The 57,671-nt window shown below is 65.2% G+C and carries 45 protein-coding genes and 2 tRNA genes (1 of these 47 cut by a window edge); 23 read left to right on the plus strand and 24 right to left on the minus strand.

What is annotated here, in order from left to right:
* Together NHH88_00380 and NHH88_00385 are read right to left on the minus strand one after the other, a co-directional pair.
* Nucleotides 1–540, minus strand: partial view of a molybdopterin-dependent oxidoreductase gene (locus NHH88_00380; GenBank protein ID USX14290.1) — the beginning only. The gene continues 1,644 nt to the left of window position 1, outside the view; the window shows 540 of its 2,184 coding nt (coding positions 1–540); it begins with the start codon at nt 538–540; the stop codon falls past the left edge of the window.
* A gap of 1 nt (nt 541) precedes the next feature.
* Entirely contained in the window at nt 542–1,012 is a 471-nt protein-coding gene (locus NHH88_00385; protein ID USX14291.1) for a (2Fe-2S)-binding protein, read from the minus strand.
* A 305-nt stretch (nt 1,013–1,317) separates the two neighbouring features.
* Between NHH88_00385 and NHH88_00390 the strand changes: the two genes are divergently transcribed.
* The 4 genes from NHH88_00390 (at nt 1,318) to NHH88_00405 (ending at nt 5,851) form a co-directional block, all read left to right on the plus strand.
* Nucleotides 1,318–3,255, plus strand: a complete 1,938-nt coding sequence (locus NHH88_00390; protein ID USX14292.1) for a phosphatase PAP2 family protein — start codon at nt 1,318–1,320, stop codon at nt 3,253–3,255.
* Nucleotides 3,256–3,328: 73 nt separating this feature from the next.
* Nucleotides 3,329–3,883: a hypothetical protein gene (locus NHH88_00395; protein USX14293.1), complete on the plus strand. Its 555-nt coding sequence runs from the start codon at nt 3,329–3,331 to the stop codon at nt 3,881–3,883.
* A gap of 57 nt (nt 3,884–3,940) precedes the next feature.
* Nucleotides 3,941–4,246, plus strand: a complete 306-nt coding sequence (locus NHH88_00400) for a hypothetical protein (GenBank protein USX14294.1) — start codon at nt 3,941–3,943, stop codon at nt 4,244–4,246.
* A 66-nt stretch (nt 4,247–4,312) separates the two neighbouring features.
* Nucleotides 4,313–5,851, plus strand: coding sequence for a carboxylesterase family protein (locus NHH88_00405; GenBank protein USX14295.1), 1,539 nt, complete (start codon nt 4,313–4,315; stop codon nt 5,849–5,851).
* Between the two features lie 105 nt (nt 5,852–5,956).
* On the opposite strand, the gene NHH88_00410 is transcribed toward NHH88_00405, so the two are convergent.
* Nucleotides 5,957–7,081, minus strand: a complete 1,125-nt coding sequence (locus tag NHH88_00410) for a mechanosensitive ion channel family protein (GenBank protein ID USX14296.1) — start codon at nt 7,079–7,081, stop codon at nt 5,957–5,959.
* Nucleotides 7,082–7,268: 187 nt separating this feature from the next.
* Here NHH88_00410 and NHH88_00415 point away from each other — a divergent pair, with 187 nt between their 5' ends.
* From NHH88_00415 to NHH88_00425, 3 genes are read left to right on the plus strand one after another with little or no spacing between them, the layout of a single operon-like run.
* Nucleotides 7,269–9,554 (plus strand): trehalose-6-phosphate synthase, encoded by a 2,286-nt coding sequence (locus NHH88_00415; GenBank protein USX14297.1) that lies wholly within the window; start codon nt 7,269–7,271, stop codon nt 9,552–9,554.
* 7 nt (nt 9,555–9,561) lie between these two features.
* Nucleotides 9,562–10,356: a trehalose-phosphatase gene (otsB, locus tag NHH88_00420; protein ID USX14298.1), complete on the plus strand. Its 795-nt coding sequence runs from the start codon at nt 9,562–9,564 to the stop codon at nt 10,354–10,356.
* Complete coding sequence (locus tag NHH88_00425) at nt 10,353–12,212, plus strand: glycoside hydrolase family 15 protein (protein ID USX14299.1); 1,860 nt, start codon at nt 10,353–10,355, stop codon at nt 12,210–12,212. The genes otsB and NHH88_00425 overlap by 4 nt, the downstream gene beginning before the upstream one ends.
* A 169-nt stretch (nt 12,213–12,381) precedes the next feature.
* Here NHH88_00425 and NHH88_00430 read toward each other — a convergent pair whose 3' ends face one another.
* From NHH88_00430 to NHH88_00455, 6 genes are all read right to left on the minus strand, one after another.
* Nucleotides 12,382–14,340 carry an ATP-binding protein gene (locus NHH88_00430; GenBank protein ID USX14300.1) on the minus strand — a complete coding sequence of 653 codons (1,959 nt, stop codon included), beginning with the start codon at nt 14,338–14,340 and terminating at the stop codon, nt 12,382–12,384.
* Between the two features lie 122 nt (nt 14,341–14,462).
* The gene (locus NHH88_00435) at nt 14,463–16,568 is read right to left on the minus strand and encodes an AsmA family protein (protein USX14301.1); all 2,106 of its coding nucleotides are present in this window, start codon (nt 16,566–16,568) and stop codon (nt 14,463–14,465) included.
* 21 nt (nt 16,569–16,589) lie between these two features.
* Nucleotides 16,590–17,339, minus strand: coding sequence for a glycosyltransferase (locus NHH88_00440; GenBank protein USX14302.1), 750 nt, complete (start codon nt 17,337–17,339; stop codon nt 16,590–16,592).
* On the minus strand, nt 17,339–17,977 hold the full coding sequence (locus NHH88_00445) for a nodulation S family protein (GenBank protein USX14303.1): 639 nt from the start codon (nt 17,975–17,977) through the stop codon (nt 17,339–17,341). Before NHH88_00445 ends, NHH88_00440 begins: the two co-directional genes overlap by 1 nt.
* Nucleotides 17,974–18,768, minus strand: coding sequence for a PIG-L family deacetylase (locus NHH88_00450; GenBank protein USX14304.1), 795 nt, complete (start codon nt 18,766–18,768; stop codon nt 17,974–17,976). Before NHH88_00450 ends, NHH88_00445 begins: the two co-directional genes overlap by 4 nt.
* Nucleotides 18,756–19,769 carry an acyl-CoA dehydrogenase gene (locus NHH88_00455; GenBank protein USX17496.1) on the minus strand — a complete coding sequence of 338 codons (1,014 nt, stop codon included), beginning with the start codon at nt 19,767–19,769 and terminating at the stop codon, nt 18,756–18,758. The genes NHH88_00450 and NHH88_00455 overlap by 13 nt, the downstream gene beginning before the upstream one ends.
* Before the next feature lie 250 nt (nt 19,770–20,019).
* Here NHH88_00455 and NHH88_00460 point away from each other — a divergent pair, with 250 nt between their 5' ends.
* A complete protein-coding gene (locus NHH88_00460) occupies nt 20,020–24,486 on the plus strand; it encodes a DEAD/DEAH box helicase (GenBank protein USX14305.1) in 4,467 nt (1,488 codons plus the stop codon).
* A gap of 10 nt (nt 24,487–24,496) precedes the next feature.
* Here the strand turns inward: NHH88_00460 and NHH88_00465 are convergent, their stop codons facing one another.
* A complete protein-coding gene (locus NHH88_00465) occupies nt 24,497–25,261 on the minus strand; it encodes an SDR family oxidoreductase (protein USX14306.1) in 765 nt (254 codons plus the stop codon).
* 239 nt (nt 25,262–25,500) lie between these two features.
* On the opposite strand from NHH88_00465, the gene NHH88_00470 reads away from it, so the two are divergent.
* On the plus strand, nt 25,501–25,707 hold the full coding sequence (locus tag NHH88_00470; protein ID USX14307.1) for a hypothetical protein: 207 nt from the start codon (nt 25,501–25,503) through the stop codon (nt 25,705–25,707).
* 5 nt (nt 25,708–25,712) lie between these two features.
* Here the strand turns inward: NHH88_00470 and NHH88_00475 are convergent, their stop codons facing one another.
* The 3 genes from NHH88_00475 to NHH88_00485 all read right to left on the minus strand — a co-directional run bounded on the left by NHH88_00475 (nt 25,713) and on the right by NHH88_00485 (nt 30,328).
* Nucleotides 25,713–27,824, minus strand: a complete 2,112-nt coding sequence (locus NHH88_00475) for a phospholipase C, phosphocholine-specific (GenBank protein USX14308.1) — start codon at nt 27,822–27,824, stop codon at nt 25,713–25,715.
* 229 nt (nt 27,825–28,053) lie between these two features.
* On the minus strand, nt 28,054–29,490 hold the full coding sequence (locus NHH88_00480) for an alginate export family protein (protein ID USX14309.1): 1,437 nt from the start codon (nt 29,488–29,490) through the stop codon (nt 28,054–28,056).
* Nucleotides 29,477–30,328: a glyoxalase gene (locus tag NHH88_00485; protein ID USX17497.1), complete on the minus strand. Its 852-nt coding sequence runs from the start codon at nt 30,326–30,328 to the stop codon at nt 29,477–29,479. Before NHH88_00485 ends, NHH88_00480 begins: the two co-directional genes overlap by 14 nt.
* 280 nt (nt 30,329–30,608) lie before the next feature.
* On the opposite strand from NHH88_00485, the gene NHH88_00490 reads away from it, so the two are divergent.
* The 5 genes from NHH88_00490 (at nt 30,609) to NHH88_00510 (ending at nt 35,733) form a co-directional block, all read left to right on the plus strand.
* The gene (locus tag NHH88_00490; GenBank protein ID USX14310.1) at nt 30,609–31,190 is read left to right on the plus strand and encodes a TetR/AcrR family transcriptional regulator; all 582 of its coding nucleotides are present in this window, start codon (nt 30,609–30,611) and stop codon (nt 31,188–31,190) included.
* Entirely contained in the window at nt 31,174–32,589 is a 1,416-nt protein-coding gene (locus NHH88_00495; protein USX14311.1) for a hypothetical protein, read from the plus strand. Before NHH88_00490 ends, NHH88_00495 begins: the two co-directional genes overlap by 17 nt.
* Before the next feature lie 124 nt (nt 32,590–32,713).
* Nucleotides 32,714–34,510 carry a YbhB/YbcL family Raf kinase inhibitor-like protein gene (locus NHH88_00500; GenBank protein USX14312.1) on the plus strand — a complete coding sequence of 599 codons (1,797 nt, stop codon included), beginning with the start codon at nt 32,714–32,716 and terminating at the stop codon, nt 34,508–34,510.
* A gap of 23 nt (nt 34,511–34,533) precedes the next feature.
* Nucleotides 34,534–35,043 carry a DUF4142 domain-containing protein gene (locus NHH88_00505; protein ID USX14313.1) on the plus strand — a complete coding sequence of 170 codons (510 nt, stop codon included), beginning with the start codon at nt 34,534–34,536 and terminating at the stop codon, nt 35,041–35,043.
* 150 nt (nt 35,044–35,193) lie between these two features.
* A complete protein-coding gene (locus NHH88_00510) occupies nt 35,194–35,733 on the plus strand; it encodes a hypothetical protein (protein ID USX14314.1) in 540 nt (179 codons plus the stop codon).
* Between the two features lie 161 nt (nt 35,734–35,894).
* Here the strand turns inward: NHH88_00510 and ssb are convergent, their stop codons facing one another.
* Nucleotides 35,895–36,395: a single-stranded DNA-binding protein gene (ssb, locus tag NHH88_00515; GenBank protein ID USX14315.1), complete on the minus strand. Its 501-nt coding sequence runs from the start codon at nt 36,393–36,395 to the stop codon at nt 35,895–35,897.
* A gap of 391 nt (nt 36,396–36,786) precedes the next feature.
* On the opposite strand from ssb, the gene uvrA reads away from it, so the two are divergent.
* Nucleotides 36,787–39,633, plus strand: coding sequence for an excinuclease ABC subunit UvrA (gene uvrA / locus NHH88_00520; protein ID USX14316.1), 2,847 nt, complete (start codon nt 36,787–36,789; stop codon nt 39,631–39,633).
* A gap of 13 nt (nt 39,634–39,646) precedes the next feature.
* Nucleotides 39,647–40,546: an AraC family transcriptional regulator gene (locus tag NHH88_00525; protein USX14317.1), complete on the plus strand. Its 900-nt coding sequence runs from the start codon at nt 39,647–39,649 to the stop codon at nt 40,544–40,546.
* On the opposite strand, the gene NHH88_00530 is transcribed toward NHH88_00525, so the two are convergent.
* Nucleotides 40,543–42,342, minus strand: a complete 1,800-nt coding sequence (locus NHH88_00530) for a DUF885 family protein (GenBank protein ID USX14318.1) — start codon at nt 42,340–42,342, stop codon at nt 40,543–40,545. The two genes, NHH88_00525 and NHH88_00530, sit on opposite strands and share 4 nt — an antisense overlap.
* A 220-nt stretch (nt 42,343–42,562) precedes the next feature.
* Here NHH88_00530 and NHH88_00535 point away from each other — a divergent pair, with 220 nt between their 5' ends.
* Complete coding sequence (locus NHH88_00535; protein USX14319.1) at nt 42,563–43,999, plus strand: aldehyde dehydrogenase family protein; 1,437 nt, start codon at nt 42,563–42,565, stop codon at nt 43,997–43,999.
* On the opposite strand, the gene NHH88_00540 is transcribed toward NHH88_00535, so the two are convergent.
* Nucleotides 43,965–44,615 carry an HAD hydrolase-like protein gene (locus NHH88_00540; GenBank protein ID USX14320.1) on the minus strand — a complete coding sequence of 217 codons (651 nt, stop codon included), beginning with the start codon at nt 44,613–44,615 and terminating at the stop codon, nt 43,965–43,967. The two genes, NHH88_00535 and NHH88_00540, sit on opposite strands and share 35 nt — an antisense overlap.
* 113 nt (nt 44,616–44,728) lie before the next feature.
* On the minus strand, nt 44,729–46,591 hold the full coding sequence (locus tag NHH88_00545) for a phosphoenolpyruvate carboxykinase (GTP) (protein USX14321.1): 1,863 nt from the start codon (nt 46,589–46,591) through the stop codon (nt 44,729–44,731).
* A 314-nt stretch (nt 46,592–46,905) separates the two neighbouring features.
* Between NHH88_00545 and NHH88_00550 the strand changes: the two genes are divergently transcribed.
* A complete protein-coding gene (locus NHH88_00550; GenBank protein USX14322.1) occupies nt 46,906–47,916 on the plus strand; it encodes a D-2-hydroxyacid dehydrogenase family protein in 1,011 nt (336 codons plus the stop codon).
* On the opposite strand, the gene NHH88_00555 is transcribed toward NHH88_00550, so the two are convergent.
* Together NHH88_00555 and NHH88_00560 are read right to left on the minus strand one after the other, a co-directional pair.
* The gene (locus NHH88_00555) at nt 47,913–48,707 is read right to left on the minus strand and encodes an SDR family oxidoreductase (protein ID USX14323.1); all 795 of its coding nucleotides are present in this window, start codon (nt 48,705–48,707) and stop codon (nt 47,913–47,915) included. The genes NHH88_00550 and NHH88_00555 overlap by 4 nt on opposite strands.
* Before the next feature lie 139 nt (nt 48,708–48,846).
* Nucleotides 48,847–49,614: an L-asparaginase gene (locus NHH88_00560; GenBank protein USX14324.1), complete on the minus strand. Its 768-nt coding sequence runs from the start codon at nt 49,612–49,614 to the stop codon at nt 48,847–48,849.
* A gap of 142 nt (nt 49,615–49,756) precedes the next feature.
* On the opposite strand from NHH88_00560, the gene NHH88_00565 reads away from it, so the two are divergent.
* Nucleotides 49,757–50,242 (plus strand): asparaginase, encoded by a 486-nt coding sequence (locus tag NHH88_00565; protein USX14325.1) that lies wholly within the window; start codon nt 49,757–49,759, stop codon nt 50,240–50,242.
* A gap of 148 nt (nt 50,243–50,390) precedes the next feature.
* Here NHH88_00565 and NHH88_00570 read toward each other — a convergent pair whose 3' ends face one another.
* The 5 genes from NHH88_00570 to NHH88_00590 all read right to left on the minus strand — a co-directional run bounded on the left by NHH88_00570 (nt 50,391) and on the right by NHH88_00590 (nt 55,447).
* The gene (locus tag NHH88_00570) at nt 50,391–51,287 is read right to left on the minus strand and encodes a recombination-associated protein RdgC (protein ID USX14326.1); all 897 of its coding nucleotides are present in this window, start codon (nt 51,285–51,287) and stop codon (nt 50,391–50,393) included.
* An 85-nt stretch (nt 51,288–51,372) separates the two neighbouring features.
* Complete coding sequence (gene dinB, locus NHH88_00575; GenBank protein ID USX14327.1) at nt 51,373–52,530, minus strand: DNA polymerase IV; 1,158 nt, start codon at nt 52,528–52,530, stop codon at nt 51,373–51,375.
* Nucleotides 52,531–52,802: 272 nt separating this feature from the next.
* Complete coding sequence (locus tag NHH88_00580) at nt 52,803–53,663, minus strand: helix-turn-helix domain-containing protein (protein ID USX14328.1); 861 nt, start codon at nt 53,661–53,663, stop codon at nt 52,803–52,805.
* Nucleotides 53,664–53,699: 36 nt separating this feature from the next.
* The gene (locus NHH88_00585; protein ID USX14329.1) at nt 53,700–54,071 is read right to left on the minus strand and encodes a nuclear transport factor 2 family protein; all 372 of its coding nucleotides are present in this window, start codon (nt 54,069–54,071) and stop codon (nt 53,700–53,702) included.
* Nucleotides 54,072–54,166: 95 nt separating this feature from the next.
* Nucleotides 54,167–55,447 carry an MFS transporter gene (locus tag NHH88_00590; protein USX14330.1) on the minus strand — a complete coding sequence of 427 codons (1,281 nt, stop codon included), beginning with the start codon at nt 55,445–55,447 and terminating at the stop codon, nt 54,167–54,169.
* Nucleotides 55,448–55,625: 178 nt separating this feature from the next.
* On the opposite strand from NHH88_00590, the gene NHH88_00595 reads away from it, so the two are divergent.
* The 4 genes from NHH88_00595 (at nt 55,626) to NHH88_00610 (ending at nt 57,588) form a co-directional block, all read left to right on the plus strand.
* Nucleotides 55,626–55,701: transfer RNA gene (locus tag NHH88_00595), tRNA-Val, on the plus strand.
* Nucleotides 55,702–55,723: 22 nt separating this feature from the next.
* A tRNA-Asp gene (locus NHH88_00600) sits at nt 55,724–55,800 on the plus strand.
* Between the two features lie 76 nt (nt 55,801–55,876).
* Nucleotides 55,877–56,980, plus strand: coding sequence for a hypothetical protein (locus NHH88_00605; protein USX14331.1), 1,104 nt, complete (start codon nt 55,877–55,879; stop codon nt 56,978–56,980).
* Nucleotides 56,971–57,588: an ATP-binding cassette domain-containing protein gene (locus NHH88_00610; GenBank protein ID USX14332.1), complete on the plus strand. Its 618-nt coding sequence runs from the start codon at nt 56,971–56,973 to the stop codon at nt 57,586–57,588. The genes NHH88_00605 and NHH88_00610 overlap by 10 nt, the downstream gene beginning before the upstream one ends.
* Nucleotides 57,589–57,671: the final 83 nt, after the last annotated feature.

Genomic DNA, 57,671 nt, shown 5'->3' on the forward strand with positions numbered 1-57,671 from the left:
CAGTTGACCGTACTTGATGCGGCGGCCACTGGCCGCGTGCACCACTTCCCCGTGTTCGGCGCGGCAGCTGTCCGGGGCCACCTTCCACTGGTCGGCGGCGGCCTGGATCAGCACCATGCGGGCGGCGGCGCCGGTCTGGCGCATCGGCTCCCACATCAGGCGAATGGAGGTCGAGCCGCCGGTGAACTGGTCGCCAAAGGGCGCGCCGTAAACTTTCGCGTTGGGCGGCGCGTGGCGCAGCGCGATCTTGTCCATGTCGACTTCCAGCTCCTCGGCGATCAGCATCGGGATCGAGGTATAGGTACCCTGCCCCATCTCCACCTTGGGCATGGTGAGGGTGATGGTGTCGTCGGCGCCGATGGCGATGAAAGCGTTCAGATCGGCCGACGCGGCGACAGGGCTGGCCGCGGCGGTGGCGGCGAACGCCTCGCCCGGCAGCGACCAGAAGCCGACCATCAGGCCACCGCCGGCGGCGGCCGCGATTTTAAGGAAGCCACGGCGCGATTGTTCGATGGACGGCGGATTAAAGGGAGCGTTCATCTCAAGCCCCCTTCAACAGTGGCGACTTGGCGGCATCCTTGATCGCCGCGCGGATGCGGGTATAGGTGCCGCAGCGGCAGATATTACCGGCCATGGCATCGTCGATATCGGCATCGGTCGGCTGCTTGTTCCTGGCCAGCAGCGCGGCGGCGGACATGATCTGGCCCGACTGACAGTAGCCGCACTGCACCACCTCGGCGGCGATCCAGGCCTGCTGCGCGGCCTTGCCGGCCGGCGTAGCGGACACGCCCTCGATGGTGGTGATTTTCTTGCCCGCGACCGCCGACACTGGCAGCACGCAAGACCGGGTGGCCTCGCCGTCGACGTGCACGGTGCAGGCGCCGCACAGCGCCATGCCGCAGCCGAATTTGGTGCCCATCATATGCGCCTCGTCGCGCAGCACCCACAACAGCGGCATATCGCCCGCCACATCGAACTCCCGGCTCTTGCCATTGATTTCCAACTTGACCATGTGCGGCTCCCGAACGGATAAAGCCACACTATAGGCAGATATGTCCTCCCAACAATACTCCCCAAAGGTGATACATCCAAGTTGCAAACCAGATCCGGGGTCAGGTCCTCCATTGCTACACGAACTGAACACTAACCGGGCGAAACGGCGGTTAGAGCCCCTACGGACCAGCCCGTGTAGCAATGGCGGACCTGACCCCGGAGTATATTTTCGAGTGGGAGCGGTTCCATTGCGGTTGCGTAACAACTATGTCATATGCCGTCATTACTCTATGGCCTTTTTACTTCTGACCATTGGATCCCCACATGCATCTCGTTCCGTCGCGCCCCCTTATCCTCGCCATCAGCATCGCCGTCGCCCTGAGCGCCTGCGGCGGTTCCAGCAATGACGATCAGGTCACGGCCGTTCCGGCGGCACCGGCCGACCAGGGCGCGGCAGACGTGGCCCCGGTGCCGACCGTCACCGCCTTCGTCGATACCGCCTTCAGCAACCAGCGCGGCGACGCCCGCTACGCGACCCTCGACACCAACGCCGGCGTGCGCGTGCTCGCCGGGATGCTGCAGATCTGGAAACCGTTGACGGAGATCGTCGACGCGGGCGTGACCGCACCGGGCGTCGGCAACTTCCCGGCCGTGGCCGCCTCCGCCTGGACCGGCGTGCCGAACGACGGCACCAACGGCGGCACCATCCTCAACCAGGCCGTCCACAACGCCAACATCGACTACGTCGTCAAAGCCACCGCCAACCGCACGCCGGAACAGGCGCTGGCCGCGTATCTGGACGACCGCCGCAACAAGGGCTACAGCGTCAGCGACGGCATGGGCCCGCTGACCAACGCCTGGCGCGCCGCCGCCCAGCAGACCACCACCATCAACGCGATCGCGCCCGACGCCACTACCGTGCTGTACAACGACGGCGGCAACAACAACGGCGTCGGCGGCAGCGCCAACCCCACCTTCGGCGCCGTCGTCGATCTGGTCAACATGGTCGGGGCCAACGGTTCGACCGAGCCGGCCAAGCGCTTTTATAAATATGCCCGCCCTTACCGCTGGAGCAGCGCGGTGCAGGTGTTGCCGGCGCTGAACCCGGCCAAGAGCCCGACCCCGACCACCGATGGCGGCTTCACCAGCGGCCACTCGGCCGAGTCGGTGCGCAACGCGCTGGCCATGGCCTACGCGGTGCCGGAGCGCTATCAGGAAATCATCAGCCGCGGCCTGGAATTGGGCGAGTCGCGCATCCTGGCCGGCATGCATTCGCCGCTGGACGTGCTGAGCGGCCGCATCCACGCGCAAGCGGTGGTCGCCGCCGCCATGGTCGACCCGGCCAACGCCGCCAAGAAGACGGCCGGCTACGCCCAGGCGCACAGCGCCCTGATGGCCGCGACCGCGACCACGCCGACCACCTTCACCGCGTTCGCCCAATCGGGCAGCGACCGCTTCTCGGACTACGCCACCAACAAGGCCAACTACCTGCGCCGCATGACCTACGGTTTCGCGCCGATCGCGCCGACCAACGCGCCGGCCTCGGTGCCGAAGGGCGCCGAAGTGTTGCTGGAAACGCGCCTGCCTTACCTGAGCGACGCCCAGCGCCGCGTGGTGCTGAAAACCACGGCCGTCGCTTCCGGCTATCCGGTCATGGACGATCCTGAAGGCTGGGGCCGCCTTAACCTGTTCTCGGCGGCCGACGGCTACGGCGCCTTCACCGGCAACGTGGTGCTGGTCATGGACGCGTCCAAAGGCGGCTTCAACGCTGCCGACCGCTGGCGCAACGACATCGGCGGCAGCGGCAAGCTGGTCAAGCAAGGTAGCGGCGCGCTGAAACTGGCCGGTAACAACACCTGGACCGGCGGCACCGAACTGACCGCCGGCGCGCTCGAAGGCGCGTCGCCGACGGCATTCGGCGCAGGCGACGTCTACGTCAGCGGCGGCACCCTGGTCGCCAACGCGCCGGCCGGCTTGAAACTGGCTCGCGCTTACACGCAGCTGGCCGGCGCCACCACCCTGGAGCTGAACGCGCTGGGCGGCGCCAAGGGCACCATGACGGTGGCCGGCACCGCCACCATCGTCGGCGGCGCCTTGCGCGTCAAGTTCCCCGGCAGCTACAAGCCGAAGGCGGGCGAAAGCATCATCGTGCTGAGCGCGGGCAGTCTCAAAGGCCGCTTCACCAGCATCGTCGTCGACGGCTTCGCCAAGGTCGATCCGGTGTACAGCGCGACAACGCTGACGTTGACGGTCGGTAGCTAACTCTTCCGCTCTACCGGTATCATGGGGCATGATGCGATCATGCCCTTTTTTTATTGGATAACGCGGAAACCCGATGAACGACAACGACCCGACATCGCACCCCCAAGGCGATTTTTTCAACGCCGACCGCTTTCACAACGACCTGCAGAATTTCTCCAAGCAGATCGCCGGCTGCGACAAACTGGTGCGCATGGCGAATATCAGCCTGAACCAGATCGACGCGCGCATCGCCGAGGCGGCCAAGATCGAGGCCAAGGCGGCCGCGATTGTCGACGCCACCGCCAAAGAGGCAGGACGGGTGGCGGCCGAATCGGCCAGCATCGCGGTGGCCGACATGATGGGCAAGATGGCGGCCGTGACCAAGGAGGCCGAACAGGTCGTCCAGGCGATCAACCGCAGCCGTGGCCAGACGGGCTTGTGGATCGCGTTTTATGTCGCCTGCACCTTGGTGATGTGCCTGCTGACGGCGTGGATTACGCAACGCATCGCCAAGTCATCGGCGATCACCCCTGAAATCACCGAGTCGATCGCGCTGGGCGAAAAGCACGAGACCTTGCTGCGCAAGGCAACCGACAAGGAACGCAAGCTGATCAACGAGATCATCGCCCGCAAACCGAAATCCAAGTAGCGTTAGATACAGGTAGGATATTTGACCACTGCGGCCGCCCTGATTATGATTGGAGGTATGGAAGCGCGCCTGATCAAGCTCGAAGAATTCGCCGTCGAAACGCGGGAGCGTCTCGCGAAAATTGAGTTGCGTCTCGAACAAACCGCCACGAAAACGGACATCGCCGATATCCGCGCTGACATGCATAAGGCTAGCGCGGACATTGCCCGTTGGATGATCGCAACGGTGATTAGTCTCTTCTTGGGTTTTGGGGGACTATTTTTCTTGGTGACCAATTTTACGAGAACTCCGGCGCCAACCATTAACCCGGCACCTATCGTCATTTACGCACAACCGCCAACCCTGCCCCCCGCAGCCAATTAATATCGTTCCCCCGCCTGGTGATTATCAGAATTGCATCGCCCGAGCGTTCACGGCAGACTCGCTGTCATGAAAACACTCTTTAGCGCCGTGCTGATCACGGCAATCGGTTGCGCGTCCGCTCACGCGCAGCAAGTGGAAGTGGCCGGCGGCAAAGTCGCCGGCCAGCCCATGGCTGACGGCAGCACCCTTTTTTACGGCATCCCTTACGCCGCCGCGCCAACCGGCGAGCTGCGCTGGAAACCGCCCGCGCCGCGCGCCGCATGGTCCGGCGTGCTGGACGCCACCAAGATCGCCCCCGCCTGCGTCCAGGGCGACACCGGCTGGAACAAAAGCTTCATGACCACCATGCGCGAGGATTGCCTGACGGTGTCGATCCGCACGCCGGCGATGCCCACGAAAACTACGGAAAGCAAGGCCCGGCTGCCGGTGCTGGTCTACCTGCACGGCGGTTCCAACGCCTACGCCGGCGCCGGTGACATGGCGGAAGACGCCCTGCACCGCGAAGGCATCGTCCTGGTCAAGGTGCAATACCGGCTCGGCGCCTGGGGCTTCCTTGGCCTCGACGCCCTGCGTGAAGAAAGCCCGCAGCGCGCGTCCGGCAACTACGCGCTGCTCGACCAGCTCGCCGCGCTGAAATGGATACAGGCGAACATCGCCACGTTCGGCGGCGACGCCGGCAACGTCACCATCACCGGCAACTCGGCCGGCGCGTTCGATGCGCTGCTGCTGACCATGTCGCCGCTGTCGCAAGGGTTGTTCAAGAAAGCGATCCTGCAGGCGCCCGCCCCCGGCGCGCCCCGCACCGCGCAGCAGAACGAGGCAATCGGCAACGTGCTGCTGGATCGCCTGAAGCTGCCACATGGCGCCGAAGGTCTGGCCAGGCTGCGGAAGCTGCCGGCGGCGACCGTCGACGCGGCCGCCGCCAACCTGCCGACGCCGGACGGCGTCGATCCGAGCTTCATCTGGGAACAGCAAATCATCGACGGCCACGTGGTGCGGCTGCCCTACGCCGAAGCGTATGCCAAGGGCGCTGGCAAGGATATTCGCGTCATCATCGGCAGCAACAGCCAGGAGCTGGGCTCGGACCGCAAGCCGGAAACCGTGCCGGCGGTGCTGGCGGCGGCGTTCGGCAAGCATGCGCAGGCGGCCAACGCGCTGTACCGCGATGATGCCGTGCTGGGCAGCGTGTCGACGCAGTTGATCACGGACATGTGGTTCCGTTGTCCGGCCAGTTGGGTGTCGCAGCATATGGCCGATCCGGGGCACGTATGGCGCTATGAGTTCGGGCTGGGGGCGCCGGGTTCGGGCAAGCCGCCGGAGCACACGTCGGAAATGGATTATGTTTATCGCGCACCGCCGGCCAAGGCGCTGCCGGCCGAATGGCCGCCGGTGCTGCGCTACTGGGCCAATTTCATCCGCAACGGCGATCCGAACGGCGCCGGCTTGCCGCGCTGGCCGGCGGTGGGGCAAAAGTCCTGGGAGGCGGCGGCGTATCTGGATATCGCGCCCACCGGTGTCGAGGCACGCAAGGGTTTGCGCGCCGCGCAGTGCAAGTTGATGTATCAGGAGCGGGATTATCCGCAGTCGGCGACCGTGCCGAATTAGTCGCCAGCGGTACCGCATGAGCCGCTGGCGGTGCTTACATGGCGGATTACGCTTCACTAATCCGCCCTACGTGGTTTAGAAGAACACTACAGGACCGTATCCTGGTTAGGGCGCAGGGCTGTCCGCTACGTGCACGGCGCGTTTGCCCAGGCTTTCCTCTTGCGGCCCAGGCGCGTCCAGCACGGGACGCAGGCGCGGCAGCGAATCCGGATAGTTGGCCGCCACGAAGGCGATGATCGCTTCGCGGATCTCGCAGCGCAGATCGAATGCGGTGCCGGAATCCTGCGCGCTGATCAGCAGCCGCAATTGCATGCCCCGGTCGTCGGCGTCCGTCACGTGCAGCACGCACACCCGCTGGTCCCAGCGCGACGACGCATGCGTGATGCGCTCGAACTCGGCCCGTATCGCCGGCACCGGCACGCTGAAGTCCAGCCACAAAAACACCGTGCCGAGGATCGACGAAGAAGTGTGCGTCCAGTTCTCGAACGGATTCTCAATAAACCATTGCAGCGGCACGATCAAGCGCCGCTCGTCCCAGATCCGCACCACGACATAGGTGCCGGTGATGCGTTCAACGCGTCCCCATTCGCCTTTGACGATCAGCACGTCGTCCAGGCGGATCGGCTGCGAGAAGGCGATTTGCAGTCCCGCGATAAAATTGCCCAGCACCGGCCGCGCCGCGATACCGGCCACCAGACCCGCCACGCCGGCCGAGGCCAGCAGACTGGCGCCGACCTGCCGCGCCCCCGGCAACGTCAACAACACAAAACCCAGTCCCACCAGGCCAATGATGAAGTTGGCGCTGCGGGTCAGCACGGCCGTCTGTGTCAGCAACCGGCGCGCGCGCAGGTTGTCGGCGGCATCGACCGGATTGACGTCGGTGATCGTGCGCTTGATGGAATTGACGCAGGCGATGGCCAGCCAGGTCAGGCAAATGATCAGCAGCACATTGTTGATGCGCGATATGGGCACCAGCAACGGCATGTTTTCCGGCGCGCCGGTCAGCACCACCCGCAGCGCGAACAGCACCATGCACAGCTGGCTCGGCCGATAGCCGTACTTGAGCGCATTGGTGGTGTAAGGGCGGTTTCGCGCGATGCGGCGCAGCAGCATAATGCCCGCCCGATGCAACAGTAGAGCCACAGCAACAAAAACCAAGGCGCTGACGCCCACCACTGCTGCGGCGCGCCATGGCCCCTCGTGCATATCTGAGAAATAGTCTAGTTCCATGGGCCTGATTCTAGGGGACTCTGCAATGTTGCGGCGCGCCATTTGCCCGCATGCGTGCGCTAGCGAACAAAGGTTTTTCCGCTATGAATGAAACAATAGAGGAGCTGAGGTCGATTGCCACGCATCCCAAAAAAATTGATGCAGCGGTTGTTTTTCTATCCTGCAATCACACCTGAGGACTCCTCCAATGCTTTCACGCTCTGTAAAACTATCATTACGTTTCATGCTCCCCCTGGCGATCCTGCTGGGACTGTTCGCCTACATCGTCGTCCCGCTGATGGACAACCTGACCCTGCGCTGGTCGGTGCGCGATCTGGATAACCGCTCGCAACTTCTTGCCGCCACCTTGCAGGTGCCGCTGCGCGAGGATGTGCTGCTCAACGACAAGGCGCACATCAAGAAGCTGTTCGACGGCGCCATCGAAGACGAGCGCCTGTTCGCGCTGGGCTTCTGCGATCCTTCGGGCAAACTGCTGTACAAAACCTCCACCTACCCGCAATCGCTGGGCTGCTGGGAAAAGCCGACCGACGGCAGCAAGCAAAAGTCGCTGGTGCAATTGCCACGCGGCCCGGTCCACGTGGCCGACACGGCGATCGAAGACAACGGCACCGGCCTGGGCCGTCTGATCCTGGTGCACGACATGAGCTTCATCGAACGCCGCAGCGCCGAGACCACCAAGTACGTGCTGATTTTCTTCGCGCTGCTGGGCGTGGCGATCGCCTTCCTGACCCTGCTGGTGTCGCACCTGAGCTGGCGCGGCTGGCTGGCCAGCCTCAACGACGTGCTGCGCGGCCAACTGCTGCCGCGCGACGACAAATCGACCGTGCCCGGCGCGACGCCGCCACCGCCGCCACCGCCGGAGATGGAACCGCTGATCGGCGAGTTGCGCAGCCTGCTCGAGGAATACCACGAGGAACGCCAGAGTAGCAGCAGCAACAACAGTGCCGAGTGGGCGCCGGAAAAACTCAAGGCCCTGCTGCAACAGGATCTGGCCGGCGACCAGGTGCTGGTGGTGTCCAACCGCGAGCCCTACATCCACGAGAAAAACAAGGACGGCACGATCCGCGTGCGCCGTCCGGCCAGCGGCCTGGTGACGGCCGTTGAGGCGGTGATGCGCGCCTGCTCCGGTACCTGGATCGCCCATGGCGCCGGCAGCGCCGACCGCGAGACGGTCGACCGCAACGACCACGTGCCGGTGCCGCCGAAAAATCCGAGCTACACGCTGCGCCGCGTGTGGCTGACGGAAGAAGAGGAAAAAGGCTACTACTACGGCTTCGCCAACGAAGGCCTGTGGCCGCTGTGCCATATCGCCCACGTGCGTCCGGTGTTCCGCTCGTCCGACTGGGACGAGTACGTCAAGGTCAACCGCCGCTTCGCCGACGCCGTCATCAAGGAAGCGCGCACCGACAACCCGGTGGTGCTGGTGCAGGATTACCACTTCGCCCTGCTGCCGCGCATGGTGCGCGAGGCGCTGCCGAAAGCGACCATTATTACGTTCTGGCACATCCCATGGCCTAACTCGGAGTCGTTCGGTATTTGCCCGTGGCGCGAAGAAATTCTGGAAGGTATGTTGGGCAGCACCATCCTGGGTTTCCACACGCCGTTCCACCGCAAGAACTTCCTCGACACGGTCGACCGTTACCTGGAAACCCGTATCGAGCCGGAAGCGTCGACCATTTCGTACGGCAACGAGCTGACCCAGGTCGAGGACTATCCGATCTCGATCGCCTGGCCCGACTATCCGGACACGCAGCCTGTGGAACAGTGCCGCACCGAGATCCGCCAGATCCTGGGCGTGCCGGAAGACCACCTGCTGGCCTTCGGCGTCGACCGCCTCGACTACACCAAGGGCATCCTGGAGCGCTTCCAGGCGGTCGAGAGCATGCTGGAGCGCCATCCGTCGATGATCGGCAAGTTCAGCTTCGTGCAGATCGCCGCGCCGAGCCGCTCGGACCTGGAGGAGTACATGAACTTCGAGCAGCGCGTGCGCAAGCTGGCCGCGCGGGTCAACGACCGTTTCGGCAGCGACGGCTACCTGCCGATCATCCTGAAGATCGAGCACCACGAGCAAGCCGAGCTGCAACGCTACTTCCGCGCCAGCGAGGTCTGCATGGTGACCAGCTTGCACGACGGTATGAATCTGGTGGCCAAGGAATTCATCGCCGCCCGCGACGACGAACGCGGCGCGCTGGTGCTGAGTCAGTTCACCGGCGCCGCCCGCGAGCTGCACGAGGCCTTGATCATCAATCCGTACCACATCGAGCAGGGCGCCGAGGCGCTGTACCGCGGCCTGACGATGCCGCCTGTGGAGCAGCGCGAGCGGATGCGCAGCATGCGCGACCGCGTGCGCCGCTTCAACGTCTACCGTTGGGCCGGCCACATGCTGCTCGACGCCGCCCGTCTGCGCAAACGCGAAAAAGTGATGCAGAAGATCCGTTCCCACAGCCGCGGCAACCTGCGCCGAGTAGGTTAAAGTAAACATGATGAAACTCGAACCGACCCCGGCGGACGAAACCACGTCCGCCGACAACCAAACTTTCCTGCTGACCGACTGGCCCGATTGCAGCCTGTTCCTGGACTTCGACGGCACCCTGGTCGACCTGGCCGAAACGCCCGACACGGTCGTGGTCGTGCCCGGCCTGGTCGAGGCGCTGGCCACCCTGCGCGACAAGCTGGGCGGGCGCCTGGCCATTGTCAGCGGCCGCCCGATCGAGCAGATCGACGCCATGCTGGCGCCGCTCAAGCTGCCGGCGGCCGGCGTGCACGGCGCCGAACGGCGCGCCGCCGACGGCGAGCTGCACTACATCACGGTACTGCCGCTCGACAACGCCAAGTCGCGCCTGCAACCGCTGGTGGCGCAATATCCCGACCTGCTGCTGGAGGAAAAACGCGGCGCGCTGGCCCTGCACTACCGTCTGGCGCCGGAACTGAAGGCGCTGTGCGAGCAGGCCATGCAGGAAGCGCTCGACGCCAGCCCCGGCATGGTACTGTTACATGGCAAAATGGTGCTGGAGCTCAAGCCCGGATCGAGCACCAAGGGCAGCGCCCTGGCCGCGTTCATGCAGGAAGCGCCCTTCAAGGGTCACAAGCCGGTGTTTGCCGGCGACGACACCACCGACGAAGCCGGCATCGCCTACGCCCAGCAAACGGGCGGCATGGGCGTGAAGATCGGCCCCGGTCCGAGCGCCGCGCTGCGCCGCCTCGCCTCGCCGCAAGAATTGCGCGCGCAGCTGGTGCAAGCGGCCACCACCCTGCCTCATGGAGACAAACAATGACCAGCACTGCAACCGATACCAATTCCGCCGCACACACCAACCCCAACGAGGCCGCGCCCGGCAAACCGGTGACGCCCGAGGCGTCGCTGAACTGCGGCGTCATCGGCAACTGCTCGTACAACGCGCTGGTCGACCGCAGCGGCAACATCGTCTGGTGCTGCCTGCCGCGCTTCGACGGCGACCCGGTGTTCAACGCCCTGCTGGACAACTCCGAGAACGGCAGCGTCTGGAGCATCGAGCTGGAAAATTGCGTCAAGACCGAGCAGTTCTACGATCCCAACACCGCCGTGCTGCGCACCCGCCTGATGGACGCCGACAACCACGGCATCGAAATCACCGACTTCGCGCCGCGCTTCACCAGCCGCGACCGCATGTTCCGGCCGCTGATGCTGATCCGCCGCATCCGCATCCTCAACAGCGCCGTGCGCATCCGCGTGCGGCTGCGTCCGCGCTTCGACTGGGGCCGCGAGGCGCCCGAGATCACGCGCGGCAGCCACCACATCCGCTACGTCGGCTCGGACCAGACCTTGCGCCTGAACACCGACGCCTCGCTCAGCCACCTGCTGTCGGAGACCTGGTTCCTGGCCAACAGCTCGCTGAACTTCATGCTGGGACCGGATGAGACGCTCAACGACGGCATCGAGGACGTCTGCCGCCGCTTCGAGAAGGAAACCATCAACTACTGGCGTAACTGGAGCCGCCGCCTGGCGCTGCCGTACGAGTGGCAGGACGTGGTGATCCGCGCGGCCATCACCTTGAAAATGTCGCTGTACGAGGACACCGGCGCCATCATCGCCGCCATGACCACCAGTATTCCGGAGGCGCCCGGCAGCGCGCGCAACTGGGACTACCGCTTCTGCTGGCTGCGCGACGCCTTCTTCGTGGTGCGCGCGCTTAACAGCATTTCCGAGGTCGGCACGATGGAGGAGTACCTGCGCTGGCTGAGCAATATTGTCGCCAGCTCCAAGGGCGGCCATATCCAGCCGCTGTACGGCATCGGGCTGGAGGAATTCCTGCCCGAGTCGACGGTGGATCATTTGCCTGGCTATCGCGGGCACCAGCCGGTGCGGGTCGGCAACCAGGCGCAGGAACACTTCCAGCATGACGTCTACGGTAACGTGGTGCTGGGGGCGGCGCAGGCCTTCCTCGACCACCGTTTGCTGAACCGCGCCGGCGTGGCCGAGTTCGCGCATCTGGAGGCGGTCGGCGAGCAAGCCTTCCGCGTCCACGACCAGCCGGACGCCGGCATGTGGGAATTGCGCACCCGGGCCCGGGTGCACACTTCGTCGATGCTGATGAGCTGGGCGGCATGCGACCGTCTGGCCAAGATCGCCAACGTGCTGGAATTGCCGGAGCGTGCCGCGCACTGGCAGGCGCGCGCCGACAAGATCCGCGAACCGCTGCTGCGCGATTCGTGGAGCGAGAAGCGCCAGGCGTTCTGCGAAAGCCTGGGCGGCGAGGATCTGGACGCCAGCGTGCTGCTGATGGCCGAGGTGAACTTCATCGATCCGAAGGACCCGCGCTTCGTCAAGACGGTGGAGGCGCTGGAGAAGTCGCTGTGCGACGGCCCGTACATGCGCCGCTACGAGGCGCCGGACGATTTCGGCAAGCCGGAGACGGCGTTCAACATCTGCACGTTCTGGCGCATCGACGCGCTGGCGCGGATCGGCCGCAAGGACGAGGCGCGCGAGATCTTCGAGACCATGCTGAAGGCGAGGAATCATCTGGGGCTGCTGTCCGAAGACACGCACCCGGTCACAGGCGAAATGTGGGGCAATTTCCCGCAGACGTATTCGATGGTGGGCCTGATCAACTGCGCGATGCGCCTGTCGGCACCGTGGGACAGCGTGGTGTAAGCGGAAGCGTGCGGCGCACCGCCGCACATGCGTAACCTCGGAAACACGTAGGGCGGATTAGCGCAGCGTAATCGGCCATGGTTGCGCCGCCGACGGCTCGTCGATGGCCGATTACGGCGTTCCGCCTAATCCGCCCTACGTGTCTCCGGAATGGCGCATCCGACCTCGATCACGGTGTTTTGCGCAAGCTGCCCAGCACCACCTCGATCGCATCGAAATCCACCGGCTTGGTCAAATGTTCGACAAAGCCGGCTTCCCTGGACATCGTGCGGTCGTTCTCGGCGCCCCACCCGGTCAGCGCAATCAGCGCCATGCTATCGAGCGCGGGATTCTTGCGCAGCGCCTGCGCCAGCTCGTAGCCGTTCAAATTCGGCATGCCGATGTCGATCAACCCGACCTCCGGTATCCAATCCTCCACCACCTCCAGCGCCTCGATGCCGTCGTTGGCGACGCGAATGCTGTGCCCCTTGAACTCCAGCAAACTCGCCAGGGTTTGCGCCGCGTCGGCGTTGTCGTCCACCACCAGTATCCTCAACATATCGGTGCGCAGCGGCGCCGCCAGGTGATCGGCCGCCGCATGCTCCGTCTCCACCGCCACGCTCAACGGCAAACGAATCGTGAACGTGGTGCCACCGCTATGCGTCCCGCCGCTGGCGACGCTGATACTACCGTCATGCATCTCCAGCAGCCGCTTGACCAGCGACAGGCCTATCCCCAGGCCGCCGTGCGACAGATCCATATTCCTGCCAACCTGGTTGAACATATCGAAAATGAACGGCTGCGACGCCTCCGGGATACCGACGCCGTTGTCCTCGACCGAGATGACGATCTGCCCGCCCTCCCGCGCCGCGCTCAAATCGATGCGGCCGCCGGGCGGCGTGTACTTGGCCGCGTTATTAAGCAGATTGCCCAGCACCTGCACCATGCGGGTCGGGTCGACCAGCACCTCGATGTCCTCGTCGGGCATGGCGACATACAGGCGATGGCGGGCGTTCTCGATCATCGGCGCGTTGGCCTCCACCGCCGACGCGACGATGCTTTGCAGGGACACGCGTTCCTTCTTCAGATCGATCTTGCCGCCGTTGATGCGGGCGATATCCAGAAGGTCGTCGACCAGCCGCACCATGTGCGTGACCTGCCGGTCCATCATGTCGCGCATGCGCTCGACCATCTGCGGATTGCCGCCGCTTAGCTTGAGGATATCGAGCCCGCTGCGGATCGGCGCCAGCGGATTGCGCAACTCGTGCGCGAGCACCGCCAGGAACTCGGTCTTGCGCCGGTCCACCTCGGACAGGTCGGCCGCCAGCCGGCGCAGGCGCGCCTCGTTCTCCTTGCGCACGCTGACGTCGGTGAACAGCAGCGCCACCTTGCGGCTGTCGGCGCCGCCGACGCGGCTGGCGTAGCCTTCGAACCAGCGCCCGCTCGACTGCGCCTGGTTCTCGAAGCGCACCGGTTGCCCGGTCAGCGCCACTTGCGCATAGGTGTCGATCCAGTACGATCCGATATGCGGGACCACCTCCTTGATGGTCTTGCCGACGACATCGCCCAGGCCGTAGATCGCGATGCCCGCAGGGTTCATCTCCAGCACCTTGTAATCGACCGCCTCGCCGGCGTCGTCGAAGATCACGTCGATCACGCAAAAGCCCTGGTCCATCGAATCGAACAGGTTGCGGTAGCGCTCCTCGCTGCTGCGCACCTGCTGGTACAACTGGCGCAGATGGTCATCGTCGGCGCGCTCGCGGGTCAGCTTCTCGTTCAGCAGCGCCAGTTCGGCATCGACCGCGCGATTGACCACTCCGCGCACCTTTTTGCCCACATAAATGAAAAAGATGCCGACCACCACAAACAGCGCCAATGAAATCTGGTCGCGCATGCTGCCGACATAGAAGGTGCCAAGCGGAAGAAAAATCGAGCAGCCGTAAAGGAAGCCGGTGAGCAGCACGATCGCCGCCGGACCGCTGCCCAGCACGGCCGCAGCCAGCGCCACCAGCGGAATGAACAGCAGAAAGGGAACACGGTTGCCGACGAAGACGGAGACGCCAATCTGCAACATCAACGCAAACAGTGACAAGCCCACGCCTACGACATAGCGCAGGGCCGGCGAAAGTTTTTTTGCGGAAAGCAGCATTGGAAGTCCTTGGTTTTCCTAATCATACCAAGCGACAACCTCAACCAGCAAACCGGGCTGGACGATTACGGCCATCCCGCAAGCCTACATGCCCTCTTCTTGCGCCCGCGCAAACTTCGCAATCACTTTTCCTGTTTTTTTACCGGCTCGGGCTTGGAGCCAAACCGTACCTGCGTCGCCTGCTTGAGCGCGGCGGCGCAATCGACCGCTTCCACATTGCCGGGATTGATCAGCGGCACCACCGCCGCCAGCGGGTTGATGATGCCCAGCGCCACCGCCGCGCCGGCCTTGAGCGCCAGCGGCCCCTTGGCCACGCCGACGTCCGGATTGGCGAAGGTGCCCCGGGCGTACAGCGGCGTGCGCAGCGAAATGATGCGCACGCCCTTGGTTTTCGGCTTGACGTCCAGGTTCAGGCGCTCGTTGGCCAGGTCGATGCTGCCGGTGACGTCAATGACGGCTTCGTCGGTGTCGACGACGAAGCGCCGGGTTTGCGCCTGCCCCTTCTCGACGACGAAATCGCTGGCCACGCAGTTCAGCTGCACCTGCTTGTCGCCGAACAGTTTGACGAAGACGGCGTTGGCGATGTTCAGTCCGGCCGCCTCCAGCACGAACTTGCTGACCGAGCCTTCGCTGACGGTCGCGCCCAGTTCGCCGCTGGCGGTCGCCAGCATCGCCGATACCGAGTTGCCGGTGCCGGCCAGCGCGGCGTCGCCGTTGACCTCGCCCACGCTCGCCTGCATCGCCTGCAGTTTAGGGAACAGCTGACGGATCTTCAGATGGCGCGCGGCCATCTTGATCTGCGCCTGGATGGGATTCTTGCCGCCGTCGAGCGTGATGTTGGAGGTGACGGCGCCGCCAGCCATGCCGAAGTTCAGCGGCGTCAGGGTCAGCACCTTGTTCTTCATGCGGATATGGGTTTCGACATTCTCCAGCGGGATATCGTGCGTGCGCACCAGCTTCTTGCCGGTGAATTTGACGTCGGCGTCGAGCGCATCCCACTTGGCGGTGTTGAATTGTTCGACCGGCAGCGCCTTGCCCGCCGGCTGATTGGGCTTCTTGTCGCGCGCCGCCTTGTCGGCATTGCTCTCGGCGCCGATGGTCGGTCCCAGGTCCGCCAGCCGCAGCTGGTTGGAGGTCAGGGTGCCGGTCAGCAGCGGACGCGGCTTGCGCGGGCTGTAGCTCAAGGTGCCGTGCAGGTCGCTGCCGCCGACGGTGCCGGTGAAGTTGCGGTAGGTCCAGTTCCACACCGCGCCATCCTTCTTGCCGCCCAGCCGGCCGGTGGTGGCGTAGGGCGGCGTCTCCGGCAGCAGCACGCCGGTCAGCGGATACAGGTCGGCCATGCTGGCGCCGGCCAGCGACAGTTTCAGATCGATGCCGGACAGCGAGCGCGGATCGGTCAACGTGCCCTCGATGGCGATCTTGTTCTTGCCCGCCATGGCGTTGGCCTGCACCGGGAAGGTGTTGTGTTCGTCCTGCAGCGACAGCACCGCGCCGGTCTTGCCGCCGCCGGTGACCGGCGCGCCGTGATACGTCCCGCCCAGTTCGAAGCGCAACCCGTAGTTGTTGGCGGTGCGGTTGCCGACGGCCTGCCCGGTCGCCTTGCCGCCCGGCCGGTCGGCCGGTTTTTCATTTGCTTTGTCGTCGGCCAGGGCATCGGCGTCGTCCGCATTGATCGTGGTCGCCTTGGCGCGCAGGTCCAGTTTGATACCGTCGTCCAGGTAGCGCAGGCTGCCTTCGCGGAACGCCAGGCGCCGGATATCAACCTCCCACTCCGACGGGCCGTTGTCCTTGAAAGTCCAGGTATTGCTGCCGTCGGCGCGGCGCTGCGCCGCCACCTCCAGCTTGTCCAGTTCCAGGTTGGTGATCACCACCTCCTTGTGCAGCAGCGGCAGCGTATGCATGGCGACGACGATATTGCCCACGCTGGCCAGGCGCGGGCCGGTGGTGGTCCACGAAGGATTGACGACATATACATCGTTGGCGCTGATTTCAGGGCGCGGCACGTAGCGGCGCCACCCCTGTTCGGCCGGGTCGCCCTGGCGGAAGCGCACGTCCAGGTCGCCCTTGATGGCGAACTCCCGCCCGATGGTCTGCGACACCTTGTCGTTGATGTAGGGACGGGCGCGGTTCCAGTCGAACGTCAGCACGAAGATGACGAGTGCCACCAGCAGCACCAGCAGTGCGGCAAGGAAATAGTAAAGAATGGTGAGGGGGCGCGATCTTCTCATGCGGTTCATGCTACGCCTCGATCAAGCTGCGTTATGTGAACTACTCAACAAAACGGGCAAATCCGCCGGCAGGGCGGCGCGGGCGCTGGCCGCATAATGCAGCAAGGTGTCGCCGAAGCCGCCGCTCGCCTTCGGATCGCGGCGGGCGCTGGTCACCACGCGCGGCGCCGAGCTCCAGGCGAAGCGTGCGCCGCAGCGCTCCAACGCCGACACCAGCGCCACGTCTTCGCCGCAGGCCAGCGCCTCGAAGCCGCCGGCGCGCAGATAGGCGGCCGCCGACACGCCAAGATTGGCGCCGTGGATGTGACGGTGGCCGTCGGCGTCGGTGTAACCGAGGTGGAAGTGCCGGCGCAACGCCTCGGCGTCGTCCAGGTGCGGCGACCAGTCGTCGACCGCGATGGTGCCGCAGACCACATCGACGTCCAGCCCCAGTTGCACCGCCAGCCACGCCGGCGAGACGCGCGTGTCGGCGTCGGTGAAGGCCAGCCAGCGGGCGCCGAGCGCCAATAGACACGCGGCGCCGGCCGCGCGCGCCGCGCCGACGTTGCGCGATGCGACCAAGAGGCCGCCCACCACGCAGCAACCCTGCACGCTATGGCGCGCATGGCGCTCGACGATCACGCGCGAGCCGTCGCTGCAGCTGTCGAGCACCACCATGACATGCACCGGCTCGCCGCACAGTGCGGCATCGCCGGCGGCGACGCGGATCGCCGCCAGGCACTGTTCCAGTTCGCCTTCCTCGTTGTGGGCCGGGATGATCACGCCGATCATCAGGCCAGTCCCTCCTGCTGCGCCACCGAATCGGCGCTGCCGGACCAGACGTCGAGCAGGAAGTCGTCCTCGCTGTGGCGCAGCAGGCGATGCAGCCCCGGCGTCGCGTCGAACACGGTGTGCACGCTGTCGGTGTTAAGCCGGCGGTCGGCGAACGGCCGACGCCAGTGGCACATGACCAGGGTGCCGCCTTCGGCCAGGCCGTCGACGCAGCACTGGCGCAGCCGCAGCAAGGCCTGTTCGTCGAGGTAGTAGGCCATCTCGCTGATGACGATCAGGTCGAACACCGCCTCGACCGGCCAATCCTGCGGCATATGCTGCTGGCGGATCGTCACGCGCGCGGCGTCGCTGGGCGCCTCGCGCAGCATGCGCCGGCGCGTCAGCACCACCGCCTCGGCCGACAGGTCGCTCGCCAGCAGACGCTCGGCGCGATGGGCCAGCGCCGCCGTCAACTCGCCGTTGCCGCACGCCGGCTCGAACGCGCTGCGATAGCGCTGGCGCGGCAGGCACGCCAGCAGGATGTCGCGCTTGCGCTGCTCGTACCAGCGCTGGCGCACTTTCCACGGATCGGCGTCCTGCTGGTACAGCTGCTGGAAGTGCGCGAGCGGATCGAAGTCGGAAGGGAGTGAGGTCGTCATGTGAAGTAGATTTCGTAGGGATGCAGCAAGCGCGCCAGCACATGCGGCGGCAGGATGGCCGGCTGGCCGGTGGAGGGATCGTCGTGCAGCTGGCTGGTGAAACAGCCAACAGCCTCGCGTTTGCGCTTTAGTACATCCTCGCCCAGCGCCAGGCGGCGCGCGCGTCGCCACGGCAGGCGCGCGTCGCCCGGCGCGGCCCAGTGCCAGCTCCACACGGGCATCTCGATCAAGGTCGCGCGGCAGGCGCCGGCGGCCATGGCGGCGGCCAGCCCGCACGCCTCGTGGTCAGGATGGCCGTCCTTCCGCCAAGTGACGAAGACCACGTCGTCGGGCCGCAGCATTTGCCGCAGCAGCGTGTGCAACTGGTCCAGCGATGCGGCGACCGCGCCGTCGGGCAGCCGGGCGCGCAGCACCTGCGGCGCCGGTTTGCCGGCCGACGCGCCCAATCCCAACGCGCCCAGGGCGGCGTCGGTTTCGCGGGGGCGCAGGCGCGCCAGTTGTTCCGGCGTGATTGTCGTCGAACCCGGATGGCTGCCCGTGCCGTCGGTCACGGCCACCACCACCGTGGGGCTACCTTGCGCCGCCAGCAGTTGCAGCAGCCCGCCGCAGGCCAGCACTTCGTCGTCCGGATGCGGCGCGACGATGACGGCGCGGCGTCCCGGCGGCACCAGCGTGGCGGCGGACACCGGCGGCATATCCTGCAGTCCGCCCCAAGCTTGCCAGCTGGCGTCGGGCGTGCCTTCGCCTTCGATGTGGCGCGCAGCGGCGCCGTGGCCGCTCATAGCGCCCATGGCGACTCCTCCGACTCGGACAACAGGCGTCCGAGCGCCGCCAGATCGCGCTCGGCGTGGCTCTGGCGCAGAAACACCGGCAGATCGGCCGCCAGGCGGGCGAAGTGCGGATCGCGGCACAGCGGCGTGGCGCCCAGCGAGCGCGTGGTGTGCTGCAGCACCAGCGTGGCGGCCGCCTCGACGGCCAGGCGCGCGCGCAGCGCCAGCACGCCGGCGTCGGCATCCGGATCGGCATCGATGGCGGCGGCCGATTCGCGCAGCACGGCGGCCGCGCCGGCCAGCGCGATATCGGCCAGGCCAAGCTGCGCCAGCCGGTGCGGGTCGGCCGCCTGGCGCGCGGCGCCGGCGCGCACTGACGCGAGCAGGGAATCGGCGATGGCTTGCGCCGCCCCGTACCAGCAGGCGGCGATGCCGGCGCCGCCGTGCCAAAATCCCGGACGCCGCACATACGACCCGGACGCGCCTACCAGGCAAGCCGCGGCGTTGTCGAACACCACATCGACGCTGGCGCTGCCGGCCATGCCGACGGCATGCCAGCCGTCGGCGGTCACCGTCACGCCGGGTTGGTCGAGGGCGACGGCGGCCAGCCAGGGCAGGCCCTCCCCGTCCCAGCAACTGACCAGCGCGTGGTCCACCGTCGCGGCGCCCGAGCACCAAAGCTTGCGGCCGGACAGGCGCACCGCGCCATCCTTGGAACGATGCAGCACCACCCTGCCGTCGGGCGGTTCGGCGCACCAGACGCCCCACAGCGTGTCCGGCGCGGCCGACGCCCCCAGCTCGGCCAGAATGGCCAAGGCGTCGGTATGGCCTTCATAGAGCTTGAGCAAACTCAGATCGTGGCCCGCCACCTCCGCCAGCGCGCGCCAGCGCTGCGCCGTGTCGCCGTTTCCTGGCGGCGGCAAGCGGTCCAATCCCCCGGCCACGATGCGCCGCAGCAGCTCTCCGGCGGTGGCCGCGCCGCCGCGCTCGGGCAGCAGCAAGCGGCGCAGCGCGGCGGGCATGTTGCTGCCCGCCGCGAGCGGCGGGGAGGGAGCGGACGGGGCCGCAGTGATCGATAACAGGGCCGGCATGACTTTCCATTGGAGACGTTGTTGGAGGCGACCTCATCATGCTGCGGCACTGTTGAGCTGTATGTTCGCTTGGACACAATAGTCGCCAATCAACTCCCACCCCGCTACACCTCGCCCGGCGTGCCGGGTAGAATGAAAGACCGGCGCTCCCGCCCGACCTTTCCTTGCGTCATCATCGCCAATGAAACCGCGTGAAAATATTGATATCTGGCACGATTTCCATCCCGCCGTGGCGGCGTGGTTCCGCGCCAGCTTTCCCGCCGCCACCGAGGCGCAGCGGCGCGCGTGGCCGCTGATCCAGAGCGGCTCGCCGACGCTGATCGCCGCGCCGACCGGTTCCGGCAAGACCCTGACGGCCTTCCTGGCCGCCATCGACGCGCTGGTGCGCGAGAGCGGCGACACGCCCCTGCCGGACCAGACGCGGGTGCTGTACGTGTCGCCGCTCAAGGCGTTGTCGAACGATATCCGCGTCAACCTGCTGGCGCCGCTGGAAGGCATCGACCGCGAGCTGGCCGCGATGGGGCTGCCGCCGCACGGCATCCGCGCCGCCGTGCGCACCGGCGACACCACCCAGGCCGAGCGCAACGCCATGCGCCGGCGGCCGCCGCACATCCTGGTCTCGACGCCGGAGTCGCTGTACGTGCTGCTCGGCTCCGACAGCGGACGCGCCATGCTGGCCGGCGTGCGCACCGTGATCGTCGACGAGATCCACGCCGTCGCCGGCGGCAAGCGCGGCAGCCATCTGTCGCTCAGCCTCGAACGGCTCGACGCCCTGTGCGCGGCGGCGGGCCAGCGCAAGCCGGTGCGCATCGGCCTGTCGGCCACGCAAAAGCCGTTGTCGGCGGTGGCGCGCTTCCTGGCCGGCGCCGGCACCGAGGATGGCGCGTTCCGCGACTGCGCGGTGGTCGACGTCGGCCACGTGCGCGCGCGCGACCTGGGGCTGGAACTGCCGCCGGTGCCGCTGGAGGCGGTCATGCCCAACGAGGTGTGGGAACGCGTCTACGACCGGCTGGCCGAATTGACCGTCCTGCACCGCACCACCTTGGTGTTCGTCAACACCCGGCGCATGGCCGAGCGCATGGCGCGCCACCTGGGCGAGCGCCTTGGCGCCGAACACGTGGCCGCGCACCACGGCAGCCTGGCCAAGGAGTACCGGCTCGACGCCGAGCAGCGCCTCAAGCGCGGCGACCTGCAAGTGCTGATCGCCACCGCCTCGCTGGAGCTGGGCATCGACATCGGCGACGTCGACCTGGTATGCCAGATCGGCTCCCCGCGCGGCATCGCCTCGTTCTTGCAGCGGGTCGGCCGCTCCGGCCACCACGTCGGCGGCCTGCCCAAGGGCCGCCTGTTCCCCACCTCGCGCGACGACTTGATCGAATGCGCGGCGCTGCTCGACTGCGTGCGCCGCGATGAACTCGACGCGCTGCGCATCCCGGTTGCGCCGCTCGACGTGCTGGCGCAGCAGATCGTCGCCGAAGTGGGCGGGCGCGAATGGCGCGAGGACGAACTGTTCGACCTGGTGCGCGGCGCCGCGCCGTACGCGTCGCTGGAACGGGCGCGCTTCGACGCCGTGCTGCGCATGCTCACCGAAGGCTACACCGGGCGCCAGGGCGTGCGCGGCGCCTACCTGCACCGCGACGCCGTCAGCGGCACCGTGCGCGCGCGGCGCGGCGGCAAGCTGACCGCCGTCACCTCCGGCGGCACCATCCCCGACAACGCCGACTTCACCGTGGTGCTCGAGCCGCAGGGCCACAACATCGGCACCGTGCACGAGGACTTCGCCGTCGAGAGCCTGGCCGGCGACGTTTTCCAGCTCGGGAACACCTCCTACCGCATCCAGCGCGTGGAGGCGGGCAAGGTGCGGGTCGAGGACGCCCACGGCGCCGCCCCCAACATCCCGTTCTGGCTGGGCGAGGCGCCCGGCCGCAGCGACGAGCTGTCGGCCGGCGTGGCGCGCCTGCGCGGCGAGATCGACCGCCTGCTGGGCGAAAAGGAAGGCGCCGCCGCCATCGACCACGCCGTCGACTGGCTGTTCGAGCATCTTGGCCTGAACGAAGATTCCGCCAGCCAGATCGTCGATTACCTGGCCCGCGCGCGCTCCGCGCTCGGCGCGCTGCCGACCCGCGACACCCTGGTGATGGAGCGTTTCTTCGACGCCTCGGGCGGCATGCAGCTGGTGCTGCATTCGCCGTACGGCAGCCGCATCAACCGCGCCTGGGGACTGGCGCTGCGCAAGCGCTTCTGCCGCACCTTCAACTTCGAGCTGCAGGCTGCCGCCACCGAGGACGCCATCGTACTGTCGCTGTCGGACACCCACAGCTTTCCGCTCGACGAGGTGTGGCGCTATCTGCGCTCGGGCAGCGCCGAGCATGTGCTGATCCAGGCGCTGCTCGACGCGCCGCTGTTCAACGTGCGGTGGCGCTGGAACGCCACCACCGCGCTGGCCCTGCCGCGCTACGCGGGCGGACGCAAGGTCGCGCCGCAGCTGCAACGCATGAAGAGCGACGACCTGCTGGCCGCCGTCTTCCCCGACCAGGCGGCGTGCCTGGAGAACATCGTCGGCGAGCGCGAGCTGCCCAGTCATCCGCTGGTCGACCAGACGCTCGACGACTGCCTGCACGAGGCGATGGACAGCGAGGGGTGGCTGGCCCTGCTGCGCCGCATGGAGGCGGGCGAGGTGCGGCTGCTGTCGCGCGACCTGCCTGCGCCGTCGCCGCTGGCGATGGAAATCCTCAACGCCCGGCCCTACGCCTTCCTCGACGACGCCCCGCTGGAGGAGCGCCGCACGCAGGCGGTCGTCAACCGCCGCTGGACCGATCCGGCATCCGGCGACGACCTGGGCGCGCTCGACGCCGGCGCCATCGAGGCGGTGGCCGCCGAGGCCTGGCCCGGCCCGCGCAACGGCGACGAGATGCATGAGGCGCTGATGTCGCTGGCCTGCGTCACCGAGGACGAGGCGCGGGCCGGCGACGGCTGGCGCGCGTTGCTGGCGGGGCTGGCAGCCGGCGGCCGGGCCACCCGTCTGCACGGCGGCGGCGCCGACCTGTGGGTGGCGCTGGAGCGCCTGGCGTGCCTGCGGGCAGCCTACCCGGACGCCGTGGCCACGCCGGCGCTGACGATACCGGAGCGCCTCGCGGCCCACGACGGCAACGCCGACGAGCCGTGGACGCGCGACGACGCGCTGGTCGAGATCCTGCGCGCGCGCCTGAGCGGCTTCGGCCCGCAACCGCTGGCCTCCATCGCCACCCCGCTCGGCCTGTCGGAGGGCGACACCAGCATCGCCCTGGCCCGGCTCGAAAGCGAGGGCTATGTGATGCGCGGGCGCTTCACCCCCGGCGCCACCGGCGAGGAATGGTGCGAACGGCACCTGCTGGCGCGCATCCACCGCTACACCATCAAGAGCCTGCGGCGCGAAATCGAACCGGTCGAACGCCAGGATTTCATGCGCTTCCTGTTCGAGTGGCAGCACCTGGCCGAGGACGCGCGGCTGCGCGGCAGCGAAGCGCTACCCAAAATACTGGCGCAACTGGAGGGCTACGAGGCGGCGGCCGGCGCCTGGGAAAGCGAGTTGCTGGCGCTGCGCATGCAGGACTACTCGATGCTGTGGCTCGATGACTTGTGCCGTGCCGGCAAGGTGGTCTGGACGCGGGTCGGCGCGCCCGCCAGCGCCGCCGGCGGCCCGGTGCGCGGCACGCCGCTGGTGCTGCTGCCGCGCCGGCAGCTCGGCCTGTGGCACGCGCTGCCGGCCGTCGCCGCCGAGGTGGAGGTGTCGCCGCGCGCGGCGCGCGTGCTCGAGGCGCTGCGGCGCGAGGGCGCCATGTTTTTCGACGAGCTGTCGCGCGACGCCCGGCTGCTGCCGGTCGAACTGGAAACCACGCTGGGCGAGCTGGTGGCGACAGGGCTGGTCAACGCCGACAGCTACGCCGGCCTGCGCGCCATGCTGCTGCCGGCTGCCAAGCGCGCCACCATGGACAAGCGGCGCCGCCGTGGCGCCGGTCCGACCATGGAGGAGGCGGGCCGCTGGGCGCTGGTGCGGCGCGCAGACGGCGTCACCATCACCGAGCGGTTCACCGGGTTGACCGTGGACGGCAACGGCGGCGACGACGACAGCGATGCGGTGGCCGCGCCCGGGCCGGCGGCGCCGGCGCGCAAGCCAGTAACGTCAGCGGCGCCGCGCAGGCCGCGCACCGATCCGCAAACGCTGGAGCACATCGCCATGACGCTGCTGCGCCGCTACGGCGTGATGTTTTGGCGCCTGCTCGAGCGCGAGGCCGCGTGGTTGCCGCCATGGCGGGAACTGCTGCCGGTGTACCATCGGCTCGAGGCGCGCGGCGAGATTCGCGGCGGCCGTTTCGTCGCCGGCCTGTCGGGCGAGCAGTTTGCGCTGCCCGAGGCGATTCCGCTGCTGCGCGAGATGCGCCGACGGCCGCACGACGGCGGCTTCGTCGGCATCTCCGGGGTCGACCCGCTGAACCTGTGCGGCACCTTGCTGCCGGGTGACAAGGTGCCGGCGCTGGCTGGCAACCGCGTGCTGTTCCGCGACGGCCTGCCGGTGGCCGCCATCGTCGCCGGCAAATTCCGTTACCTGCAAACGCCCGACCCGGCCGAGCGCGAACTGCTGCACGCCCAGCTGGTCGCGCGCCGATAGCGCGGGCGGCCTAGGTGCGATTGATGGAAACGCCGCCGTCGGCCATCAGGCAGGACCCCGTGGTGAAGCTGGACGCGTCGGAAGCGAGATAGAGCGCCGACTGTGCGATCTCCTCGGGCCGCGCCAAGCGCTTTAGCGCATGCAGCCCTTCGACAAAGGCCAGCGCCTCCGGCGTGTTGCTGACTGTTCGTCCCAGCGGCGTATCGGTCCCGCCGGGCAGCAGCGCGTTGGCGCGGATGCCGCGCGCCCCGTATTCGACCGCGATCACCCGCGTCAGGCCGATCAAGCCGGCCTTGCTGGCTGCGTACGCTGCCATGCCGGGAAATCCGACGCTGTGGCCGACAAACGTCGAGGTGAAGATGAGGGAGCCGCCGCCGCGCGCCAGCATCGCCGGGATCTGCTGCTTGGCGCCCAGGAAGGCGCTGGTCAGGTTGGTGTCTAGCACCTCGCTCCACGCGCCGGCAGACATCTCCGCCAGCGGCAGGGCCTCGCCCAGGACGCCGGCATTATTGAAGGCGATATCGAGTCCGCCGAAGCGGCCGACCGCCGTCTCCACCAGCTCCCGCGCCAGCCGCTCGTCGCGGATATCGCCGGCCACGGCCACCGCCGCGCCGCCGCTGTGTCCGATCTCATCCACCAGCGTGTCGAGTTCAGCTTTTCTGCGCCCCGTCACCACCACCCGCGCGCCGTGCTGCGCGAACAGCTTCGCCGCCGCGCGGCCGATGCCCGAGCTGGCACCGGTAACGATCGCCACCTTGCCCGATAACTGATCCATGTCGACACCCTTTTTGAGTTGATAAGAATGGCCAGCATAGGAGGACCGCGCGCGGCGCACTATCCGTTTATTGCTTTCGTTTGACGGGAGGATCGGCGGCGGCGTCTGTGCGCAGGCGCGCCTTTCCGTCAACGTGTGACTTGCATTCAACACTTTGATTTCCAACAAGAATCGTACCGAGCTGTTCCGTATGGTTCGCTACGATAGTGGTTCAGCGCCAGCTATAACAAAGGACACCCATGGAATACTCGGACCTCAGCATCGCCATTCAGATCCGCACGCTTGCAGCGATCCGCCAGGCAGAAACCCTGCGCGCGCGCGGCAGCATCGCGCCGGACAGCGCCGACGCCCGGAAATGGATGGAGGAAAACCATCTCCTGACTTTCGTTCCGCTGGTGATCCAGGAACTAAAGCAGATCACCGAGATTATCAAGCAGGAGTATTGACGCTTTCAGCCGATCATCGGATCGGTGCGGCTGTCCCGCCCCGTTTCGACGTGACCGGCGACACGGCGCAGCCATGTGGGATCGGCGTCGCAGGTGACGCTGAAGTCGTACCAGCCGAAGCTACCCGACAGCCCGCACGGCACCAGCAAGGTTTGGCCGGCCACCACGCGGTGGCTGGCGGCCGGCGCGCCATAGGCGTTGTCGGTGATGGTGAAGCGGCAGGCCTTGCGGCCTTCCAGATTGGACAGCACCAGGCTGATGTCGCCGTTGCTCCTGTCATAGCGCGTCAGCAGTTCCGGACGCGCGCCGCCAGCGATGGCGAAGCGGCCTTTGAACTGACGCAGGTAGCCATTGACGCCGTGCGCACTGAGGTCATAAGCGTTGCCGGTCCAGTTCCACATTTCGTGGTTGATTTCCTTTCCCGCTTCGACCGTGTAATACCAGGGGCCGTCCTTGCGCACGCTGGAGTACACGATGAATGCCGCCCCGGCCTGGCCGCTGTTGGCGAAGCTTAGCTCGAACTGGCCGGTGCCGGCCAGACGTCCCTGCACTGACAATTCATACGGCAGCGCGCAGGCGCTGCGCGGCCCGCCAGGCTCCTGCCGGGGCAAGGTTTGCTCGACCGGCGGCATCGGATACGGCTTGCCTGCGACGCGCCGGTCGGCGGCCGTCTTGGGCACGCTGGCGGGCCAGATGCTGTTCGGCGTGCGGAAGTCGAAGGCCGACGTGAGGTCGCCGCAGACCACACGGCGCCACGGCGAGATCAAGTCGCACCGCACCTTGTCACGCGCCTGACCGCGCGCCACCAGCCACTCCTCCAGGAAGCGCAGCTTGGAGGTGTGGTCGAACAGCTGCGAGCATACGCGCCCGCCTTTGCTCCAAGGTGAAATCACCAGCATCGGCACGCGCGGGCCCAGTCCCACCGGCTCGCCGCGATAGGTCTCGTGGACGCCGATGGCGGGCAAGGTGGTCTTGCCCATGACGGCGTTGAGCGGCGCCAGGTCCGACGGAACGTGGTCGAAGAAGCCGTCGTTTTCGTCGTACATCAGCAGGAACACCGTCTTGGACCAGACATCCGGATTGGCCACCAGAGCGGCCAGCAGGCGCGCGGTGATGTTCTCGCCGGCGTTGGGCGAGTTGGGCGAATGCTCGGTGTAGTCGTTGGGGGAGCATATCCACGACACCTGCGGCAGGCGGTTGTTGCGGACGTCGTCGGCGAAGGCGTCGACCAGCCAGTCGCCAGTGGTGCCGGCGGCGTTGGCGGCGGTGGAACCCGGCGCCAACGCGCGGCCCTTGCGGTACAGCGGCGAGTCCGCATCGAGGCGGGTGCCGTCGGCGTTGACGCGGAAGTTCCTGAAGTAGGCCAGGTAGTTGTCGCCGTAGTTGTCCCACTCCTGGTAGACCTTCCAACTGACCTGGTTCGCCTCCAGCACCTCGGCGTAGGTGCGCCAGTTGGGCGCACCGGCGATGACGCCGGCCGAGATGTCGTCCAGCGCCGGATCGCCGTTGAAGCGCTCCGCCTTGTCGACGTTATACAGCTTGCCCATATTGTCGATCCAGCCCTGATTGCTGCCGGTGAGCGAGTACAGGCGGTTTGGATCGGTGGCGCCGAACACCGAGCAATGGTAGGCGTCGCAGATGGTGAAGGCGTCGGCCAGCGCGTAGTAGAACGGCAGGTCGCCCCGGTCGAAATAGCCCATCGACTGCGGCGTCTTTTTCTGGACCCACGCGTCCCAGCCCTGCCAGGTGCTTTGCGACCCTTTCCACGAATGATCGGTGCCGAGCGACAGCGCGCTGGTGTTGTTGGCGTCGAAGTGGAAGGGCAGCACGTGGCCGCCCTTGCCGTCGGGTTGATACCACACCGGACGACCATCGGGCAGCGCGATGGCGCGCGGATCGTTAAACCCGCGCACGCCCGACAAGGTACCGAAGTAATGGTCGAAGGAGCGGTTCTCCTGCATGAAGATGACCACGTGTTCGACGTCCGCCAGGGTGCCGGTGGCGTTGTTGGCGGGGACCGCCAGCGCCTGGCGGATCAGGTCGGGGAATGTGGAGGCGGCGGTCACGCCCGCGCCGGCGGCGGCGAGGCGAAGGAATTTGCGGCGGCTGATGGACATCGAAGGCTCTCTATTGCACGGCCAAGACGTGCCGATCGCAAGATCATAGCCACCAAATATGACAGGGTTATTGCACGCCAGACCACGCGTGCATCCAAAACACGTCTAAAACACGTAGGGCGGATTAGCGAAGCGTAATCCGCCAATGCTTGCGTTTCGACGGCGCACGCATTGGCCGATTACGGCGTTCCGCCTAATCCGCCATACGTGATCCCCGGAGTCATGGCGTTCACCAGCCGAACTTGAGCTCCATGCCCAGGTAGTTGGCGCTGCCGCCTCCGGCCGCGCGCAGGCTGTCGCCGGCCTGGAAATGTACCGCTTCCAGCGACGCCGTCACGTTCGGGCTGACCACCCAGTCGGTGCGCAGCTGCGCGTAGGCGCCGGTCCAGCGGCCGCCCTGCCCCGCCGTGCGCGGCACGCCCGCCATGCTTTGCACGTACACCGCGTCGCCGGTGGTCTGGCGCCATTGCAGGCCGACGGCCGTCGTTACGCTGAGCGCCTTCACCGGCTTGACCGTGACCGATGGTTTCAGGTGAATCAGGTTGCTGTAGCCGGTAAGGCCGGCCAGCGAGAAGTAGTAGCCGTTGGCGAACAGCGGATTGAAGGTCCCCAGCTTGCCGTCGCCGGCGTGCTTGTCGCCGGAGGCCATGTCGAACTGCACGCCCACGCGCGGCGTCCAGGGCGACGTGGCGAAGGTGTAGCCGGCGATCGAACCGATCGCCCACGACGACACGCGCTTCGCGCCCACCTGGCCGTTTTGCAGCATCCCCTCCACGTCCCAGTCGGCGTTGCCGGTCTTACCGTTGTAGCGCACGTCGTAGACATCCCGGCGCTCGTCGCCTTGCGCGTCGAGGAAGCGGGCGCCATCACGCCGGTAGCGCGAATAGTAGCCGGACAGGTCACCCGGCCCCAGTCCCTGCCGCTCCAGGCGTATGCCGTTCAACGTGAGATGGCCGTTGGAGTAGTCGTCGAAGCTGTCGACGCTGCGGTTCTGCACCGGCTGCGTGACGTAGCCGATCAATCGCCACGGACCATGCTCCCAGTTGGCCCAGAGGCCATCGAACGCCTGTCGCATATTCGGGCCGTCGCGCACGGCGATGAAACGCTGCAGGTCGAAGGCCATTTCCTGCCGTCCCGCGCGCACCTTGATGGCGCCATCGGCGGTGGGCACCACCACGGCCACGAACAGCTGCTCGACATCGAGCTTGTTCTTGTCCGGCGGTGCGATCGACTGCTTTTGATAGGCGCGCGCGTCGACCAGTTGGCCGAACACCTGCACATAGCTGCCGAGCCTCAGGTCCGCGTGCACATTGGCGCGCTGAATCACGTAGCCGTCGGATGGCGCGCTGCCGGCGCCGAACAGCGGCGTAGCAATGTGCTCATACCGCTCACGCAGGCCGCCACCGAGCGACAGGTAGGACAGGCCATCCGCGCCGAGCGGAATGTATTTCAGGCCGTCGAACGGCTGGCGCGGCAGACATGGCTCGGCCAGCACACCCCAGTTTTCGTTCCAGCGGTTGAAGTTGAGCGACGGGCGTTTGACGGCGCATGCCACCGGCGCCGAGGCATCCGCCGCTGGCGCCAACGTCTGCGCGCCGACTGCGCCGCCGACGACCAGCGCCAGCACGCCGCCGCAGCGGCGCAACGCCAGACTAGGGCGCGGCATCGTGGATCTCGCTGATATAGCCACCGGGGAACTGCAGCATCGCGCTGACGTTACCCTTGCTGGTCTTGTACGGCGGCGATAAAACAGTCACGCCATTGGCGGCCGCCTTGGTCAGGGTGGCCGCCATGTCGTCGACTTGATAGCCGGTGGTCTCACGGCCGAATGGGAATGGCAGCTTGCCGTCGCTGACGAACACCGTCATCTTGCCGAACTTCGACGTCAAGTGCACGCGGCGAATCCGCTCGCCGGCGCGGCCGATCTCGCCGCCGTCGACCTGCTCGTCGCTGGCGACTTTGGCGTGCGCGAACTGCTTGAACTGGCCGATGAATTTGTCGGCCGACACGCGCGAGATGTACACGCGGTTGTCCGGTACCGAATGCAGCGGCGCGTACGACGGCGCCTTGGTGTGCCAGTACAACTGCATATTGACGCCGCCGGCCCATTGAATCAGCACATCCTTGCCGATCGGGTCGTCGAACGGTTCGACGGTGACGTCGGCGCCCGCCTCCACGGCCGCCTTGGTGGCGTCGTTGATGTCGGTGACCAGGTAGCCGGTGCGCTCGGTGCCGAAGCCGTACGGGATCGGCGTCTGGAAGGCGAACACCGACAGCATGCCCACAGGCGTTTGCACGTACTGCGACGCGGTCTTGCTCGGCGTCGGCGTGACGGTGAACACCGCGCGCGGCGAGGCCTTGCCGCCGAAGGTGTTGACGAAGCTGGTGACGAAGGCGTCGATGTCGGCGTTTTGCACGTACACGTGGGTGGTGTCGTACTGCGGCGCGACGGCGACGTCCGGCGCGGCCATGGCCAGCGCCGGCAGCGCCAACGAGAGGGCCATGGCGTACGAAGCAATGCGGGTGCGGATGGAATGCGTTGTCATGTGAGGCTCCGAAAAATAGCGACGGACCGGGGCGGTCCGACCACGGGAAAGCGGCGCTGTCGGCATCGACCGGGCCGGGATTCAGGTATCGGCAGTGGCGCGCTGGCGCGACTACTGCAGATTCACTATACGCAAGGGGCATGCGAATTTGACCTCCCATCGGATCGGGTAGGTCCTATGCATTTCGTGTCGGCATGCACCGATTGACAGCGGCCCAACACATGTATACGCTGTATACATGGCTGAGCAAAACACATCAAACAAGATCCTGGCCGCCGCCCGCGAGCTGCTGGAACGGGACGGCGCCGACGAGGTCAGCATGCGCCGCGTCGCCGACGCTGTCGGCATCACGCCCATGGCGATCTATCGCCACTTCGCCAATCGCGAGGCGCTGTTGAAGGCCGTCGCCGACGCGGCCTTTCTGGAGGTGGCACAGGAATGGTCCACACGCGCCCGGCACCCGGATCTGATGCACGCGTTGCGGCACTCCATGGAAAACTACCTCGACTATGCGCTGCGGCACCCGCATATGTTCGACTACAACTTCTCGGTGGCGCGCGACGACGCGCGCCGCTTCCCGGAAGACTTCCGCGCCCGCTGTTCGCCCACGCTCAATGTGGTGGCGGACATGCTGACCGACGCGATGCGGCAGGGACTGCTGCGCGAAAACGATCCGTGGGACATCGCCATGACCTTGTGGGCGCAGGCGCACGGCCTGATCGCCCTGTACCGCGCAGGCCGCTTCAGCTACGACGAGGAACGGTTCCGCGCCTTCTATCTGCAATCCATAGGAGTAGTGTTTGATGGCATCGTCCGCTAACCGCTCTGTCGTGTGGGCGGGCGCCGCCGCGACCATCCTGTCCGGCGCCGCCTGGTGGTTTGGCACGGGGCTGCATCCGCAAGCGTGGCTGACCTGGCTTGCGCCATTGCCGCTGTTGCTGCTCGCGCCGCGCATGCGCTGGCAGGAGGCGGCGCTGGCCGCACTATGCGCGGGCGCTTGCGCCGGTCTCAACCTGTGGCACTACCTGATCAATGTCATCGGACTGCCCCTGCCGGTGGGCGTGATCGCCGCCCTCGGGCCGGCCGTGACGTTGGCGCTGGCCTTGCTGCTGTTTCGCCGGCTGTGGCTGTTGCGACGGTACGTGGCTGCGGCGGTGGCGTTTCCTTCGCTGTGGGTGGCGGTGGACTACGTGTCGTTTCGTGGTTCGCCGCACGGCACCTTCGGCAGCCTGGCGTATAGCCAGTTGGACGTGCTGCCGTTCGTGCAGGTGGCCAGCTTGGCCGGTATTTGGGGCGTTTCCTTTTTCCTGCTGCTTGGACCTGCGGCGCTCGCCATCGGACTGATGCCGGGGCCGGACCAGCGCCAGCGGCTGCTGGTAACAGGCGCGGCGTTCCTGCTGCTGGCGGCGGTGTTCGCATTCGGCTTCGCCCGCCTGCAGGCGCCGGCGACCGGCAGCATGCGCATCGGACTCGTCTCGATGCCGGGAAAACTGCGTCCGGCCGTCGATTCGGCTGAGGGGCAAGCCATGCTCGGGCGCTATCTGGCCGCCATCGATACCCTGGCGGCGCAGGGCGCGCAAGTGGTGGTGCTGCCGGAAACCGTGCTCGCCACGGACAAGGCGACGATTCCGGAATTTGCGGCCAGCGCGGCGCGCAACAAGCTGACGATCAACGCCGGCGTCGCCCTCAAGGATACCGCCCGGGGGCAGCGCAATAGCGCGCTGGCCTTCGTACCCGGTGCGGCGGGGCCGGTCGGCTACGCCAAGCACCATCTCATTCCAGGGTTTGAGGACCAATACCAGCCGGGCACGGACTACGCCATGCTCCCTGGTACGCGTACCGGGCTGGCGGTGTGCAAGGACATGGACTTCCACGACACCGCCCGCGCCTACTCGGACCGGGGCGCCAACTTGTTGCTGGTGCCGGCGTGGGACTTCGCGGCGGACGGACGCATGCACAGCCGCATGGCCGTCATGCGCGGCATCGAGAATGGATTCGCCATCGCGCGCGCCGCTCTGCGCGGCAACCTGACCTTGTCGGACGACCGTGGCCGTATCGTCGCCGAAACCTCGGATGAGCTTGGCGATGCGACCTTGATTGGCGAGGTAGCGTTGCATGATTCCCACACCTTGTACGCGCGCTGGGGCGACTGGTTCGCCTGGCTCTCCCTTGCCACGCTAGTCGCGGCGCTGGCCGTGTCACGCGGCAAGACCGCCTGATTCCACAAGGCATTCCTCCACACATTGCCAACACAAGGCACCCGCGCACACGGTGATATAGCGTACAGAACAGCTCGCCGCGACGTTGCAAACTCGACCTCAAACTCACCACAAGAGGCGAAACATGCGACACAAGTTTGCCGGCGCGGCACCTGCCATCGTCGGCGGCCTGCTAATGGCCTACTCCGGCTTTTCCCATGCTCAACAAGGCGACGGCACGCGCGTTGCGATCGCCGCCGCCATCGTCAAACCCGACAAGGTCGAGGCGACGCCCGAGCGCATCGCCGCCATCAAGGCGCCGGCGGGCTTTACGGTGACGGCCTTCGCCACCGGGCTGAAAAATATCCGCATCGTCGCCGTTGCCCCCGACGGCACCATCTACGTCAGCCGGCGCGACCAGGGCGACGTATTAATGCTCAAGGACGCCAACGGCGACGGAAAAGCCGACGGCCCGCCGGTCACCGTGGCCAACCGCGCCGGCGCGCACGGTCTGGCGATCCGCGACGGCAAGCTCTACCTGGCCACCGTGAAGGAGGTCTTCGTCGCCGACATCCTCGCCGACGGCAAGCTTTCTCCGTTGAAGTTGATCATCGGCGATCTGCCGGACTCGGGCCAGCATCCCAACCGCACGCTGGCCTTCGGGCCGGACGGCATGTTGTATATCAGCGCGGGCTCGACCTGTAACGTCTGCAACGAGAGCAATCCGGAAAACGCCACCCTGCTGCGCGCCAGCCCGGACGGCAAGCAGCGCACCATCTTCGCTTCGGGGCTACGCAACACCATCGGCTTCGACTGGCACCCGCGCACCGGCGAACTGTGGGGTCCCGACCACGGCATCGACTTCCTCGGCGACGACGACCAGCCCGAAGAGCTGAACAAGCTGGAACTGGGCAAACAGTACGGCTGGCCGCACGTCTATGCCGACGGCAAGATCTACCCGCAAAGCACGCCTGTTGGCGATATCACCAAGCCAGAGTGGAAGGCGCGCAGCGAGCCGATGGTGCTCGGCTACACCGCCCATGCGGCGCCGATGCAAATGCTGTTCTATCGCGGCAGCAATTTCCCGTCCGAGTACCAGGGGGACGCCTTCGTCACCATGCGCGGCTCATGGAACCGCAGCGCCCCTTCCGGCTACGAAGTGGTCCGGATCAGGTTTGCCGACAGTCAGCCCAAGTCGATCGAACCGTTTGTGACCGGCTTCCTGACGGACGGCGGAAAGACCCACATCGCGCGTCCGGTCGGCTTGGCTATGGCCAAGGATGGTTCCTTGCTGATGGCCGACGACGCCAACGGTGTGCTCTATCGCATTGCCTACTCGGGCCAGGATAAGGGATCGGCCCCGCTTCCGCCGCCGCCGGCCGGTCCGATGCAACAGCAGGCGCAGAAGGGGAACAATGTACCCCTCGCGCTGACACGCGCGCCATCCAAGGGCGACGCGAAACTTTCGGTGCGCAGCCCCGCATTCGCCGGCGGCGCGCCGATGGCCGCCAAGTACAGCGAATACGCCGACGGCGTGTCGCCGCCGCTGACGTGGGCCGCCGTCGAGGGCGCCAAGTCCTACGTCGTCATCGCCGAAGACCCCGACGCGCCGCAAAAACCGTTCGTGCATTGGCTGGCATGGAATATTCCGGCGTCGGTCACCACCCTGCCGGAAGGGTTGCAGGAGCAGCCCCGCCTGACCGCGCCGGAAGGCGTGCTCCAGGGCAGGAACACGCGCGGTTCGCTCGGCTACTACGGGCCCCGTCCGCCGGTCGGCGATCCGGCGCACCACTATCACTTCCAGATATTCGCGCTCGATACGACGCTGACGCTGCCGTTCGGCGCGGATCGCGACCAACTGCTGCAAGCGATCCAGGGCCACGTTCTGGCCAAGGGCGAAGTGGTAGGCCGCTATGCACAGTCGCAACAACCACCGAAGTAACCCCCCCACTGACAGGAGACACCATGAAAACTACGCAATTTCTGACCGCATTGACCCTGGGCATCGCCTTCGCCCATTCCGCCTCCGCCCAGACGGTATCGAAAGCCGACACCGACCGCTTGAACGCCATCGCGCAAGCCAATATCGCCGAAATCGAAACGGGCAAGATCGCGCTGGAAAAGTCCACCAATGCCGACGTCAAGCAATTCGCGCAGGCAATGATCGACGACCACACCAAAGGCCTCGAGGAAACCAAGAAGGTGGCCGCCGCTAAGAAGCTGACCTTGCCGACGGAGCCCGATGCCGAGCATAAAAAGATGGCCGAAAAACTCAAAACCCTGTCCGGCGCCGCCTTCGACAAGGAATACGTGACCAAGGCCGGCGTTGCCGACCATGCGAAGGTGCACGCCGCGCTGAAACAGGACATCGCCAAGGCCCAGGACGCGGACGTGAAGGCTCTGGCGACGAAGCTTGAGCCGACCGTTGCGCATCATGGCGAGATGGCCAAAAAGCTCAACGCCGCGATCAAATAAGCGCGCGCTTTGAGCCATCCTGCGGCGCAGCGGCGGGTGTCGCCGATCTGGAGTACGGGACAGGGATGCAGGCGGGTTAGAATAAAAGCAATGTAACTGTCGCCGATATTCAAATCAGCCACGGCATCCTGAAAGGTACACTCCCGATCCATGAACGATATCGCTCCCCGCAGGACGCTGCACATCGCAAAAAAGCTGATGTCGCTACTCGGTAAGTTCCAGATCACCGATGACGACGACAACATCCTCTATGAGTGCAGCGCGCAATGGGGATGGCTCAGGCGTCCGTGGCGCCTCACGCGGAACGGCGTCGAAGTGGCCGTCGTCACGCAAAAGCTGTGGTCGTTGGTGCCGAAGTGGACGGTCGAAACTGGCGAGGAGAGCTTCCGACTGCGGGGCAAGTTCTGGAGCTGGCGGCGTCATATCACCGTTCAAGGCGGCCGGTTCGACGGGGCGGAGCTAAAAGGCGGTCTGTTCGATATGAATTTCGAACTTTCCTGGCGCGGGCAGGCACTGGCCAGGGCCGAGGCCAAGATACTCACGCTGAGGACAAGGCACAGCATCGAACTGTTGGATGGCTCGCCCCACGCGGAGCTTCTTACCGCTATCCTGATGACCACGCTGATGATGCAGAAAGGCGAGGAAAACCACATGAGCGGCGCGGGGCCGGATCACAATCCCTCGATCTAGCGGCAGGGCGGTTACCATGGCATGATGGCATCCCTCCTTTATAGACAATTATAGAGGAACTATAGACCGATTATTTCTGTTTTCACTTGTGATACGCGCGTAAAAACGCCCCGCAAATCAAAGACTTGCAGGGCGTCGGTGCTTATTGCCAAGGTCGGGCTTTAGAACGGAATGTCGTCATCCATATCCGAGAAGTTCGGCGCCGGCTTCGGTGCCGGACGTGGCGCCGGAGGGGCCATTTGCGGACGCGGAGCCGGAGCCTGACGCTGCGGCGGAGCCGATTCGTAGCCGCCGCCATCATCCATGCCGCCGCCATCGCCCATGCCTTGACGGCCTCCCAGCATTTGCATCTGCTCGGCGATGATGTCGGTCGCGTATTTCTCTACGCCGTCCTTGTCGGTATATTTGCGGGTCTGCAGGCGGCCTTCAACGTAGACCGACGAACCCTTCTTCAGATACTGGCCGACGATTTCCGCCAGGCGGCCGAAGAACGAGATGCGGTGCCACTCGGTTTGCTCTTTCTGCTCGCCGGTGTTGCGGTCCTTCGATTTGTACGATGTCGCCACGGCAATGTTGGCGATCGCGTCACCGCTAGGCATGTAGCGAATTTCCGGATCGCGACCCAGATTGCCGACGATGATGACTTTGTTGACTGATGCCATTTATAAAACTCCTGAGTAACGACGGCCGCGCTTTGCGGGCTGTTTAGGGAATGCTAAACGCGGATTATAGCATCGCGCGGTGGGCAAAATCCGGCGTCCGTGGCGGCTCGTGGCCGAGTACGGCGTGCCGCCTCTTAAGTCCTCCGGAAGGAGGACGCTCCTTCGATGTGCCCCCGGGCGGTTAGCGGGCATCGCCCGCTAATCCGCCCTACGTGGTTCAACGAACCCTCGCACGATGCGGTCGGTGAATTCTGACTGCACGTTGAAACAGCGCAAGAAAATACTGGTATTATATACAGTGTCAAGGCCGGCACGTTCGATGCACATCAAGCCCGGCGCATGTATATCCAAACCCGGCTATAGTTACGGGTTGACTCTAAAGGCCAAATCAATGGAACAGATCCGCATCCGCGGCGCACGCACGCACAACCTCAAAAACATCAATCTCGACCTCCCGCGCAACAAGTTGATCGTGATCACCGGCCTGTCCGGCTCCGGCAAGTCGTCGCTCGCCTTCGATACGCTGTACGCCGAGGGCCAGCGCCGCTATGTGGAGTCGCTGTCGGCCTACGCCCGCCAGTTCCTGCAGCTGATGGAGAAGCCGGACGTCGATCTGATCGAAGGCCTGTCGCCGGCCATTTCGATCGAGCAGAAAGCGACGTCGCACAATCCTCGTTCGACGGTCGGCACCGTGACCGAGATCCACGATTATCTGCGCCTGCTGTATGCGCGCGTCGGCACGCCTTATTGCATCAACCATCCGGACCAGGCGCTGGCCGCGCAGACGGTGTCGCAGATGGTCGACGCGGTGCTGGCCATGCCCGACGATACCAAGTTGATGATCCTGGCGCCGGTGGTGGCCAACCGCAAGGGCGAGCATTCCGACCTGTTCGAGCAAATGCAGGCGCAGGGCTTCGTGCGCTTCCGCGTGCAGAGCGGCACCGCCGCCGCGAAGATCTATGAAGTCGACGACCTGCCCAAGCTGAAAAAGACCGAGAAGCACACCATCGACGTGGTGATCGACCGAGTGAAGGTGACCGCCGACATCAAGCAGCGCCTGGCCGAGAGCTTCGAGACCGCGTTGCGCCTGGCCGACGGCCGCGCCGTCGCGCTGGAAATGGACAACGGCACGGAGCACGTCTACTCCAACAAGTTCGCCTGCAACACCTGCGGCTATTCGCTGCAGGAGCTGGAGCCGCGCCTGTTTTCGTTCAATAACCCGATGGGTGCGTGCCCGGAATGCGACGGCCTCGGTCACATCGAGTTCTTCGATCCGAAGCGCATCGTCGCCTTCCCCAACCTGTCGCTGGCTTCCGGCGCGGTCAAGGGGTGGGACCGCCGCAACCAGTTCTACTTCCAGATGCTGTCCAATCTGGCGGCGTACTACGAGTTCGATCTGGACCTGCCGTACGAACAGCTGCCGAAGACCGCGCAGGAAGTGATCCTGCACGGCTCGGGCAAGACGCATATCCCGTTCACGTATGTGAATGAGCGCGGCCGCACCGTCGTCAAGGAGCACGCGTTCGAAGGCGTGGTGACCAATCTGGCGCGCCGCTACCGCGAGACCGATTCGATGGCCGTCAAGGAGGAACTGGCGAAGTTCATCAACGAGAAGAAGTGCCCGGCGTGCGAGGGCGCGCGTTTGCGCATCGAGGCGCGCTACGTGAAAGTCGGCACCGGCAAGCAGGAAAAAGCCATCTACGAGATTGCCGAGAAGCCGCTGCGCGAGACGCTGTCGTTCTTCGAGCAGCTGAAGCTCAAGGGCGCGAAGAAGGAGATCGCCGACCGCGTGGTCAAGGAGATCATCTCGCGCCTGAAGTTCCTCAACAACGTCGGCCTGGATTACCTGTCGCTGGACCGCAGCGCCGATACGCTGTCTGGCGGCGAGGCGCAGCGTATCCGCCTGGCGTCGCAGATCGGCTCCGGCCTGACGGGCGTGATGTACGTGCTCGATGAGCCGTCGATCGGCCTGCACCAGCGCGACAACGACCGCCTGATCGAGACGCTCAAGCACCTGCGCGACATCGGCAACAGCGTGCTGGTGGTGGAGCACGACGAGGACGCGATCCGCACCGCCGACTTCATCGTCGACATGGGCAAGGGCGCCGGCGTGCATGGCGGCGACATCATCGCCCAGGGCACGCTGAAGGACATCCTGAAGAACAAGCAGTCGCTGACGGCGCAGTATTTGAACGGCACGCTGAAGATCGCTGTGCCGAAGAAGCGCCACGTCGCCGATCCGGACAAGCAGCTGGTCATCACCGGCGCCACCGGGAACAATCTGAAGAAGGTCAACCTGCACCTGCCGGTCGGCCTGATGACGTGCGTGACCGGCGTTTCCGGTTCCGGCAAATCGTCGCTGATCAACGATACGCTGTATCCGGCGCTGTCGCGCCACTTGTATGGTTCGCAAACCGAGCCGTCGCCGCACGACAGCATCAGCGGCCTGGAACACTTCGACAAGGTCATCGCCGTCGACCAGGCGCCGATCGGCCGCACGCCGCGTTCGAACCCGGCGACGTACACCGGTTTGTTCACGCCGATCCGCGATCTGTTCTCGACGGTGCCGGTGGCCAAGGAACGCGGTTACAGCGCCGGCCGATTCTCGTTCAACGTCAAGGGCGGCCGCTGCGAAGCGTGCCAAGGCGATGGCGTGATCAAGGTGGAGATGCACTTCCTGCCGGACGTCTACGTGCCGTGCGACGTTTGCCACGGCAAGCGCTATAACCGCGAAACGCTGGAAGTCCAGTACAAGGGCAAGAACATCACCGAGATCCTCGACATGACGGTGGAGGACGCGCACGAGTTCTTCAAGCCGGTGCCGCTGATCGCGCGCAAGCTGCATACGCTGCTGGACGTGGGCTTGGGCTACATTAAGCTCGGTCAGAGCGCGACCACCTTGTCGGGCGGCGAGGCGCAGCGCGTCAAGCTGTCGCTGGAGCTGTCCAAGCGCGACACCGGCCGCACCTTGTACATCCTGGACGAGCCCACCACCGGCCTGCACTTCCACGATATCGATCTGCTGATGAAGGTGATCCATCGTCTGCGCGACCAGGGCAACACCCTGGTCATCATCGAGCACAATCTGGATGTGATCAAGACGGCCGACTGGGTGGTCGATCTGGGACCGGAGGGTGGCGCGGGCGGCGGCAAGATCATCGCCGCCGGCACGCCGGAGGATGTGGCCAAGAACCCGGCCAGCGTCACCGGCAAGTATCTGGTGCCGCTGCTGAAGTAATCAGTACTAAACCATGAAACGGGAGCTCCCTCTCTCACCGCTCGATCAGATGATCGACGTCGTCGGCCGATTGGCGCGCGACGACGAGCGGTACGAGACGGTGATCCCGTTTCTGTCGTTGCTGCGGTCCTCGCGGCCGACGGCCGTCACGCGCGGGGTGCTCAAGCCCTCGTGCTGCGTGATTCTTCAAGGCGGCAAGCGCGTGCACCTCGGTGCCGACGTTCTCGATTACGGTCCCGGTGAATACCTTGTTGTCTCTGTCGACCTACCGGCCTCCGGACAGGTGCTCAACGCCACGCCTGGACAACCCTATCTGCTGCTGAACATCGAATTCGATCCGCAGGAAATCGCCGCCATCGTGTCCGAGGCGCGCATCACGATGGCCGACGACGTGCAACCGGTGCGCGGCGCGTTCGTCGGCACATCCGACGCCGGTCTGCTGGAAGCGTTGAACAAGCTGGTTCACCTGCTTGATGCGCCGGCGGCGGAAGCGGCATTTCTGGCGGTGGGATTGAAGCGGGAAATCATCTACCGCCTGCTGACAGGCGAGTACGGACGGCAGCTGTATCAGAACGTTGTGCTTGACCAGCAGGATCGCGGCATCAGCAAGGCGATCGCGTGGCTCAAGGATCGTTTCGACCAGCCGGTCAAGGTGGAGGATCTGGCGCAGGCCACCAATATGAGCGTCTCCAGCCTGCACCATCGCTTCAAGGCGGTGACGACGATGGGGCCGATGCAATATCAGAAGCAGCTGCGCCTCCAGGCGGCGCGCACCTTGCTGCTGAATGGCGATATCGACGCCGGCACGGCCGCCTACAAGGTTGGCTACGAGAGCCAGTCCCAGTTCAGCCGCGAGTACCGGCGCCTGTTCGGCGCCCCGCCGATGCAGGATGTGAAAAAGCTACGGGCTTAGCTGGCCGTCACCGTCCGCTTCTCGTCCGCCACCCAATCCTTGATGTGCTTTTCCAGCACGTCCATCGGCAGCGCCCCCGCACCCAGCACCTGGTCGTGGAACTTGCGGATGTCGAAACCTGCACCCAGCTCCTTGCGCGCGTAGTCGCGCAGTTCGAGGATCTTCAACTGACCGATCTTGTAGCCCAGCGCCTGGCCCGGCCAGACGATGTATCGGTCCGTCTCGCTTTGCACGTCGACTTCCTCGATGCCGGAATGGTCGTGGAAGAAGTCCACCACCTGCTGGCGACTCCACTGCTTGTAGTGCAGGCCCGTGTCCACCACCAGGCGGATCGCGCGCAGCATTTCATCCTGCAGGTGGCCGTAGTAGCTGTAGGGGTCCTTGAAGAAGCCCAGCTCCTCGCCCAAACGCTCCGAGTACAGCGCCCAACCCTCGACATAGGCGGTGTAGCCTCCCTGCTGGCGGAACATCGGCATGCCCTCGATCTCCTGCGCGATCGACAGCTGCATGTGGTGGCCCGGCACGCCCTCGTGCAGCGCTGTCGTTTCGATGCTGATGGTGGAGCGGTCCTTGAATTCGCCGGTGTTGACCATCACGCGGCCGGGACGCTTGCCATCGGGCGAACCTGGCATGTAGGCGGCGGCGGAAGCGCCCTTCTCGCGGAATTCCTCGACCTTGATGATCTCCACCTTCGCCTTCGGCAGCACGCCGAACTGCTGTGGCAACTGCGCGTACATCTGGTCGGTGTATTTCTGATAGAGGTCGATGATCTCCTGGCGCGATTTCGGGTGCGTGGCAGGGTTGGCGGCCAGCGCCTTGTTGAAGGTCTTCAGATCTTTGAAGCCCAGCTTTTGCGCCGTCTCCAGCATCTGCCCTTCGATGCGCGCCACCTCGGAAAGGCCGAGTTGATGGATCTCCTCCGGCGACATGTCGGTCGTGGTCGAATTTTTTGCCTTGAAGGCGTAGCGCGCCGCGCCGTCCGGCAGCGACCACATGCCCACTTCCTTGCGGCCGTGCGGCAGGTATTTGGTCTTGGTGTAGACAGCCAGCTTTTTATACGCGGGATTGACGTGGGTGCGCACAGCGGCCAGCACCTCCTTGCTCAGGCGCGCCTTGTCGGCGGACGAGAAGTCCTTCGGGAACTTCTTCAGCGGCTCGGCGTACGGCGACTTGGCCGGCGCCATCGCCGCCACATCCTCGCACTGCTTGACGATCTTCGGGATCAGGAATTGCGGCGGCATCAGCTTGTCGTTGACGCCCTTCTCCATCTGTACCCGCGTTTCGTCGAACAGCTTGGGTAGCGATTGCAGGCGCTTGATGTAGTCCTCGTAGTCCTTGACGGTATCGAACGGCAGCGCCGAGACGATCATCGGCGTGTCGATGTGGATGCCGGAGTTCTGCGCCAGCGGCATCTCCCAGTCCTTGAAGCGCGCGCCGTCGACGTTCTGGCGTAGCTGGCGCACCATCAGTTCGCGGTTCAGTTGTTCCTGCAGCGGGAAGCCGCTGGTATCGACCGCCTCGAAGCGTTTGAGGAAGTCGGCACTGACCTTGATGTCCGCCTCGATGTTCGCCTGCGAGAAGTCCGACCACTTGTCGTTGTAGCGCTTATCGCCCAGCAGCGACGCCCATTCGGGGCTGTTGCGCATCGCGTACTCCCACTGCTCCTTGATCAGGCTATTGAGCGCGGCGCGGCGGGCTTCCAGGTCAGGCGCGGCGGACTGCGCGTGGGCCGGGCCAAGCAGCAGGGAAAACAGCAGCGCGCTGGCGACGCCGAGGCGAGTGGTGGTCAGCTTCATGTCAGGACTATCCATAAAAAGGGTCGAGCATGAACTGTAAAGGAAGCGACCGAGCGGCGGCGGGGTTTTGTGACGAATAGCCAAAAGGCGGGAGCAAAGCGCATTTTCACGCGACAGGCAGAATCAGGCAAAGATCGTGCAGGAACCCCACTAACGCGCAGGCGCCCCGCTTCCTAGAATGGACGCACCTATTCCACCAAGTCGAAACAGGAGCCTAGCCATGCGTAACATCGAACATATCTACATCAACGGACAATTCGTCACCCCGCACGGGACGGAGATGGCCGATCTCGTCGACCCCACCACCGGGCAGCTGACCGGCCAGGTACGCCTGGGCGATGTCGAGGACACCCGCCTCGCCATCGCCGCCGCCAAGGCGGCCTTCCCGGCCTTTTCCCGCACCACCAAGGCGGAACGCGGCGCGTACCTGCAAAAGCTGCACGATGCCGTGGCCGCGCGCGCGGACGACGCGGCGCGGGCGCTGGTCGAGGAATACGGCGGTCCGCTCAAGACCAGCGTTGGACGGTCGCGCTACACGGCCAAGATGTTTTTGGACGTGAAAAAGGTGATGGAGGATCACGACTTCGTCAAAACCGTCGGCGTCTCGAAGGTGATGCTGGAACCGGTGGGCGTGGTCGGCATCATCACGCCGTGGAATTCGAGCGCCTGGTTCATCGCCAACAAGGTCGCCACCGCCATCGCGGCCGGCTGCACGGTGGTGGTAAAGCCGAGCGAATTGAGCGCGGTGCAGAACCAGATCCTCACCGAATGCCTCCACGCGGCCGGACTGCCGCCGGGTGTGATCAACATCGTCAATGGACGCGGCGACGTGGTCGGTGCCGAGATCAGCGCCCATCCCGGCATCGACAAGATCTCCTTCACCGGCTCCACCCTGGTCGGCAAGACCATCGCCCGGGCGGCTGTCGATACGATGAAACGCGTGACGCTGGAATTGGGCGGCAAGAGCGCCAACGTGCTGCTCGACGACGCCGACTTCGACAAGGCGATACCGATGGCGATCCAGGCCTGCTTCCTGAACAATGGCCAGGCGTGCCTCGCCGGCACGCGCCTGCTGGTGCCAGCCCACCGGCTGGAACAGGTCAAGCGGCTGGCCAAAGCGGCAGCGGAGGCGTTCACCGTCGGCGATCCACGCGACGAGGGTGTGGCGCTGGGACCTATCGTCACCAGCAAGCAGTATGAGCGCGTGCAGCACTATATCCGCACCGGCATCGAGGAAGGCGCGGAGCTGCTCACGGGCGGGCCCGGCAAGCCGGAAGGGCTGGAGGCGGGCTACTTCGTCAGGCCGACGGTCTTCGCCAACGTCACGCCGTCGATGACCATCGCCAGGGAAGAGATTTTCGGACCGGTGCTGTCGATCCTCACCTATGAAACCGAGGACCAGGCGGTGGCCATCGCCAACGATACGCCTTATGGCTTGCAGGCCTATGTCAGCTCGACCGACCTGGCGCGCGCGAATCAAGTGGCCGAACGGTTGATCGCGGGACGGGTGCATATCAACGGCGTGCACGATGACTTGATCGCGCCGTTCGGCGGCTTCAAGCAGTCGGGCATCGGCCGCGAGTTCGGTCCCTACGGATTGGACGCATATCTGGAGCCGAAGGTTATCCTTGGCGAAGCAGCGCAGTATCCGGACTGAGATCGAGCAGGTCGTCGACGTCGCGGAAAATCCGCTGCGGACGTTGGGCCGCCAGCGCGTCGACGTGGTTGAAGCCCCATGCCACAGCGCCGAAGTCGATGCCGGCATCGGCGGCCGCTTTGGCGTCGCGGATCTCGTCGCCTATCAACATCGCATCCTGCGGTGCGATACCAGTGGCGGCGAGCACCTTGCGTATCTTGGACGGCTTGCCGAACAGCGCCGCGCCGCATTCCACATGGCTGAACAGGGCAAGCAGTTCCGGCCCGAGGATGGCGCGCACGTTGGCCGGCGAGTTGGAGGTGACGATGGTGAGCACCGTACCTTGCGCGTGCAAGGCGCGCAGCACGTGGTCGATGCCTGCGAACAGTTTTATGTTGGAGATGTCGTCCGCCATGCGTGCGCGCATGAAGCGCGCGATGGCCGGCACTTTCCAGAGAGGGATGTCGTGATGCGCCATGATCTGGCGGGCGTCGAGGCCGCGCAGGACGCCTTGGTGCTCGCGGTCTAGGCGTTTGAAGCCGTACTTGTCTGCGGCCTGGTCGAACACGCGCACGAAGCTGGGAAAGGTATCTGCCAGCGTGCCGTCGAAATCGAAGATGATGAGCTTGCTGGACATACGAAACACGTAGGGCGGATTAGCGTAGCGTAATCGGCCATGCATGAGCCGTCAACAGCTCATACGTGGCCGATTACGGCGTTCCGCCTAATCCGCCCTACGTGTTACATCGATTACGCTAAGCGCTGTTCCAGCTCGGCTTTCACTGCCGTCAGTTCCTTCGGCAGGTGGTAAGCCAGCTTGGTGAACAGTTCTTCGTGCAGTTTCAACTCTTCACGCCATGCGTCCTTGTCGATCGAGGTGATCGTTTCGAACTCCTCCGGCGAGAACGGGATGCCGTCCCACTTCAAGTCGCCAAAGCGCGGGGTGGTGCCGAAGATGTTTTCGATACCGCCGGCCGAGCCTTCGATGCGTTCCAGCATCCACTTCAGCACGCGCATGTTGTCGCCGAAACCAGGCCAGACGAAGTGGCCCTGGTCGTCGGTGCGGAACCAGTTGACGCAGTAGATCTTCGGCAGGGTGGCGGCGTTGACCTTGCCCAGCTTTTCGCCCAGGTTCAGCCAGTGCTGGAAATAGTCGCTCATGTTGTAGCCCATGAACGGCAGCATCGCGAACGGGTCGCGGCGCACGATGCCCATCTGGCCGGCGGCGGCGGCGGTCGTTTCCGAACCCATCGTCGCGGCCATGTAGACGCCTTCGACCCAGTTGCGCGCTTCGGTGACGAGCGGCACGGTGGTCGAGCGGCGGCCGCCGAAGATGAAGGCCGAGATCGGCACCCCGGCCGGATCGTCCCAGGCGGCGTCGATCACCGGGTTCTGCGTGGCGGCGACGGTGAAGCGGGCGTTCGGGTGCGCAGCCTTGGTGCCGGAGTCCGGCGTCCAGTCCTTGCCCTGCCAGTCGATCAGGTGCGACGGCGCTTCCTTGGTCAAGCCTTCCCACCAGACGTCGCCGTCGTCGGTCAGCGCGACGTTGGTGAAGATGGTGTTTTCACGCATCGAAGCCATGCAGTTGAAGTTGGTCTTTTCGTTGGTGCCAGGGGCAACGCCGAAGTAACCCGCTTCCGGATTGATCGCGTACAGGCGGCCGTCGGCGCCCGGCTTGATCCAGGCGATGTCGTCGCCGATGGTGGTCACTTTCCAGCCGTCGAAGCTCGCCGGCGGGATCAGCATGGCGAAGTTGGTCTTGCCGCAAGCCGATGGGAAGGCCGCCGCGACGTAGTGCTTCTTGCCTTCAGGCGATTCGACGCCGAGGATCAGCATGTGTTCGGCCAGCCAGCCCATGCCGTCCTTGGCCGCGTCCTGGTGGCCCATGTTGGCGGCGATGCGCAGCGCGAAGCACTTCTTGCCCAGCAGCGCGTTGCCGCCGTAGCCCGAACCGTAGGACCAGATTTCGCGGGTCTCCGGGTAGTGGACAATGTATTTGGTCGGGTTGCATGGCCATGCCACGTCTTTTTGACCGGCGGTGAGCGGCGCGCCGACGGTGTGCACGCACGGCACGAATTCGCCGTCGGTGCCCAGCACGTCATAGACGGCCTTGCCCATGCGCGTCATGATGCGCATGTTGACGGCGACGTAAGGCGAGTCGGACAATTCGACGCCGATGTGCGCGATCGGCGAGCCCAGCGGGCCCATCGAGAACGGCACGACGTACATCGTGCGGCCAACCATGCAACCGTCGAACAGCGGGTTCAGGGTCGCGCGCATTTCGGCGGGCGCCATCCAGTTGTTGGTCGGGCCGGCCTGCTCTTTGGTGTTGGAGCAGATGTAGGTGCGGTCTTCGACACGGGCGACGTCGGTCGGGTCCGAGCAGGCGAGGTAGGAATTCGGACGCTTTTCCTCGTTCAGCTTTTTCATGGTGCCGGCGGCGACCATTTCGGCGCACAGGCGGTCGTACTCTTCCTGCGAGCCGTCGCACCAGTAGATGCGGTCCGGTTTGGTCAACGCGGCGATCTCCGCCACCCAATTGATCAGTTTTTGTTGTTTGATGTAAGCTGGGACGTTCAATGTGGCAACGCCACCCATGACGGGCTGATTCATAGTACCTCCAATACAATTAAGAATTCTTTGGTCTCTACGCGGCAGGATCGTCGTCAGCTTGTGGCTTGCGCTCGGAACCCCATTCGAAATGGGTCGGCGGATCACGGCGGTCTTGTCGAAAGCGCCAAGTGTGTGCATTGGCGCGCAACTCTTTTTGGTAGGGAGTTGTTCATTTTTTGAGCGATTGTACACCCGTCAATAGGCGATTCGATCAAAAATGTAGGAGAATTGGTTGACTAAAGTAGTAAGCTATTCAGGTTCTTTCTGACACTGTTATTTCGCTACGGATTCCATCACAAGATCGGCTAACTTCCATGAAAATCGCTATTCTCGACGATTACCAGAACGCAACCGCCACGCTCGATTGCTATGATTTATTGCGCGAGCACGAGGTTAAAGTGTTCAACAACACAACAAAAGGGCTGGGTCAGCTGGCAATTCGGCTGGCGCCGTTCGATGCGCTGGTGCTGATACGCGAACGTACTACATTGAATCGGGCGCTCTTGAACAGGCTGCCTAACCTGAAGCTGATTTCCCAGACCGGCAAGCTGGCCGGCCACGTCGATGTGACCGCCGCGACCGAGCTGGGCATCGCAATCGCCGAGGGCGTCGGCTCGCCGACCGCGCCGGCAGAGCTGACATGGGCGCTGATTATGGCCGCCGCGCGCAAGATCGTGCCCTACGCGACCAATCTGAAGGATGGGCTGTGGCAGACCGCCTCGGTCAACCCGCAGTTGAACGGCCTCGGCGTGGTGCTCAAGGGCCGCACGCTTGGGATTTGGGGCTACGGCAAGATCGGCCAGATGATCGCCGGTTACGGCCGGGCATTCGGCATGAAAGTGGTGGTGTGGGGCAGCCAGGCCAGCCGCGACAAGGCGGTGGCCGATGGCCATGCGGCGGCGGCGTCGCGCGAGGCGTTCTTCGGCGAGGCGGATGTGCTGAGTCTGCATCTGCGGCTGCATCCGGATACGCGCGGCATCGTCACGGCGGACGATCTGGCGCGCATGAAACCGACGGCGCTTTTCGTCAACACCAGCCGCGCCGAGCTGGTGGCGCCCGACGCGCTGGAGCACGCACTGAACAAGGGCCGGCCGGGTTACGCGGCGATCGATGTGTTCGAGACCGAGCCGCTGGTGGCGGACTCGCCACTGTTGCGCATCCCCACCGTGCTGGCGACGCCGCACCTGGGGTATGTGGAGCAGGACAGCTATGAGCTGTACTTCCGCCACGCGTTCCAGAACATCGTCGATTTTGTCGCAGGCAGCTGCGACAAAATCAACAATCCCGACTACAAGGCCAACGCCAGGTTTCAGCCGGTGGCTTAGATAATGGTATCGACCACGCCGCCATCGACCCGCAACGCGGCGCCGGTGGTGGCTGACGCTTGTTCGGAACTGACGTAGATGATCATGTTGGCCACCTCGTCCACCGACGCCGCGCGCCGGATGATGGACGAGCTGCGATGGGCGACGACGAAATCGGCCGCCACCTTCTCCAGGCTTTCGCCCGACTGCTCGACCTGTTCCTTGAGCATCTCGGCGACGCCTTCCGACAAGGTCGGGCCGGGCAGCACCGAGTTGACCGTAACGCCGGTGCCGGCCAGGCGTTTGGCCAGGCCGCGCGAGACGGCCAACTGCGCGGCCTTGGTCACGCCGTAATGGATCATGTCGGCAGGAATGTTAACCCCTGATTCGGACGAAATAAACACGATGCGTCCCCAGCCACGCTCCGCCATCCCCAACGCGTAATACCGCGACAAACGCACGCCGGACATTACGTTGGTCTGGAAGATGCGGTCCCAGTCGCTATCGGGCGTGTCGAAATAATCACGCGGCTCGTAGATGCCCAGGTTGTTGATGACGATATCGAAGTGTGGATGCTCGGCAAGCAGGCGCGCGCCATCGGCCTCGGTTGCCAAGTCGCCGGCGAAGCCGATCGCCTTGCCGCCGCCCTCTATGTTGCCCAAGCGCTGCAATGCTTTTGCGACGCTGGCCTCGCTGCGGCCATTGATGACGACTTCCCCGCCGGCGGCAAGGAAGCCCCTGGCGGCGGCAAAGCCGATACCGTTGGTGGAACCGGTCACCAACACTTTTCGATTGCTGAAATGGATGTTCATAGTCGCTTACCTTCGCTGTTAAGGTCCACCGCGCCGAATTGCTACAGCCATTCTAATCACGTTCTCAGCGATTGATACCCATTGAAAGTCCAGTTTACTTTTTTCCAGATACTCGAAAGAGGAGGGCGATGTTTGCGTGCTAGTCGGTCTGTTCCGGCACTTCGGGCAAACCGGTCAGGTTGATGCGCGGCGTCGGCATCACGTGCACCTTGTTCCACAGTCCGGCCCAGCCGGGCGGCCAGCCGATCTCCGGCCCCGCGTACGGCGGCAACGTCGCGCGCACCGGGATCACCGGCACCGCCGGCATGTCCGTCAGCGGCCCGCCATCGGCACGCTGCATGTCCAGACTGTACATATACCCTGGCAACAACGCCTCGCACACGCTGTCGAACCATGCGGTGTGGTCCTCGTCGCGCCCGAGCGCCTGCGCCAGTCCCTGCGGATCGAACTTGGCCAGCGCATGGATCAGTTCCTCCGTGGTGGCGCCGGGCGAGTCGCCCCAGCCCATCACCGGATTGACGTTGTAGTCGGCCCCTGAGCCATACCAGCCCTCGCGCCACGAACGCTGCATCCAGTCGCGCTGGCCGGTGAACAGATGCCAGCGCCAGTGCAAGCCGGACGGCTTGGGCCAGGAATACAAATAGAGTCTTTGATAACCCGCCTTGTGCAACGCGCGCACCACCGCCATCAGCCGCGCGTGGGGCATGCGGTCGGGCGGCGCGCGGCGGAACAGGATCGCCTCGCCATCGGCGAACTGCACCTCGTCGGTGGACAGATTCAGGTCGAGCGTGCGCGACTCGCTGCCGAAGCGGGCGGAGATCCAGCCGGTCAGCAGATTGACCGACGTGATGACGCCGTAGCCGCGATGGCGATGAAAAATAACAGTTCCGGGAGCGACGGCTTTCATGGTGTGGAGACGGACAAAAGAAACCAGTGTAGACATAGTATGCCCAACTTTCCAGCCCGCCGCGCCCTCTTTTTTTGCGCTGCGGTGTGTCCGGGGGTTTGGGTTATGATGCAGGTCATTTTCCTCAGCTTGAGCTTTTATTATGACTTTGCGCATCCTCGCCACCGGCGGCACCTTCGACAAACATTACAACGAATTGAACGGCACCCTGGGCTTCGCCGAGAGCCACGTGCCGGCGCTGCTGGAACGCTGCCGTCTGACCGTCGATGTGGCGCTTGAAACATTGCCGCTGATGGATTCGCTCGACATGGTCGACGCCGACCGCGAGCGCATCCTGGCCTCGTGCCGCGCCGCGCCGGAGAAGGCGATCGTGATCATCCACGGCACCGACACGATGCCGCAAACGGCCATGGTGCTGGGACCAGCCGAACTCGGCCAGACGATCGTGCTGACCGGCGCCATGATCCCCTACGAGATCGCCAATTCGGACGCGCTGTTCAACCTGGGCTTCGCCTGTGGCGTGGCGCAAACCTTGCCGCCCGGCGTGTACGTGGCGATGAACGGCAAGATCTTCGCTTGGGATAACGTGCAGAAGAACAAAGCGGCCGGCGTGTTCCAGCCGCTGTAAACCCGCACGGCAAACCAGGGTCGGACCCCGTACGGGGTCCGACCCTTAAGTGGCGGCGCACGCGCTTAGGCGAAAGCGCATCGGGTTTATCCAGACGAAAAAAAGCCGCGACATCCTGCGATGTCGCGGCTTTTTTTTACCAAAAAACTTAGGCTTTCGCTTCGCCGCCCAATGCTTCGACGACATCGGCCATCAGCTTGGCCAGCTCGCCCGTCATCAGCATGAAGTCGCCGTCGAAACGCTCTTCATCGTTCTTGGTGCTCGATTCCTTTTCGCTGATCACGTCCAGCGGCTTGATGCCCTTGATCGCCAGCGATTCGGTCAGCACGAAGGAAATCTTGCTGTCCCACGTCATCGCCAGACGCGTGCACTGCTTGCCGGCGGCGATGTGGCGGCGCACCTCGTCCGCTTCCAGGGTGTGGCGCACATAGCGCACGGCGGCCTTGCTCTCGCCGGTGGCGCGCAGCTCGGTGTCCATGTCGACCGTGAAACCGGCCGGGGCGTCGTCCGCCTGCAGCCATTCGGTCATCACGCCGACCGGCGAGCGCTGCACGCGCAGGCTTTCCAGCGGCAGTTTATCGACGGCCTTGAGCAGCAGCTTGATCACTTCGTCGGCCTTGGCCGGGCTCGCCGCGTCGACCACCAGCCAACCGTTGACCGGATCGATCCAGGTCCAGACGTTGCTGCGGATCGAGAACGCGCGCGGCAGCAGTTCGTCGGCGACGCGCTCTTTCAGCTCTTTCATGGCTTTCTTGCCAGGAGCGAAACCTTGCGCTTCTTCCATCTCGGCGGCGCGGGCCTTGGCGACCTGGTTGATGACGGTCGACGGCAGCAGTTTTTTCTCCGTGCCCAGCAGAATCAGCATTTGCTTGTTCACCACGTGCACCAGGCCGCCGTTCGGGCGCGGCGTGTCCCAACCCTGGCGCAGCAACTCGTTGCTGCTGGCTGGTACGAAGGAGTGGGGAGCGAGGGCGGCTTCCAGTTGTTCGGGGGTGTAGGCCCATGGGGCCGGCAGACGGTAAATCTGAAGATTCTTAAACCACATGAGTGAGTGCCTTGTTCAGTAATGCCAGGGGAGCGCCATTTTACACGGTGGCGGCCGCCCCCGACCGATTGTGGTGGGATTGAAACTATGCGAACAGGTCGCCCTGCACGCCGCGCCGGGCGTGCGTTGCGCCTTCCGGCGGCGGCGGTTCGAGCGTGCTGGCCCGTACGCCCAGCAGCCGCAGGCGCCGTTCCAGCGGCACGCGCTTGAGGCATTCGCGTGCCGCGTGCAGGATGGCGGTCGGGTCCGCCACCGGCTGCGGCAGGGTGACGTTGCGGCTGACGATCTGGAAATCGTCGAAGCGCAGCTTGATGCTGATGGTGCGGCTGACGTAACCCTTGCGCTTGAGGTCGTCCGCCAGACGGTCGCACAGCGACGTCAGGATGCCGGACAAGGCGCCCCGGTCCTGGCGCGCGTGCAGGTCGCGCTCGAAGGTGGTTTCGCGGCTGATCGATTTGCTCTCGGAGCTGGTGGAGATTTCGCGGTGGTCGATGCCGCGCGCGGCCGTGGACAGCCAGCCGGCGTAGTGGGCGCCGAAGTGGTCCTGCAACAGGCCGGCGTCGGCGGCGGCCAGCTGGCCGATGGTCTCGATGCCCAGCGCCGCCAGTTTTTCGGTGGCCTTGGGGCCGATGCCGTTGATCTTGCGCACGCCCAGCGGCCAGATGCGCGCGGGGATGTCGTCGTAGCCGAGGATGGTCAGGCCGTTGGGCTTTTCCAGGTCGGAGCAGATTTTCGACAGCAATTTGTTGGGCGTGATGCCGATCGAGCAAGATAGGCCGGTGGCGTCGCGCACGGCCTGCTTGATGCGCTGCGCCAGTTCGAGCGTTTCGCCTTCCACGCGGGTCAGATCGATATAGATCTCGTCGATGCCCCGGTCCTCGAAATCCGGCGCGATCGACGCCACGGCGGCTTTAAATAGACGGGAAAAATGCCGGTAGGCGTCGAAGTTGACCGGCAACAGGATGGCGTCGGGCGCCAGCTTGGCGGCCTTCATCATGCCCATGGCCGAGCCCACGCCCAGCGCGCGCGCCTCGTAGGTGGCGGTAGTGATGACGCCGCGCCCGACATAGTCGCGCAGGCGGGCGTAGCGGTGCGTACCGTCCTCCTGCAACACCGGCTGGGCGTCGCGGCCGCCGCCGATCACCACCGGCTGGCCGCGCAGGTCCGGGTAGCGCAACAGCTCCACGGAGGCGTAGAACGCATCCATGTCGAGGTGGGCGATGCGCCGGGTGTCGTCAGTCATATGCTAAAGCCACTACGTTAAAACATTCATTCGAATCACGTGGTCCGACTTGCTTGCGTCATCGGCGGCTCATAAATGGCGGATTACGGCGTTCCGCCTGATCCGCCCTACGTGTCTCTGCGGTCGAGTTGAAGACGATAGTTATGGGAGACACGTAGGGCGGATTAGCGCAGCGTAATCCGACATGCATGCGAACCGTTGGCATATCGATCGCCAAGCCCCGCCCAATTCAACAAATTACTGTGAATCCATACAGTATCCTCTGAAATTGCTCAGGCTGCAAGTCCGGGCTGGCCGTAACGTGCCCGGAACCACTCCGCGCTGGCCGCGTCCGCCGGGAAAAACGATTCGACCCGCAATTCGTGCACCGTCACGTCGTGCGGCGTGCCCAAGGTGGCGATGGTGGTGAACAGATTGAGCTCAACGCCGTCCTTGCGTATCGTCACCGGCAAAAACGGCAGCGCGCGGCGGTCGAGGTTGGGCGCCGCTCCCCTGCCCGCCACGCCGCCGATGCCCGGCAGCGCCAGCAACTCGCTCAACAGCGTCGTGGCCTCGCTGCCGGGGCCGTCGCTCATGGCTTCGCGCTGTATCCAGTGCAGCAGGTCGGCCGCGACGTCCTGCCAGTTATGCAGGTACTGGCGCACGCCGCCGGGGTCGAGCATCAGCTTGAGCACGTTGACCGAGCCGTCGGTGGGCAGGGCGGCGTCCGCCGGCAGGCCCAGCAGCCAGCGCATCAGGCCGGCGGCCGGAGCGTTGGCCATGGCCAGGTTCCACAACCGGTCCACCACCAGCGCCGGATACGGCGCCTGTTGCGCCAGCATGAAATCGAGCGCCTGGCGCACCGCGTCGAGCTCCGGATCGGACAGCTTGCGCTCCTGGTAGGCGGGCGCGAAACCGGCCGACAGCAGCATGACGTTTCGTTGTCGCAAAGGGATCTCCAGCACCATGCCCAGCTTGAGGATCAACTCCTTGCTGGGCTGGGATCGGCCGCTTTCGAGAAAGCTGATGTGACGCTGCGAAATCTCGCCCTCGGTCGACAGGCGCAGCTGGCTGTAGCCGCGCTTGCCGCGCCAGTAACGCAGCGCCGCCGCGAAATCGCTGAAATACTGGTCCGGGGCGGCCGCTGTGTTCATGGCGTCTCCATCGTGTGGGCAAGTCGATAATGTAGCTCAGGCCGGTACCGCGTTGAGGAAGCCCGTCACGCTGGCCAGGCGCCCGTCCCCGGCCACTTGGGCCACATCGGTCCCGTGCGCCACCGGCGCGGCGCCCGGCAGGCCAAGGGTCCACGAAAAGCGTACCACGTCGTTGTGGCCGTCCGGCGTGCCGTCCAGTTCGAAGCGGTAGCCGGGGAACTGGCCCTGCGCGCCGGCGATCATGGCGTCGATGCCGTCGTGGCCGGCGCCGCGCATCATTGGATCGACATAGCTGGCGTCGACGCTGAAGGCGCGCGCCACGAGGGCGCGGCGGGCGGCGGCATCGCGTTCGTTCCAGACGGCCAGGTATTGGGTGGCGATGTCAGCGGGGGTAGCGGTATGGGTCATGATGATCTCCTTGAGTAGTTGTGTCGAATCGACAGAACCCATTCTCCGGAAATCGGCATGGCGCGGCGATTACCTCCCAGGTAATCGGAACGGAATCAAGTCCGGCGCACGGCCGCCACCACCAGCACCGCGCCGATCACCAGGCTGGCGGCCAGCAAATAGATGCCATTGGCCGTGCTGTGCGTGGCGTCCTTGATCGCGCCGACCAGATACGGGCTGACGAAGCCGGCCAAGTTGCCGACCGAGTTGATCAGCGCGATGCCGGCCGCCGCCGCAGCGCCGCCCAGCATGGCCGTCGGCAGGCTCCAGAAGATCGGGAAGGTGCTCAGGATGCCGGCCGTGGCCACGCTCAGCGCCGCCATCGCGATGACGGTGTTGTCGCTGTAGACGGTGGCAACGATCAGGCCCAGCGCGCCGGCCAGCGCGGCCACCGCCGCGTGCCAGCGCCGCTCGCCGCTGCGGTCCGAATGGCGCGCGGCCAGCACCATGACGACCGCCGCGACGAAATACGGGATCGCCGTCAGCAGGCCGATCGTGAAGACATCGTCGATGCCGCTGTTCTTGACCAGCTGCGGCAGCCAGAAACTGACGCCATATAAGCCCATCACGAACAGGAAGTAAACCAGCGCCAGCAGCCACACCTTACCGTTGCTGAACATCTGCGCGAGCGGCATGTGCTGTTGCTGTTTGCCGTCTTCGGCGACGGCTTGCTCGAGCCTTTGCTTATCGTCCTCGCTCAGCCACTTGGCGGCGCGGATGCCGTCGTCCAGATAGAACAGCGTCCACACGCCAAGCAGCACCGACGGCACGCCTTCGAGCAGGAACAGCCACTGCCATCCGCTCAGGCCATGAAGGCCGGCGAAGGTTTTCATGATCCAACCCGACAGCGGACCGCCCACCACGCCGGCCACGGCCACGCCGCTCATGAACAGCGCCACCATGCGCGCGCGGCGGTGCGCCGGATACCAGTAGGTCAGGTAGAGGATGATACCGGGGAAGAAGCCCGCCTCGGCCGCGCCGAGCAAAAAGCGCAGCACGTAGAAAGTGGCGACGCTGTCGACGAACATCATCGCCGACGAAATCACGCCCCAGCTGATCATGATGCGGGCGATCCAGATGCGGGCGCCGGTGCGCGTCATCAAAAGATTGGACGGCACCTCGAACAGGAAGTAGCCGACGAAGAAGATGCCGGCGCCGATGCCGTACATGGTGTCGCTGAAGCGCAGGTCGGACAGCATCTGCAATTTGGCGAAGCCGACGTTGACGCGGTCCAGGTAGGCGGCCACGTAGCACAGGAAAAGGAAGGGCATCAACCGCCAGCTGACGCGGCGGTACAGGCTGTCGAGGGGATCGCTGCTGGTGTCGTTGCGCCGCATGGGGTCTCTTTCTTATGGGTTCGTCGCGGCCATATCTTGACACCCCCTAAACGAGCTTGCGAGCAATTTTTCTAAATTATTTACAAAACCCCTTGCGGAACCGATAAACCAGCTTGTAGAATACGGCCTCGTTCAGCAGTTGTGACAATAAAATGAAACAACGACTGATAAGTTTTCTGGGTGCTTAGCTCAGTTGGTAGAGCGGCGCCCTTACAAGGCGTAGGTCGGGAGTTCGACCCTCTCAGCACCCACCAGAGAAAACGATAAAACGAATTAGGAGTGGTAGTTCAGTTGGTTAGAATACCGGCCTGTCACGCCGGGGGTCGCGGGTTCGAGTCCCGTCCACTCCGCCAACATTCCTTAAGGGCCCGATCTTGATCGGGCCCTTATTCATTTCTGCTTCAGAAATATTGCGTATGCTCATGCGCGATGACTCCCAACCTCCATCCCTATCTGCGCTTCCGCGCCCGCATGGCGCGGCAAGCGCTGCTGCGCATCATCCCCGGCCTGTCCAGCTCACTGGAAATCATTCTGCTCGGCTTCTCCCCGGTGGTGATCGGACTGCTCGCCTGCATCGCCTTGCCGGGATTGTTCGCCGCCACGCTTCCATGGCCGCAGGTGCTGGCGCTCGTGCTTGCGCAAATGCTGGTGGCCACCGCGCCGGTCTGGCTGATGCGCAAACATCTGCATCCGGTCGAAGTCACGCTGTGGAGCCGCACGCTGCCGATCGGTCCACGGTTGCGATGGAGCGCCGATGCGATGGTGGCCGGTATCATCGTCGGCCCGGTGGCGGTGGTCTTTGCGATCTCCACCGCGATCTGGTTTTATCAATGGCCCGACTGGCTGCGCCCGGTCGCGCCACAGGCGCTGGCGCTGACGGCGCTGTCGCTGCTGCTGGCGTGGCTGCTGTCGACGTTCATCCTCGCGCGACGCGTCCGCATGCCGGCGGCGCGCAAGCCCGGCCGCGCCCGGCCCGCGCCGACCAGCTATGCGCCCCGCGCATCGCGCGTGCCGAAGCCGCTGTACCAATGGCGTCAACTGTTCTGGCTGCCGTTCTGGCGCGCCGACGATGTCGTCGGCATCCAGCAGACCGTGCTGTTGCTCGGCGCGGCGCTCGGCGTCACGGTCTGGATGTGGCATCCGCCGCTGGTGCCGCCGGCGCTGTGGGGCGCGTGCACCGCGCTGGCGCTGATGCTGCTGACCGATCGCGGCGACAAGGCGGTGGCCGAGCAGATCGCCCGGCTGCGTCCCATCAGCGCCGCGTGGCCTGCCGATGCGGAACGCCTGTTCCGCGCCGCGATCGTGCTGTCGCTGCTGCCCGGACTGTGCGTGCTGGCGTGGTTCGCCGCGCTGACCTTAGGCCGTGCCGCCGTCGGCTACAGCACCACCGTCGCCATCGTCTGGCTGTGCTTTGCCGCCATCGCGCAGATCGCCGTCGTCGCGTTGCGCGGCCTGAGCGCGCGCGGCCGCACCGCGCTGGTGATCGGCGCCATCCTTATCCTGACCGCGATTGGAAGTGAACTATGGAGTTGAACACCGTGCTGCACATCGACCAATTGAACTTCGAGTTCGCCAGCCATCCGCTGTTCCGCCAATTCTCGCTGCGGCTGGGCGCTGGCATCACCTGGCTGCGCGGCGAAAACGGCGCTGGCAAGACCACCCTGCTCAAGCTGGCCGGCGGCGCGCTGACGCCGCACGGCGGCACCATCCGCCTCGACGGCATCGAGATCCACGCGCAACCGTTGGCGTATCGGCTGCAATGCCACTACTGCGGCGGCGACACCCCGCAACTGCCCTGGCTGACCGTGCGCGAGATACTCGATCTGCATCTGTCGCTCTACCCCGCCACCGACGCGGCGCTGCTCACCGCGGAGCTGCGTGCCTTCCACCTGCTGCCGACATTGGACCAGCCGGTGACCACGCTGTCGCTCGGGCAGCACAAGAAGATGCAGCTGGCTTTGGCGCTGGCGCTGCCGGTGCGCCTGCTGCTGATCGACGAGCCGTTCAACGGCTTGGATGCGGATGCCGTCGCCTACCTGCGCGCGCAGCTGTCGGCGCCGGAGCGCTTGGCGCGCCAATGCATCGTGCTGACCAGCCATCTCGATCCGGCGCTGCCGCTGGCGCAGACCGTTCAGTTATAACGGTGGCGTGGCGATGCGATCCGGCCCCGGGTTCATGCCTGAAATGTACGAGATGTGTTTAATTTACAAAAATTTCCGCAGCG

The organism is Oxalobacteraceae bacterium OTU3CAMAD1 (assembly GCA_024123915.1).
In the GTDB taxonomy this organism is placed as follows: Bacteria; Pseudomonadota; Gammaproteobacteria; order Burkholderiales; family Burkholderiaceae_D; genus Rugamonas.

What these genes read in the sequence shown, in the direction of transcription:
- NHH88_00565 (USX14325.1), top strand. Translation starts at nt 49,757, where the DNA reads ATGACTTTGCGCATCCTCGCCACCGGCGGCACCTTCGACAAACATTAC.
- NHH88_00475 (USX14308.1), bottom strand. Translation starts at nt 27,824, where the DNA reads ATGTCCATCAGCCGCCGCAAATTCCTTCGCCTCGCCGCCGCCGGCGCG.
- NHH88_00465 (USX14306.1), bottom strand. Translation starts at nt 25,261, where the DNA reads ATGGATCAGTTATCGGGCAAGGTGGCGATCGTTACCGGTGCCAGCTCG.
- NHH88_00500 (USX14312.1), top strand. Translation starts at nt 32,714, where the DNA reads ATGCGACACAAGTTTGCCGGCGCGGCACCTGCCATCGTCGGCGGCCTG.
- NHH88_00485 (USX17497.1), bottom strand. Translation starts at nt 30,328, where the DNA reads ATGGCCCTCTCGTTGGCGCTGCCGGCGCTGGCCATGGCCGCGCCGGAC.
- NHH88_00525 (USX14317.1), top strand. Translation starts at nt 39,647, where the DNA reads ATGAAACGGGAGCTCCCTCTCTCACCGCTCGATCAGATGATCGACGTC.
- NHH88_00580 (USX14328.1), bottom strand. Translation starts at nt 53,663, where the DNA reads ATGAACACAGCGGCCGCCCCGGACCAGTATTTCAGCGATTTCGCGGCG.
- NHH88_00555 (USX14323.1), bottom strand. Translation starts at nt 48,707, where the DNA reads ATGAACATCCATTTCAGCAATCGAAAAGTGTTGGTGACCGGTTCCACC.
- NHH88_00560 (USX14324.1), bottom strand. Translation starts at nt 49,614, where the DNA reads ATGAAAGCCGTCGCTCCCGGAACTGTTATTTTTCATCGCCATCGCGGC.
- NHH88_00425 (USX14299.1), top strand. Translation starts at nt 10,353, where the DNA reads ATGACCAGCACTGCAACCGATACCAATTCCGCCGCACACACCAACCCC.
- NHH88_00480 (USX14309.1), bottom strand. Translation starts at nt 29,490, where the DNA reads ATGCCGCGCCCTAGTCTGGCGTTGCGCCGCTGCGGCGGCGTGCTGGCG.
- NHH88_00490 (USX14310.1), top strand. Translation starts at nt 30,609, where the DNA reads ATGGCTGAGCAAAACACATCAAACAAGATCCTGGCCGCCGCCCGCGAG.
- NHH88_00535 (USX14319.1), top strand. Translation starts at nt 42,563, where the DNA reads ATGCGTAACATCGAACATATCTACATCAACGGACAATTCGTCACCCCG.
- ssb (USX14315.1), bottom strand. Translation starts at nt 36,395, where the DNA reads ATGGCATCAGTCAACAAAGTCATCATCGTCGGCAATCTGGGTCGCGAT.
- NHH88_00385 (USX14291.1), bottom strand. Translation starts at nt 1,012, where the DNA reads ATGGTCAAGTTGGAAATCAATGGCAAGAGCCGGGAGTTCGATGTGGCG.
- NHH88_00570 (USX14326.1), bottom strand. Translation starts at nt 51,287, where the DNA reads ATGTGGTTTAAGAATCTTCAGATTTACCGTCTGCCGGCCCCATGGGCC.
- dinB (USX14327.1), bottom strand. Translation starts at nt 52,530, where the DNA reads ATGACTGACGACACCCGGCGCATCGCCCACCTCGACATGGATGCGTTC.
- NHH88_00435 (USX14301.1), bottom strand. Translation starts at nt 16,568, where the DNA reads ATGAGAAGATCGCGCCCCCTCACCATTCTTTACTATTTCCTTGCCGCA.
- NHH88_00400 (USX14294.1), top strand. Translation starts at nt 3,941, where the DNA reads ATGGAAGCGCGCCTGATCAAGCTCGAAGAATTCGCCGTCGAAACGCGG.
- NHH88_00550 (USX14322.1), top strand. Translation starts at nt 46,906, where the DNA reads ATGAAAATCGCTATTCTCGACGATTACCAGAACGCAACCGCCACGCTC.
- otsB (USX14298.1), top strand. Translation starts at nt 9,562, where the DNA reads ATGATGAAACTCGAACCGACCCCGGCGGACGAAACCACGTCCGCCGAC.
- NHH88_00495 (USX14311.1), top strand. Translation starts at nt 31,174, where the DNA reads ATGGCATCGTCCGCTAACCGCTCTGTCGTGTGGGCGGGCGCCGCCGCG.
- NHH88_00505 (USX14313.1), top strand. Translation starts at nt 34,534, where the DNA reads ATGAAAACTACGCAATTTCTGACCGCATTGACCCTGGGCATCGCCTTC.
- NHH88_00440 (USX14302.1), bottom strand. Translation starts at nt 17,339, where the DNA reads ATGATCGGCGTGATCATCCCGGCCCACAACGAGGAAGGCGAACTGGAA.
- NHH88_00470 (USX14307.1), top strand. Translation starts at nt 25,501, where the DNA reads ATGGAATACTCGGACCTCAGCATCGCCATTCAGATCCGCACGCTTGCA.
- NHH88_00510 (USX14314.1), top strand. Translation starts at nt 35,194, where the DNA reads ATGAACGATATCGCTCCCCGCAGGACGCTGCACATCGCAAAAAAGCTG.
- NHH88_00415 (USX14297.1), top strand. Translation starts at nt 7,269, where the DNA reads ATGCTTTCACGCTCTGTAAAACTATCATTACGTTTCATGCTCCCCCTG.
- NHH88_00530 (USX14318.1), bottom strand. Translation starts at nt 42,342, where the DNA reads ATGAAGCTGACCACCACTCGCCTCGGCGTCGCCAGCGCGCTGCTGTTT.
- NHH88_00605 (USX14331.1), top strand. Translation starts at nt 55,877, where the DNA reads ATGACTCCCAACCTCCATCCCTATCTGCGCTTCCGCGCCCGCATGGCG.
- NHH88_00610 (USX14332.1), top strand. Translation starts at nt 56,971, where the DNA reads ATGGAGTTGAACACCGTGCTGCACATCGACCAATTGAACTTCGAGTTC.
- NHH88_00460 (USX14305.1), top strand. Translation starts at nt 20,020, where the DNA reads ATGAAACCGCGTGAAAATATTGATATCTGGCACGATTTCCATCCCGCC.
- NHH88_00545 (USX14321.1), bottom strand. Translation starts at nt 46,591, where the DNA reads ATGAATCAGCCCGTCATGGGTGGCGTTGCCACATTGAACGTCCCAGCT.
- NHH88_00455 (USX17496.1), bottom strand. Translation starts at nt 19,769, where the DNA reads ATGCCCGCCGCGCTGCGCCGCTTGCTGCTGCCCGAGCGCGGCGGCGCG.
- NHH88_00540 (USX14320.1), bottom strand. Translation starts at nt 44,615, where the DNA reads ATGTCCAGCAAGCTCATCATCTTCGATTTCGACGGCACGCTGGCAGAT.
- NHH88_00585 (USX14329.1), bottom strand. Translation starts at nt 54,071, where the DNA reads ATGACCCATACCGCTACCCCCGCTGACATCGCCACCCAATACCTGGCC.
- NHH88_00445 (USX14303.1), bottom strand. Translation starts at nt 17,977, where the DNA reads ATGACGACCTCACTCCCTTCCGACTTCGATCCGCTCGCGCACTTCCAG.
- uvrA (USX14316.1), top strand. Translation starts at nt 36,787, where the DNA reads ATGGAACAGATCCGCATCCGCGGCGCACGCACGCACAACCTCAAAAAC.
- NHH88_00590 (USX14330.1), bottom strand. Translation starts at nt 55,447, where the DNA reads ATGCGGCGCAACGACACCAGCAGCGATCCCCTCGACAGCCTGTACCGC.
- NHH88_00430 (USX14300.1), bottom strand. Translation starts at nt 14,340, where the DNA reads ATGCTGCTTTCCGCAAAAAAACTTTCGCCGGCCCTGCGCTATGTCGTA.
- NHH88_00390 (USX14292.1), top strand. Translation starts at nt 1,318, where the DNA reads ATGCATCTCGTTCCGTCGCGCCCCCTTATCCTCGCCATCAGCATCGCC.
- NHH88_00395 (USX14293.1), top strand. Translation starts at nt 3,329, where the DNA reads ATGAACGACAACGACCCGACATCGCACCCCCAAGGCGATTTTTTCAAC.
- NHH88_00450 (USX14304.1), bottom strand. Translation starts at nt 18,768, where the DNA reads ATGGGCGCTATGAGCGGCCACGGCGCCGCTGCGCGCCACATCGAAGGC.
- NHH88_00410 (USX14296.1), bottom strand. Translation starts at nt 7,081, where the DNA reads ATGGAACTAGACTATTTCTCAGATATGCACGAGGGGCCATGGCGCGCC.
- NHH88_00405 (USX14295.1), top strand. Translation starts at nt 4,313, where the DNA reads ATGAAAACACTCTTTAGCGCCGTGCTGATCACGGCAATCGGTTGCGCG.